Annotated in this window: 42 protein-coding genes (2 of these 42 only partly in view); 20 read left to right on the top strand and 22 right to left on the bottom strand. The window is 28.8% G+C overall.

Going from position 1 to position 57,671, the window contains the following annotated elements; genetic code table 11:
- A protein-coding gene (locus PHEL85_RS04740) for a TolC family protein (protein WP_036821736.1) crosses the window boundary here: on the bottom strand, window positions 1–968 show its 5' portion. 400 nt of this gene lie to the left of the window's left edge; only the first 968 of its 1,368 coding nucleotides appear in the window; it begins with the start codon at window positions 966–968; the stop codon falls past the left edge of the window.
- 73 nt (window positions 969–1,041) lie between these two features.
- Complete coding sequence (locus PHEL85_RS04735) at window positions 1,042–1,620, bottom strand: Crp/Fnr family transcriptional regulator (RefSeq protein ID WP_036821735.1); 579 nt, start codon at window positions 1,618–1,620, stop codon at window positions 1,042–1,044.
- A 143-nt stretch (window positions 1,621–1,763) separates the two neighbouring features.
- Between PHEL85_RS04735 and PHEL85_RS04730 the strand changes: the two genes are divergently transcribed.
- The 4 genes from PHEL85_RS04730 (at window position 1,764) to PHEL85_RS04715 (ending at window position 6,697) form a co-directional block, all read left to right on the top strand.
- Window positions 1,764–2,687 (top strand): DUF368 domain-containing protein, encoded by a 924-nt coding sequence (locus PHEL85_RS04730; protein ID WP_036821732.1) that lies wholly within the window; start codon window positions 1,764–1,766, stop codon window positions 2,685–2,687.
- The gene (locus tag PHEL85_RS04725) at window positions 2,688–3,695 is read left to right on the top strand and encodes a DUF368 domain-containing protein (protein WP_036821731.1); all 1,008 of its coding nucleotides are present in this window, start codon (window positions 2,688–2,690) and stop codon (window positions 3,693–3,695) included. It abuts the gene before it with no gap.
- Window positions 3,676–4,434 (top strand): shikimate dehydrogenase family protein, encoded by a 759-nt coding sequence (locus PHEL85_RS04720; RefSeq protein WP_036821730.1) that lies wholly within the window; start codon window positions 3,676–3,678, stop codon window positions 4,432–4,434. The genes PHEL85_RS04725 and PHEL85_RS04720 overlap by 20 nt, the downstream gene beginning before the upstream one ends.
- Window positions 4,435–4,702: 268 nt before the next feature.
- Window positions 4,703–6,697, top strand: coding sequence for a DUF349 domain-containing protein (locus PHEL85_RS04715; protein WP_036821727.1), 1,995 nt, complete (start codon window positions 4,703–4,705; stop codon window positions 6,695–6,697).
- Window positions 6,698–6,770: 73 nt separating this feature from the next.
- On the opposite strand, the gene PHEL85_RS04710 is transcribed toward PHEL85_RS04715, so the two are convergent.
- Both PHEL85_RS04710 and PHEL85_RS04705 read right to left on the bottom strand, forming a co-directional pair.
- Window positions 6,771–7,544, bottom strand: a complete 774-nt coding sequence (locus tag PHEL85_RS04710; RefSeq protein WP_036821724.1) for a zinc ribbon domain-containing protein — start codon at window positions 7,542–7,544, stop codon at window positions 6,771–6,773.
- A 2-nt stretch (window positions 7,545–7,546) separates the two neighbouring features.
- Window positions 7,547–8,641, bottom strand: coding sequence for a Nif3-like dinuclear metal center hexameric protein (locus PHEL85_RS04705; RefSeq protein WP_036821723.1), 1,095 nt, complete (start codon window positions 8,639–8,641; stop codon window positions 7,547–7,549).
- 76 nt (window positions 8,642–8,717) lie between these two features.
- Between PHEL85_RS04705 and lpxK the strand changes: the two genes are divergently transcribed.
- Window positions 8,718–9,746, top strand: coding sequence for a tetraacyldisaccharide 4'-kinase (lpxK, locus tag PHEL85_RS04700; RefSeq protein WP_036821718.1), 1,029 nt, complete (start codon window positions 8,718–8,720; stop codon window positions 9,744–9,746).
- A gap of 114 nt (window positions 9,747–9,860) precedes the next feature.
- Here the strand turns inward: lpxK and PHEL85_RS04695 are convergent, their stop codons facing one another.
- Window positions 9,861–10,577, bottom strand: coding sequence for a YebC/PmpR family DNA-binding transcriptional regulator (locus PHEL85_RS04695; RefSeq protein WP_036821715.1), 717 nt, complete (start codon window positions 10,575–10,577; stop codon window positions 9,861–9,863).
- Between the two features lie 164 nt (window positions 10,578–10,741).
- Here PHEL85_RS04695 and PHEL85_RS04690 point away from each other — a divergent pair, with 164 nt between their 5' ends.
- Window positions 10,742–11,893 (top strand): T9SS type A sorting domain-containing protein, encoded by a 1,152-nt coding sequence (locus PHEL85_RS04690; RefSeq protein WP_036821712.1) that lies wholly within the window; start codon window positions 10,742–10,744, stop codon window positions 11,891–11,893.
- A gap of 459 nt (window positions 11,894–12,352) precedes the next feature.
- Complete coding sequence (locus PHEL85_RS04685) at window positions 12,353–13,510, top strand: T9SS type A sorting domain-containing protein (protein WP_081965075.1); 1,158 nt, start codon at window positions 12,353–12,355, stop codon at window positions 13,508–13,510.
- Window positions 13,511–13,574: 64 nt separating this feature from the next.
- Here PHEL85_RS04685 and PHEL85_RS04680 read toward each other — a convergent pair whose 3' ends face one another.
- The 4 genes from PHEL85_RS04680 to PHEL85_RS04665 all read right to left on the bottom strand — a co-directional run bounded on the left by PHEL85_RS04680 (window position 13,575) and on the right by PHEL85_RS04665 (window position 20,142).
- Window positions 13,575–14,759: an acetate/propionate family kinase gene (locus PHEL85_RS04680; RefSeq protein ID WP_036821707.1), complete on the bottom strand. Its 1,185-nt coding sequence runs from the start codon at window positions 14,757–14,759 to the stop codon at window positions 13,575–13,577.
- A gap of 2 nt (window positions 14,760–14,761) precedes the next feature.
- Window positions 14,762–16,855, bottom strand: a complete 2,094-nt coding sequence (gene pta / locus PHEL85_RS04675) for a phosphate acetyltransferase (RefSeq protein WP_036821699.1) — start codon at window positions 16,853–16,855, stop codon at window positions 14,762–14,764.
- Between the two features lie 136 nt (window positions 16,856–16,991).
- A complete protein-coding gene (locus PHEL85_RS04670) occupies window positions 16,992–18,620 on the bottom strand; it encodes an acyl-CoA carboxylase subunit beta (protein ID WP_036821698.1) in 1,629 nt (542 codons plus the stop codon).
- A 37-nt stretch (window positions 18,621–18,657) separates the two neighbouring features.
- Window positions 18,658–20,142: a helix-turn-helix domain-containing protein gene (locus tag PHEL85_RS04665; RefSeq protein ID WP_036821697.1), complete on the bottom strand. Its 1,485-nt coding sequence runs from the start codon at window positions 20,140–20,142 to the stop codon at window positions 18,658–18,660.
- Between the two features lie 128 nt (window positions 20,143–20,270).
- On the opposite strand from PHEL85_RS04665, the gene aceB reads away from it, so the two are divergent.
- Both aceB and PHEL85_RS04655 read left to right on the top strand, forming a co-directional pair.
- Window positions 20,271–21,866 (top strand): malate synthase A, encoded by a 1,596-nt coding sequence (aceB, locus tag PHEL85_RS04660; protein ID WP_036821691.1) that lies wholly within the window; start codon window positions 20,271–20,273, stop codon window positions 21,864–21,866.
- 84 nt (window positions 21,867–21,950) lie between these two features.
- Window positions 21,951–23,582 carry an isocitrate lyase gene (locus PHEL85_RS04655; protein ID WP_036821687.1) on the top strand — a complete coding sequence of 544 codons (1,632 nt, stop codon included), beginning with the start codon at window positions 21,951–21,953 and terminating at the stop codon, window positions 23,580–23,582.
- A gap of 54 nt (window positions 23,583–23,636) precedes the next feature.
- Here the strand turns inward: PHEL85_RS04655 and PHEL85_RS04650 are convergent, their stop codons facing one another.
- From PHEL85_RS04650 to PHEL85_RS04630, 5 genes are all read right to left on the bottom strand, one after another.
- A complete protein-coding gene (locus tag PHEL85_RS04650) occupies window positions 23,637–28,274 on the bottom strand; it encodes a T9SS type B sorting domain-containing protein (protein WP_036821685.1) in 4,638 nt (1,545 codons plus the stop codon).
- Window positions 28,275–28,283: 9 nt separating this feature from the next.
- Window positions 28,284–31,169: a T9SS type B sorting domain-containing protein gene (locus tag PHEL85_RS04645; RefSeq protein WP_036821682.1), complete on the bottom strand. Its 2,886-nt coding sequence runs from the start codon at window positions 31,167–31,169 to the stop codon at window positions 28,284–28,286.
- Window positions 31,170–31,214: 45 nt separating this feature from the next.
- Complete coding sequence (locus PHEL85_RS04640; protein WP_036821679.1) at window positions 31,215–32,060, bottom strand: ABC transporter permease; 846 nt, start codon at window positions 32,058–32,060, stop codon at window positions 31,215–31,217.
- A gap of 61 nt (window positions 32,061–32,121) precedes the next feature.
- A complete protein-coding gene (locus PHEL85_RS04635) occupies window positions 32,122–33,021 on the bottom strand; it encodes an ABC transporter ATP-binding protein (RefSeq protein ID WP_036821673.1) in 900 nt (299 codons plus the stop codon).
- A 133-nt stretch (window positions 33,022–33,154) separates the two neighbouring features.
- Window positions 33,155–33,655, bottom strand: coding sequence for an IS1096 element passenger TnpR family protein (locus PHEL85_RS04630; RefSeq protein ID WP_036821670.1), 501 nt, complete (start codon window positions 33,653–33,655; stop codon window positions 33,155–33,157).
- Window positions 33,656–33,726: 71 nt separating this feature from the next.
- Here PHEL85_RS04630 and PHEL85_RS04625 point away from each other — a divergent pair, with 71 nt between their 5' ends.
- Both PHEL85_RS04625 and PHEL85_RS04620 read left to right on the top strand, forming a co-directional pair.
- Window positions 33,727–34,143, top strand: a complete 417-nt coding sequence (locus tag PHEL85_RS04625; protein ID WP_036823127.1) for a PaaI family thioesterase — start codon at window positions 33,727–33,729, stop codon at window positions 34,141–34,143.
- A 13-nt stretch (window positions 34,144–34,156) separates the two neighbouring features.
- Window positions 34,157–35,206 (top strand): chorismate-binding protein, encoded by a 1,050-nt coding sequence (locus PHEL85_RS04620; protein ID WP_235318231.1) that lies wholly within the window; start codon window positions 34,157–34,159, stop codon window positions 35,204–35,206.
- 145 nt (window positions 35,207–35,351) lie between these two features.
- On the opposite strand, the gene PHEL85_RS04615 is transcribed toward PHEL85_RS04620, so the two are convergent.
- Window positions 35,352–35,723 carry a PUR family DNA/RNA-binding protein gene (locus tag PHEL85_RS04615; protein WP_036821668.1) on the bottom strand — a complete coding sequence of 124 codons (372 nt, stop codon included), beginning with the start codon at window positions 35,721–35,723 and terminating at the stop codon, window positions 35,352–35,354.
- An 81-nt stretch (window positions 35,724–35,804) separates the two neighbouring features.
- Window positions 35,805–37,559 (bottom strand): ABC transporter ATP-binding protein, encoded by a 1,755-nt coding sequence (locus PHEL85_RS04610; protein WP_036821666.1) that lies wholly within the window; start codon window positions 37,557–37,559, stop codon window positions 35,805–35,807.
- A gap of 196 nt (window positions 37,560–37,755) precedes the next feature.
- Here PHEL85_RS04610 and nusB point away from each other — a divergent pair, with 196 nt between their 5' ends.
- From nusB to PHEL85_RS04570, 8 genes are all read left to right on the top strand, one after another.
- A complete protein-coding gene (gene nusB, locus PHEL85_RS04605; protein WP_036821664.1) occupies window positions 37,756–38,694 on the top strand; it encodes a transcription antitermination factor NusB in 939 nt (312 codons plus the stop codon).
- Window positions 38,695–38,728: 34 nt separating this feature from the next.
- A complete protein-coding gene (locus PHEL85_RS04600; RefSeq protein ID WP_036821662.1) occupies window positions 38,729–39,196 on the top strand; it encodes a DUF1573 domain-containing protein in 468 nt (155 codons plus the stop codon).
- Window positions 39,196–39,519 (top strand): preprotein translocase subunit YajC, encoded by a 324-nt coding sequence (yajC, locus tag PHEL85_RS04595; protein ID WP_036821660.1) that lies wholly within the window; start codon window positions 39,196–39,198, stop codon window positions 39,517–39,519. The genes PHEL85_RS04600 and yajC overlap by 1 nt, the downstream gene beginning before the upstream one ends.
- A gap of 104 nt (window positions 39,520–39,623) precedes the next feature.
- A complete protein-coding gene (locus PHEL85_RS04590; RefSeq protein WP_036821659.1) occupies window positions 39,624–40,562 on the top strand; it encodes a CdaR family protein in 939 nt (312 codons plus the stop codon).
- A 1-nt stretch (window position 40,563) separates the two neighbouring features.
- Entirely contained in the window at window positions 40,564–41,154 is a 591-nt protein-coding gene (gene coaE, locus PHEL85_RS04585; RefSeq protein WP_036821656.1) for a dephospho-CoA kinase, read from the top strand.
- 109 nt (window positions 41,155–41,263) lie between these two features.
- On the top strand, window positions 41,264–42,832 hold the full coding sequence (locus PHEL85_RS04580) for a sensor histidine kinase (RefSeq protein WP_036821649.1): 1,569 nt from the start codon (window positions 41,264–41,266) through the stop codon (window positions 42,830–42,832).
- Window positions 42,833–42,843: 11 nt separating this feature from the next.
- Window positions 42,844–43,545, top strand: a complete 702-nt coding sequence (locus PHEL85_RS04575) for a response regulator transcription factor (RefSeq protein WP_036821646.1) — start codon at window positions 42,844–42,846, stop codon at window positions 43,543–43,545.
- Between the two features lie 72 nt (window positions 43,546–43,617).
- The gene (locus PHEL85_RS04570) at window positions 43,618–44,238 is read left to right on the top strand and encodes an L-threonylcarbamoyladenylate synthase (protein WP_036821643.1); all 621 of its coding nucleotides are present in this window, start codon (window positions 43,618–43,620) and stop codon (window positions 44,236–44,238) included.
- An 86-nt stretch (window positions 44,239–44,324) separates the two neighbouring features.
- Here PHEL85_RS04570 and PHEL85_RS04565 read toward each other — a convergent pair whose 3' ends face one another.
- Both PHEL85_RS04565 and PHEL85_RS04560 read right to left on the bottom strand, forming a co-directional pair.
- Window positions 44,325–45,323, bottom strand: a complete 999-nt coding sequence (locus PHEL85_RS04565; protein ID WP_036821641.1) for a glycosyltransferase family 2 protein — start codon at window positions 45,321–45,323, stop codon at window positions 44,325–44,327.
- A gap of 67 nt (window positions 45,324–45,390) precedes the next feature.
- Complete coding sequence (locus tag PHEL85_RS04560; RefSeq protein ID WP_036821639.1) at window positions 45,391–45,834, bottom strand: type I restriction enzyme HsdR N-terminal domain-containing protein; 444 nt, start codon at window positions 45,832–45,834, stop codon at window positions 45,391–45,393.
- Between the two features lie 17 nt (window positions 45,835–45,851).
- On the opposite strand from PHEL85_RS04560, the gene holA reads away from it, so the two are divergent.
- Window positions 45,852–46,853, top strand: a complete 1,002-nt coding sequence (gene holA, locus PHEL85_RS04555) for a DNA polymerase III subunit delta (RefSeq protein ID WP_036821636.1) — start codon at window positions 45,852–45,854, stop codon at window positions 46,851–46,853.
- 89 nt (window positions 46,854–46,942) lie between these two features.
- Here the strand turns inward: holA and PHEL85_RS04550 are convergent, their stop codons facing one another.
- From PHEL85_RS04550 to PHEL85_RS04540, 4 genes are all read right to left on the bottom strand, one after another.
- Complete coding sequence (locus PHEL85_RS04550) at window positions 46,943–54,649, bottom strand: choice-of-anchor D domain-containing protein (protein ID WP_036821634.1); 7,707 nt, start codon at window positions 54,647–54,649, stop codon at window positions 46,943–46,945.
- Window positions 54,650–55,007: 358 nt separating this feature from the next.
- Complete coding sequence (locus PHEL85_RS17920; protein WP_200882312.1) at window positions 55,008–55,178, bottom strand: hypothetical protein; 171 nt, start codon at window positions 55,176–55,178, stop codon at window positions 55,008–55,010.
- A 26-nt stretch (window positions 55,179–55,204) separates the two neighbouring features.
- Window positions 55,205–57,352: a T9SS type A sorting domain-containing protein gene (locus tag PHEL85_RS04545; protein WP_162179428.1), complete on the bottom strand. Its 2,148-nt coding sequence runs from the start codon at window positions 57,350–57,352 to the stop codon at window positions 55,205–55,207.
- A gap of 15 nt (window positions 57,353–57,367) precedes the next feature.
- Window positions 57,368–57,671: the end of an alpha-amylase family glycosyl hydrolase gene (locus PHEL85_RS04540; protein ID WP_036821628.1), read on the bottom strand. Its footprint extends 2,480 nt past the window's final position; only the last 304 of its 2,784 coding nucleotides appear in the window; the start codon falls outside the window, past its right edge; it ends in the stop codon at window positions 57,368–57,370.

Here is a 57,671-nt window from a genome sequence, read left to right as displayed (position 1 = left end):
AGCGATAAATCATCTTCAATAAATTCATAATGACCTTTGAAAGCAATCTTGGGAATAAAATTACTTTTTTCCATTTTTGATTTATACATTGCTGCTTTTTCAGCTTCTTCTAAGGCCTTTACTTCGTTTCTTTTTTCAGAGTTTCTTGCCTTAAAATAAAATGATTGAAGTTTTGGATGCAGCATTTTTAAGCTTTCTCTATTTTCTCCTGTTAATTGGTGTAATACTTCAATTAATAAAGATTTATTATGATTATATTCTAATTGTTTAGCAGCTAATTGTTGTTTTGCTAACTCAATTTTTTTACGATTTATAGGAATTGCCAATCCATTTTTAATGGCTTTTTTAACATAGAATTCTTGTTCATTTAAATACTTTTTAGAAGTATTTAATACTAATTTAGAAGCATAAACTAAAGCGAGTTTATCATAAGTGTCAATTATTTTTAAAACAATTTTGTCTTTTTCTGCAGTTGTTACATAATTTAAAGAAGCTTCTTTATGTTTGCTCGCTTTTAAAGCGTTATATGCTTCTAACCCACTAAAAATAACCCAATCTACATCTACAGAGGATTTTAAAATATTTTTGTCTTGTAGATTTGGGATTTCTGTTAATGGAATATTATCTGGAAAAGCATTGTTAAAAGGAATACCAACAGCTTCTTTAATAAGTAATTTTTGTGTAGAAATTAATAGGTTTTGAGTAGCATCATCAAAAGTAATATCATCATCTAATCTTGTAAAACTAGAATTGAATGTAACTTTTGGAAGAAAAACAGCTTTTGCTATTTTTTGATCTATTTTAGTTTGCTTGCTATTTAAGTTATGAATATTGATACTATGATTTTTTTCTAAGCCTTTAGTTATCAAATTTTTTAAAATTGGATCTAAATTTTGGGCTTTAATAGAGAAAGAAAATCCTATTAAAATAGTAATTAAATAGCTAAGTTTTAGTTTGTTTTTGTGCATTGCAAATAATTTAAAAATTGCAATACAAATTTCTTGATTAGAGGAATAATTTCCTTTGACTTATATCAAAAAATCACTTTTTTTTTAAAGATTCGTTTTTTCTAATTCTACTCAATGTTTCTTGTGTCATACCCAAATAAGAAGCAATATGACCTAAAGAAATACGATGTGCAATATTTGGGAATTCAGAAATCATATAATCGTATTTTTCTTTTGCAGTATGAAACTGAGTCGCATTCATTTTACGAATTAATGTGGTAAACATTTCTATAGACAATAAACGGATACATTTTTCCATTTTGTGATACTTAGCCAATAAAAATTCCATTTTTTCGAAAGTAATACTGTAGAGAATCGAGTCTTCTAAAATTTCTAAATTGTAAAAACTAGCGGTTTGATTAAAAAAACTATCTGCACTAGACATAAATTGTCCTTCTCCAAAAAACCATTGCGTAACTTCTTTTCCATCTTCTTTTAAATAATAGCTTCTACTCATTCCTTCTTGAATAAAATAAAGCTTATTACAAATTTTTCCTTCCTTTAATAATAACTCATTTTTTTTGACTTTTTCTTCTTCAAAATGAAGCATTATATCATTGAGCTCTTCTTGAGAAAAAGGGACTAAATTTAAAAGGAAATCTGTTACAGTCATAAATTAAAATGGGAATCGTTTTTTATAAGTGAGATAGCTAAGTTATCGGAAATTATCTTTAGAAACAAGCTATTTTAAAAAGGAGATTTCATTTTTTACTTAAAATTCTACTATCTTCGTTTTTCTAAAAAAGAAAACTTAAAATGAGTAGAACTATAAAAGATTATTTGGTAATTGGTTTAAAAGGAATGGCAATGGGTGCTGCAGATGTTGTACCAGGAGTTTCTGGTGGTACAATTGCTTTTATTTCTGGTATTTATGAAGAATTATTAGGTTCTATTAGTAATGTAAAACTTGGTTTGTTTAAAACCTTAAAAGAAGATGGATTAAAAGCAGCTTGGAAACAAGTTAATGGTAATTTTTTAGCTTCGTTATTTATAGGGATTTTTGTAAGTATTGTTTCTCTAGCAAAAGCAATTAAGTATTTATTAGAAAATGAACCTATTTTGTTATGGTCTTTTTTCTTTGGCTTGGTTTTAGCAAGTATTATTTACATTGTTAAACAAATTTCAAAATGGAGTTTTACTTCTCTTTTTGTGTTAATTTTGGGTGCTTTTTTGGCCTATTATATTACTACTCTAAATCCTTTAGTTTCTGAGAATTCATCACTTTTATTTATGTTTTTAGCAGGAGCAATAGCAATTTGTGCTATGATTTTACCAGGAGTTTCTGGAGCATTTATTTTAGTTTTATTAGGTGCTTACAAACCGATTTTGGCAGCAGTAAATGATAGAGATTTAAAAACAATTGCAGCAGTTGGTGCTGGAGCCATTGTAGGTTTATTAACCTTTTCTAAAATTTTAAAATGGTTATTTTCTAATTATAAAAATTACACTTTAGCAGCTTTAACAGGGTTTATTATTGGCTCTTTAAATAAAATTTGGCCTTGGAAAGAAACATTAACATGGAGAACAAATTCTCATGGAGTAGAAGTACCATTTAATCAACAAAGTGTTACTCCTTTTTCTTTTGATGGAGATGCACAATTAACAATGGCAATAGTTTTGGCTGTTATTGGTTTTGCAATTATTTTAGGAATGGAAAAATTAGCAGTTCATAAAAAGTAAATGCAAAAAGAAAGGAATTTTATTGATAAAATCTACCTCTTTTTAAAAGGATTGGCAATGGGAGCAGCTAATAAAGTTCCTGGTGTTTCTGGCGGTACAGTTTCTTTCGTTTTTGGTTTTTATGAAGAATTAATTTACTCATTTAGAAAAGTAAATTTAAAAGCATTTAAATTACTTTTTAATGGTCGTTTCAAAAGTTTTTACAGATATGTAAATGGTCAGTTTCTGCTCTTAATAATGGGAGGTAGCATCTTTAGTTATTTTAGTATTTCATTAGTTTTAGATTATTTCTTAGTAAACTATGAACTCTATGTTTGGAGTTGGTTTTTTGGGATGATTATTGGCTCAATTTATTACATTGGTAAAGATTTTGGTGATTGGAACCTTAAAAATATATTTTCATTAATAATTGGTGCTTCTATTGGAATAGGAATTAGTTTTTTAACACCAGCAACAGAAAACGATAATCTTTGGTTTGTTTTTGTTTGCGGAATTATAGGTGTTTCTGGTATGACGCTTCCTGGTCTTTCAGGTTCGTTTATTTTAATTCTTTTAGGTAATTATGTATTGTTATTAGTAGATTCTGTAAACGTATTATTTAATGTAATTACGAGTCTGTTGTCTGGAAATTTTGACGTTTTATCAGATCCAATTAAAGTAAGGTATTTAAAAATAATTAGTGTTTTTACATTAGGTTCTGCTTTTGGTTTGGTTTCTATTAGTCATGTTTTAGGATATGTTTTAAAAAGATGGCATCAAATAGTAAATGCAGTAATTATTGGTTTTATAACAGGTTCTTTGGGGATTGTTTGGCCTTGGAAAAAAGCACTTTACTTACAAGAAAAAGGAAGTTATTTAATAGATAAAAAAGGAAATAAAATAATAGAAAATTACGAACGTTTTATTCCGGATTTTTCAAATTCCGAAACTTGGTTTGCAGGTTTTTATATTATTATTGGTATTGCATTAATTTTAGTGATAGATTTTTATGGAAGAAAGAAAAAATAAAGTTTTTGGCTTATTAGGAAAAGATATTGAGTATTCTTTTTCTAGAGGATATTTTACAGAAAAGTTTGAAAAACTTAATTTAAAAAATTATAAGTACGTAAATTTTGATCTTCAAAAAATAGAGGAATTCCCTGCTGTTATTGAAGAAGGTGGTAAAACTTTAGGTGGTATAAATGTTACGATTCCTTACAAGGAAGAAGTAATGCAATATTTAGATAAGTTAGATAAAACCGCTAAAAAAATTGGCGCAGTAAATACCATAAAGTTTACAAAAAGAGGAAATTTAAAAGGGTATAATTCTGATGTTGTTGGTTTTGAAAAATCAATATTTCCGTTGATAAAAAAACATCATAAAAGAGCATTGATTTTAGGAACTGGTGGTGCTTCTAAAGCAATTGCTTACGCTTTAAAAAAAAATGATATTAAATTTAAATTTGTTTCTAGAAACCCAAAAGGTAAAAAACAAATTTCTTATCAAGATTTAACAGAAAAGGTGTTGAATAAATATCAAATTATAATTAATTCTACACCAGTTGGTACTTCTCCAAATACTGAAAAATGCCCTGATATTCCATATCAGTTTATAACTGATAAACATTTGCTATATGACTTAATTTACAATCCAGAAGTAACTACTTTTTTGGCAAAAGGAAAAGAACAAGGAGCTGCTATAAAAAACGGATACCAAATGTTACAACTGCAAGCAGAAGAGTCTTGGAGAATTTGGAATAATGCATAATTAAAAAGCCGTTTTGTTATTTTTAGTATAAATTTTGTTGGCAAATGTGTTGCGTTAGGGATTGAAATGGAAATCCTTTTTATGAAGAATGATTAAAAAGATTGTAATGTAAAGCCCGACTTTAATACAGAATGCTTTCTGTATAAAGAAACGCCCAAAAAAATAAAAGATTTGCATTTATTTGAGATAGTTTGCAGATTTACTAAGTTGTCAGTATCTTTATGAGCATATAATTTAATATTATATTAAGACCTTAAACATTGTATATATGTTAGAAAATAATGAAGAAAACGTTGATAAAACGGAAAATAAAGCAGCGAAAGTAGTAAATGAAACTTCAAAAATTGAAGCTGAAGAGACTGTAGAAAAAGTAGTTGAAACAGCAGAAACTGTTGAGGAAGTTGCTAAAGATACTGTAGAAGAAGTAAGTGAGAATGTTACTACTGTTGAAGAGATTGCTGAAGAACCTATTGAAAAAACAGATAATACAGATGCTGCTGTTAATGAAATAGAGAAATCTATTGCTGTAGATGCAGAAAAAGATACACATAAAGAAGAAGCTGCTGTTGTAGATTATTCAATATTATCTTTAGAAGAGTTAGTTTTAGAACTTAAAAAAACACTTTCTAATAATCCTGTTCAAAAAATAAAAAATCAAGTTGAAGGTGTAAAAAGCGCTTTCAATCAAAAATTTGGTGCTTTATTGGCAGAAAAGAAAGCTGCTTTCTTAGAAGCTGGTGGTAACTCTATAGACTTTCAATTTTCTAGCCCTATAAAATCTGAATATAATAGTCTTTTATCTGAATATAAAAAACAACGTGATGCTTATTACAATGATTTAGATAAGCAATTGTCTGAAAATTTAGAAAAGAAACTTTTAATTATAGAACAATTAAAAGATTTAATTGAAAATGCAGATACTGCAACAATGTACAAGAGTTTTAGAGCGTTGCAAGACAATTGGAGAACTATTGGACCTGTTTCTAAAAACCATTATAATGATACTTGGAAAACGTTTCATCATCATGTAGAGCGTTTTTATGATTTATTACATTTAAGTAATGATTTTAGAGATTTAGATTTTAAACATAATTTAGAAGAAAAATTAAAAATCATAGAAAAAGCAGAAGCTTTAGCTGAAGAAGCAGATATAAATGTTGCTTTTAAAGAACTACAAGATTTACATAAAACTTGGAAAGAAGATATTGGGCCAGTTTCTCAAGATCATAGAGAAGATGTTTGGAAAAAGTTTAGTGCAGCAACTAAAAAAATTCATGATAAAAGACACGATCATTTTAGAGAAATGCGTTCTAAGTACCAAGAAATTATAGAACAGAAATTAGTTGTTATCGAAAAATTGAATGCTTATGATACTTCTAATAATAAATCGCATAACGATTGGCAAAAAAGTATTAAAAATGTAGAAGCTTTAAGACAAGAGTATTTTAAAGCTGGTAAACTTCCGTATTCTAAAAGTGAAGAAGTTTGGCAGAAATTTAAAGCTGCTACTAAGAAATTTAATAGTGCTAAGAATGTTTTTTATAAACAAGAAAAGAGTGGTCAGCAAGATAATTTAAAGAAAAAGATGGAGTTAATAGAACTTGCAGAATCTTTAAAAGATAGTGAAGATTGGGAATCTACAACAAATGCACTGAAAAGAATTCAATCTGATTGGAAAAAAATTGGTCATGTTCCTCGTAAATTTTCAGATGATATTTGGAAACGTTTTAAGGCTGCTTGTAATCATTACTTTGATAGATATCATAATCAGAAAAACTCTTTAAATAAAGAGCAACAAGAAGTTGTTGAAACTAAAAAGGCTTTTTTAGAAATTGTAAAAGAGCTGAAAGAACCAACAAAAGAAGAAATTTTTGAAGTTATCAATAACTGGAGAAGTTTAGGTGCATTGCCAAGAAATGCAAGACATATTGATGGTAAGTTTAATAAAATTATAGATAGAGCTTTAGGAGGTTTATCTATAGATAAGAAAGAAATTGCCATGCTAAAATTTACACATGTTGTAGATAGTTTAGCTGCTGATAACGATGTAAGAAAGTTAGATTCTGAGCAAATGTTTGTTAGAAAGAAAATTGATGAAACTGTTAAAGAAATTCAACAATTAGAAAATAATTTAGGTTTCTTTTCTAATGCAAAGGATGACAATCCGTTAGTATTGAATGTAAAAAATAGAGTTAAAGGTTTTAAAGAAGATTTAGCTGTTTGGAAAGAAAAGTTAAGTTATATAAAGAAAATAGATTACTAAAAATAGAATTTATATAAAACAAAAAACTCGAAGCGAAAGCTTCGAGTTTTTTTATGAATTTATTTGTAAAAGATTAAGAAAAGAACTTATCCATTTTTACTTTTTCTTCTTCAGCTAAAGCAGCATCCACTAAAATACGACCACTATGCTCGTCTATAGTAATTTTCTTTCTATTCGCTATTTCTAATTGTACTTGTGGTGGAATTGTAAAGTAAGATCCTCCAGAAGCTCCACGTTCAATTGCAACTACCGCTAAACCATTTTTAACTTTAGTTCTAATTCTAGTATAAGCAGCAAATAAGTGAGCATCTAAAGTTTTAGAAAATTCATCAGATTTTTTAGCTAATAATTCTTCTTCTTTTTCCGTTTCTTTTAAGATAGCATCTAACTCAGCTTTTTTGTGGCCTAAATGTTTTTCTTGTTTTTCTAACTTTTCTTTAGTTGCAGTAATTACTTCGTTTTTCTGAGCAATTTTAGCTTTAAATTCAGTAATTCTTTTTTCAGCTAATTGAATTTCTAAATCTTGATATTCAATTTCTTTAGATAAAGAATCGAATTCTCTGTTATTTCTAACTTTCTTTTGCTGCTCATCATACTTTTTCATTAACGAATTAGACTCTTCAATAGCTAATTTTTTGTTGTTAATGTCAGTTTCTAAGTTTGCTGCATCTTGATTTAAATTAGAAATACGCGTATTTAATCCGGCAACTTCATCTTCTAAATCTTCAACTTCTAAAGGTAATTCACCTCTAACGTTTCTAATTTCATCAATTCTAGAGTCAATTAATTGTAAATCGTATAAAGCTCTTAATTTTTGTTCAACCGAAATTTCTTTCTTCTTTGCCATGTTTATATATAATATATAGGATTTGTACTTTTTTCTGATAAAATGACTGCAAAATTACTAAATTTTTTTGTAAGATAGTCTACCAAAAGGTTTTTTGTAAACTGTTCGCTCTCATAATGTCCAATATCTGCCAAAAGAATGCTGTTTTCAGCTTTAAAAAACTCATGATATTTAAAGTCTGCACTCACATATGCATCTGCACCAGCTCTTTTTGCATTAGAAATGGCAAAACTGCCAGATCCACCTAAAACTGCTACTTTTTTTATTTTTTTGTTGATTAAATTAGAATGACGAACACAATCTGTTTTCATTATTTCTTTTAAAAACAAAAGAAAATCTTTTTCATCCATTGCTGTTTTTAGTTCGCCAATCATTCCCATTCCAATATTTTGGTGAATATTTTCTGTAGTAATTAATTCGTATGCAACTTCTTCATAAGGATGATTTTCTTGTAATGATTTTAAAATTACAGTTTCATTCTTGCTTTCAAAAACAACGCTAATTCTTGTTTCTTTTTCTGTATGTAATTTTCCTTTTTCACCTAAAGTAGGATTCGAATTTTCATTTCCTCTATAAGTTCCTTCTCCAATCATATTAAAAGAACAGTTATCGTAATTTCCAATATTTCCTGCACCAGACTCAAAAAGCGAATTTCTTAAGGAAGTAGCATTATTTGTTGGAACAAATGTGGTTAGTTTTTTTATGATTCCTTTTTTAGGAATTAAAATTTTTGTGTTTTCCAACCCTAAAACTTCACACATTTTTGCAGAAACTCCATTTTTAGAATTGTCTAAAGCTGTATGTGTTGCGTAAATTGCAATGTCATTTTTTATTGCTTTTAAAACAACACGTTCTACATAAGAATTTCCATTCAGTTTTTTTAAGCCACCAAAAATAATTGGATGAAAGCTTATAATTAAATTACAATTCTTTGCAATTGCTTCATTTACAGTTTCTTCTAACGTATCTAATGTTACTAAAATTCCTGAAACTGAGGTTGAATAATCACCAACTAATAAGCCAACATTATCAAAATCTTCAGCATATTGTAAAGGTGCTAATTCTTCTAAATAATTTGTGATGTCTTTTATAACCATAAAACAAAATTGTATCGAAAACCAAAGTTAACATTTTCCATGCATCAATCCATAAAAATGACTTATTTTCGTGTTAATGAAATTTCTAAGGCTATTATTATTTCCATTTGCTATCATTTATGATTTGGTAACTACCATTCGTAATTTCTTTTTTGACGTTGGTGTTTTTAAACAAACTTCATTTAAGATTCCAGTAATTATTGTTGGTAATTTAAGTGTTGGAGGTACAGGAAAAACGCCGCAAATAGAATATTTGATTCGTCTTTTAAAAAATAATTTTAAAACCGCGGTTTTAAGTAGAGGTTATAAGCGAAAAACGGAAGGTTTTGTGTTGTTAAATGAAACACATTCTGCAGAAGATGTTGGTGATGAACCTTTGCAATATTTTAAAAAATTTAAAGATATAAATGTAGCTGTTGATGCCAATAGAGTGGCAGGAATTTCTAACTTGATTGTTGATAAATCTCCAGAATTGGTTTTATTAGATGATGCTTATCAGCACAGAAAAGTAAAAGGCAGTTTTTATATTTTATTGACAAAATATGATGATTTATTTACGGATGATTTTTTATTACCAACAGGAAGTTTAAGAGAAAGTAGGAGAGGCGCAAAAAGAGCAGATGTAATATTAGTAACTAAATGTCCGACGAATTTAACAGAAGCTTCAAAAAACAGCATTAATCAGAAATTAAAAGAATACAATACCAATATATTTTTTACAGCTATTTCTTATGATGATAAAACATCAGGAAATAAAAATATTTTGGTTGATAATTTAAATAATTATGAAGTTTTGTTAATTACAGGGATTGCTAATCCAACTCCATTGTTGTCTTTTTTGAATGAAAAGAAAGTAAATTATAAACATTTAAAATTTTCTGATCATCATCATTTTACAGACAAAGAAATAGAAAGTATTAAAAAAGAATATATTAGCTTAAAAACGTCTAAAAAACTCATTTTAACCACCGAGAAGGACTTTGTTCGATTAGAGACCAGTATTGATAAAATTTCCTATTTAGGGATACAAACTTCATTTTTAGAGAAGCAAGAAGTGTTTGATTCAATTATTAAAACTCATATAAAACAAAACCAGCGTTGTTAGGCGCTGGTTTTTTTTTGATTTATGTTAGAAGTATTTTTTGCATGGGGAACTTCCTTATTTATGACACAATTATTTTTGAAAAGTCACATTTTAATTTTTAACATAATTTAAGTTTTACATCTCCATTGAATGAAATACATTTTGTACATCATCATCTTCTTCTAATTTTTCTAAAAGCTTTTCAACATCCGCTTGTTGTGCTTCACTTAATTTTGTGGTAGTAGTAGGAATTCTTTCAAAACCAGAAGATAAAATTTCTGTATTGTTTTCTTCAAAGAACGATTGTATTGCCCCAAATTGCTCAAAAGGAGCATAAATAATAACCCCTTCTTCATCATCAAAAACCTCTTCAACATCAAAATCTATCAATTCTAATTCTAATTCTTCCAAATCAATAGTAATATCTTCTTTTTTTATAGTAAATGTACATACATGATCAAACATAAAAACAACAGATCCAGAAGTACCTAAATTTCCATCATTCTTATTAAAAGCAGCTCTAATATTAGCAACAGTTCTATTGTTGTTGTCAGTTGCTGTTTCTAAAAGAATTGCGATTCCATGAGGCGCATAACCTTCAAAAAGTGCTTCTTTGTAATTTGCAGTATCTTTATCGGTAGCTTTTTTTATGGCTCTCTCTACATTGTCTTTTGGCATGTTTGCAGCTTTTGCATTCTGCATAACAGCTCTTAATCTAGAGTTAGAATCAGGATTTGGACCACCATCTTTAATCGCCATTACAATGTCTTTACCAATTCTAGTAAAAGTTTTTGCCATTGCTGACCATCGTTTCATTTTACGTCCTTTTCTAAGTTCGAAAGCTCTACCCATTTCTAATAATTGTTTTAATTAAAATCCTTACAAATGTAAAGGTTTGAAAGCTGTTTTGCAATATTTTGAAAGCGCATTTTTAAAATGAAATATACCTAATTGTAGGTATTGTATAAGAGAAACTAAAGACTAACTTTAAAAAATTAATCTTAAATCAAATAATTATGAAAAAAATTACTTTATTACTTTCTATTTTTGCAACTACTTTAATACTTGGGCAAGATAAACTCACCTCAAGTTTAGGTGAGTATTTTGATGGTACAAATTGGTTAGACAGCTCTAAAACAACCTACCAATATGATGACAATGGAAATTTAACAGAAGAAACAGAGTTTTATTGGAATAGTACCAATTGGGTAAAAGGTTATACCTCTAAATATACATACAATTCAAATAATAAATCTTTAGTAGAAACGTATATAAATTATAATTCTAATGGTACAACTTCAGAGCAATACAAAACTACAAATACTTATGATTCTGAAGGCAAATTAATTGAAATTTTAACTGAGTTTAATGGTGGTGTATCTTGGGAGTTTGAGGATAAATTTATTTTAGAATACTCAAATAGTAGGCTTACAGGTGCAATTGGTTATGCTTGGAATGGATCTGATTGGGTATTAGAGGAAGAATCTTCTAGAATAGTCATAAGCTATAATGCAAATAATAAAGTTAGTATTTCTAAGTCAGATAATTGGGATGTTACAAAATGGGTAGATTCTGATAGAACTTTGTATACTTACGATGCTAATAATAGAATTATAGTTGAAGATTCACAAATTTGGGATGGTACCAGTTGGAGTACTGATTACAAATATGAATATACCTATGATGCTAATGGAAATGCTATAACAGAAAAAGAATCTTACTTAGAAAATGAAGTTTTAACTGAACAACCTATAGAAACTAAAACTTTTGATACTTCCCAACTAATGTCAATTTTTTCACATCCTTTTAAAGATAAAACTGGTATAGATTTTCTGTTTTCTGCAAACGGAATCGTAAATAAAATTTTGGGTAGATCTTCAACGAATAATAGGACTACCTACTATTATGGAAATGAACCAACGGCAAATGTAAATGATTTTAACTTTGTAAAGTTTGAAGTATATCCAAATCCAACAATTTCTGTTATAAATATTGATGATCGTAATTTTTCTTTAAAAAAGGTTGAAATATATAATCTTATCGGAAAAAAAGTTTTGACATCAACCAAAAATAAATTAAATATAAAGAATTTAATAAATGGAATTTATTTACTAAAAGTGGAAGATGATAAAGGTAATATTGTTACTAAAAGAATAATTAAGAATTAGCAGAGAACTAAAGTAAAAAAAACACAAAACTAAAGCCACAAATTAACGAAGTTTAAAATCGTTTTTTTGTGGCTTTTTATTATCTCATAAGGCTGTAAAAACCTTGTGCAGTATTAATTATTTCATTTGCATAAATTATGGTTTTTTTTAACTTCACGATACTTGTCAGTTGGAAATCGTCTAATTAATAACTAAGACTTTATTTAAATAATAAAAAACTATTTAATGTATAAAGTTATGTTGACTAATTGAGAAATTAAAGTACAAAATTCAACAATTTGTGAGAAAAATTCGTTAAATTAGTAGTAGCAAAAGTAGTTACATTTTTGTTACTTCTATTTTCTTATAGAACCCCTTTTCGCGCACAAAATCACAACTATTCTTGTTTAAATGTTGTTGGTTTAAAACCCACATTTTTTTTAATTGTCTTTGATTATTAATTCTTAAACATATTTAGTCATGAAAAAAATTACTTTTTTACTCGTCGCATTAATTTCCATGTCCTTTTTTGGACAGGAAGCATTAAATACAGCAGATCATCAATTTCTCTCAGAAGGAGTTTGGAAAACGGTTCATAGAGATGTGTATACTTATGATGCTGCTGGAAATTTAATTTCAGATTCTTTTTTAAGAAGAAATGATGCTGATACTGGTTGGGAAAATATGGAATTGTTTACCTATACTTATGATTCAAATAATAATTTAATTGAAGAAGTACTAGGATCTTGGGATTCAAATTTAGCTATACCAGCTTATGTTGATAATATTAAAACTGTTTATTCTTATAATTCAAATCACGAGATGATTGAATTTATAGAGTATTTTTGGTTAAATAATGATTGGAGCAATTCTTTTAAATTCACTATTTCATATACTGATGAAGGTAAGATTTCAGAAGGATATTCTTATAATTGGGTTGGGTCAGATTGGGTTTTATCAGATAGAACAATTCTTACCTATAATGAAAATGGATATATTTATAATTTAATGAATGATAATTGGGATGGAAATAATTGGGTGCAAAATGAAGCTACAGAATTTACATTATATGCAAATAATAAAATTATTTTAGAGTTTGTTAAAGCTTGGAATGGAACTGAGTATTTAGATAATAGCAAAACTGAATATCAGTATGATGGGAATGGAAATCAAATTAGTGAAGATGTGTATTATGTAAATAATGGTGTTTTCGAGTTTGGTTATGGAGAGACTTTTGCTTTTGATACTAATTTTTTAATGTCTTCATTTACACATCCTTTTAATCAAACTACGGGTTTAGATTATGTACTAACAGGTTTTCCATTTGTAAATAAATTACTAAGTTCTTCAAATAATTCTGGTAATGGTATAATTACATATAATTACGGTGAAGCAACTGCAGATGTTGATAGTAATGAAGTTATAGAGGTAAAAGCATATCCAAATCCTACAAATGACATAGTAATTATGGAAACTTCTGAATTAGAAAAAGTAGATGTTTATAATATTTTAGGAAAGAAACTATTTTCAGTAAATCATAAACAAATAGATTTAACTAATTTTTCTAATGGAGTTTACTTGTTTAAAGTTTATACAAATGATGGTAGAGTTGCAAATCGAAAAATAATTAAAAACTAAGATAAAAAAAAGCCTTTTTAAGTTTTAACTCAAAAAGGCTTTTTAAAAATTGTATTCTAAAAACCTATTTTAATAGATTGAAAGATTGTTTTGCAATTTCAATTTCTTCGTTTGTAGGAATAATTAAAATTTTAACTTTTGCATTTTCTTTTTGAATTTCTCTAATCTCTTTAGAGCGGATTGCATTTTTTTGATCATCCAATTCAATTCCAAAAAAGTCTAAATTTTCACAAGACATTTGTCTCATTAAAGCTGAGTTTTCTCCAATTCCTGCAGTAAAAACAATTGCATCTAAACCGTTTAATGCAGCTGTGTAAGAACCAATATATTTTTTAATTCTATAGGCAGCTAAGTTTAATGCATTTTGACATTTAGCATCTCCATTTTCTGCTTTCTCAGAAATTTCACGTAAATCAGAATAACCAGTTAAACCTTTCATTCCAGATTCTTTCTGTAATAAATTGTTAACTTCTTCAATAGTTTTGTTCAGTTTTTTCATCAAAAAGAAAATCACAGACTGATCTATGTCTCCAGAACGAGTTCCCATTAATAAACCATTCATTGGACCAAAACCTAAAGAGTTTTCTATACTTTTTCCATCTTTAATTGCAGACATACTACAACCGTTTCCTAAGTGAATAGTTATAATGTTTTTAGATTTTTCTCCTAAATATTCAATGGCTTTTTCAGAAACATATTTATGACTTGTTCCATGAAAACCATATGCTCTAATTTCATGTTCGTCTAAATATGAATTAGGAATTGCATATTGATATGCTTCTTTTGGCATAGTTTGATGAAATGCTGTATCAAAAATTGCAATCTGTTTTGCAGAGGTAAAAATTGTTTCAGCAATTTCTATACCTGTTAAATTTGCAGGATTATGTAAAGGTGCTAAATCAAATAATTCACGAATACTATCTTTAACTTCTTCAGTAACTACAACTGTGCTACTAAATTTGCTTCCACCATGAACAACTCTATGTCCAACAGCCTGAATTTCATCAACAGAATTAATGACACCTATTTTTGAATCTAATAAAGTTTTAGCAATTTTTTTTAATCCAATTTCGTGGTTTAAAATTGGTAAAACTTCAGAATATTCTTCATCTCCTTTTTCATGATTAAATATGGCATCTTCCATACCAATTCTTTCTACAAGACCAACACATTTTACTGTTTTTGAAGGCATTTCTATCAATTGGTACTTTAATGATGAAGAACCTGCATTTAATACTAAAATATTCATAATTACTCTTGGTTTGCTTGAATTGCCGTTAATAAAACTGTGTTGAAAATATCTTCTACTGTACAACCTCTACTTAAATCATTTACTGGTTTATTTAATCCTTGTAACATTGGACCAATTGCTAAAGCGCCAGTTTCTCTTTGAATAGCTTTGTATGTGTTATTTCCTGTGTTTAAATCAGGGAAAATTAATACAGATGCTTGACCAGCTACTTCAGAATCTGGCATTTTTGTTTTTGCAACAGACATGTCTACTGCAGCATCATATTGTATTGGACCTTCAATTTTTAACTCTGGATGTAAGTTTTTAACTATTTCAGTCGCTTTTCTTACTTTTTCTACTTCTTCACCTTTTCCTGAGTTTCCAGAAGAATAAGACAGCATAGCAACTCTTGCTTCAATACCAAATGCTTCTGCAGATGCTGCTGAAGAAATTGCAATTTCTGCTAATTGTTCTGCATTTGGGTTTGGGTTTACAGCACAATCTCCCATTACAGAAACTCTGTCTGATAAACACATAAAAAATACAGATGAAACTACAGAAACTCCAGGTTTTGTTTTAATTAATTGTAAAGATGGTTTTATGGTGTGCATTGTTGTGTGTACTGCACCAGAAACCATACCATCTGCTAAGCCATTCATAATCATTAAAGTTCCATAATAAGAAACATCATGCACTAAATCTTGTGCAGCAGTTTCTGTCATTCCTTTATGCTTACGAGCTTCAAATAATGTATTTACAAAATCATCATTATAAATAGAATCTTCAGGATTTAAAATGTTTATTTCATTTAAATTTAATTGAGAACCTATTTGATCACATTTTAATTGTATTTTAGCTCTATCTCCTAATAAGGTTAAATCTACAATATCTAGTAGCTGTAAACGAGCAGCTGCTCTTATAATTCTTTCGTCATCACCTTCTGGTAAAACAATGTGTTTTTTGTTAGCTCTTGCTTTTTGAAGTAAGTTGTATTGAAACATACTTGGAGTTAACTTGTTTGATTGGTAGGATTTTAATGTGTTTGTCAATCCTTCAGCATTTACATGTTTATCAAAAGTATCTAATGATAGTAAAATCTTTTTATTATGTGAAGAATAAATTTTAGATTTTACATTTCCAATTTTATTAGAAATTCCAAAAGTTCCACCATCTACAGATATAATAGGTACTGTAGATTGTACACCTTCTATTAATTTTGTTATTGATTCTTCTGGTATAAGTGAACCTGTAAGGATTATTCCAGCAATTTTTGGGTAATTTGTAGAAGCATTTGCTTGTAATGCACCTAAAATTAAATCTGCTCTATCTCCAGGAGTAACTACTAAGGCATTTTCTCTAATTCTTGTTAAGTAATTACGTAATTGCATAGCACCAGTACTGTAACTACCAATTGTGTTGTCTAAAAATTGTTCTCCAAATAAAACTCTACCTTTTAGAGCTTCTACGACCTCTTTAACAGTAGGGTTAGATAAGAAGTCAATTTTAGGAATGATATCTATTTGTAATTTTTCAGGAAAACTTTTCTTTAATTCTTTTTTAATGAAATCTACTTCATCAATTTCTATTTTATTAGCAATAAGACCTATTACATCAACTTCTTTATTGATAAAAGATTGATATGTAAGTTGCATTGTATTGATAAAATCTTTCTTTTTCTTATCATTACCAGAGCCAACGATTAAAGCTGGTATACCAAGATTTTTAGCAATCATTAGATTTACATCTAATTCTGTAAAACCACCTTCACCAGAAAAATCAGTTCCTTCTACAAGAACATAATCATATTCTGCTTCTAGTTTTTTGTATTTTTTAATTACATTATGAATTACTTCTTCTGATTGTCCTTCACTTAAAAGTTCAACAACTTCACTTTGCTTGTATGCAAAACAATCATGATAATTGATGTTTAAGTTAAAAAAACTGATAGCAGTATTTGTATGATTATCACGTTTACTGCCTTCTAAATCATTAATAATAGGTCTAAAATACCCTACTTTAGAAGATTTGGTTAACATCATTCTTAAAAGACCTAATGAAACCAATGATTTACCACTGTCTGATTCTACTGCGGCAATATAAATAGCTTTACTCATGTTTTGTTTAAATTATTTGACAAAAATACATTGCAAAGAAATGACTAATTATGATAATAGTCATTAAAACAAGATAAATTTAAAGCTAAAAAGGTAATTTTGGTATGGAAACTTTAATAAAAATATTGTATCAATGTTAAACCTGTAAAATACCCATATTAAATTGCTTTTCAATAGGAGCATGGTTTGCAGCTTCAATTCCCATAGAAATCCAATCTCTAGTTCTTAGAGGATTAATAACAGCATCTGTCCAGATTCTTGCAGCAGCGTAATATGGAGAAATCTGATTGTCGTATCTAGATTTTATTTTATCAAATAATTCAGCTTCTTTTTCTGGGGTAATTTCTTCACCACGTTTTTTAAGTGATGCAGTTTCTATTTGTAATAAAACTTTTGCAGCAGAATTACCACTCATTACAGCTAATTCTGCACTTGGCCACGCAACAATTAATCTTGGATCATAAGCTTTGCCACACATTGCATAATTACCTGCACCATAAGAATTTCCAATAACAATTGTAAATTTTGGAACCACAGAATTACTAACAGCATTTACCATTTTTGCACCGTCTTTTATAATTCCTCCATGTTCAGATTTGCTACCAACCATAAAACCAGTAACATCTTGTAAAAAAATTAAAGGTATTTTTTTCTGATTACAATTGGCAATAAAACGAGTAGATTTATCTGCTGAGTCATTATAAATAACTCCGCCAAATTGCATTTCTCCTTTTTTAGTTTTTACTAATTTTCTTTGGTTTGCAACAATACCAACTGCCCAACCATCAATTCTAGCATAACCAGTTAAAATTGTTTTTCCATAACCTTCTTTATATTGTTCAAATTCAGAATTATCAACCAAACGTTTTATGATTTCTAGCATATCATATTGTGCGTTTCTTTCTTTTGGTAGAATTCCAAAAATATCTTCTTCATTTTCTTTTGGAGGAAAAGATTGAGTTTTACTAAAACCAGCTTTGTTATAATCTCCAATTTTATCAACAATAAATTTAATTTTATCCAAAGCATCTTTATCGTCTTTTGCTTTATAATCTGTAACTCCAGAAATTTCACAATGAGTAGTAGCTCCTCCAAGAGTTTCATTATCAATAGATTCTCCTATAGCAGCTTTCACTAAATAACTTCCTGCTAAAAAAATACTTGCGGTTTTATCAACAATTAAAGCTTCGTCACTCATAATAGGTAAGTAAGCTCCACCTGCAACACAACTTCCCATAACTGCAGAAATTTGGGTAATTCCCATGCTACTCATTATGGCATTATTTCTAAAAATGCGTCCAAAATGTTCTTTGTCCGGAAATATTTCATCCTGCATTGGTAAATAAACACCTGCAGAATCAACCAAATAAATTATTGGTAATTTATTTTCTATAGATATTTCTTGAGCTCGTAAATTCTTTTTTCCTGTAATAGGAAACCAAGCACCAGCTTTAACAGTTGCATCATTTGCAACAACAATACATTGTTTTCCTTTTATGTATCCAATTTTTACAACAACTCCTCCAGAAGGACAACCTCCATGTTCTTTATACATATCTTCACCAGCAAAAGCACCAATTTCTATAGATTTAGAATTGCTGTCTAATAAATAATCAACTCTTTCTCTTGCTGTCATTTTACCTTTAGAATGGTGTTTGTCAATTCTTTTTTGACCACCACCTAATTTAACTTTGGCAAATCTTTTTCTTAAATCTGAAACTAAAAGTTTATTGTAATCTTCGTTTTTATTGAAGTTGATATCCATAAAATAGGTTTATATACTTATTGCTAAAGTAATAATTTTAGCTGTATGATTTAATAATGTTTTGAACCGTATTTGCAATTTCATCGTATTTAATTTGTTTTTCTAAACGAGTGGAATCTGCAACTCTTTCCAAACAATTTTTAACAGCACAAGTTTCACATGTTACACCTACAAGTTTTTTAGAAAACGTGTCTTCTTTAAAAAAATGAAGTTTCTTTTTTAAATGTGGTGAGAGCAGCATTCCAATACTTACACTCCTGCTAATGTCTTTTTTAAAAGGGTCTGATGTTGCTGATGATAAAACTAAATATTCATTTTTTTGATTTACATAAGATGAAATTTGCACACCAAAAGTTGATCTATTTTTTTTCGAATTTTCTAAATCTTGAATTGTTTTTATAGAAACCCATCTTCTACAATAATGCTCATTATTTCTATTAGCATGAGGAGTTTGTTGTTGTGTAATGTGTAGTTCTTTACTTAGTCTATATTCTGTAGAATTTTGTTTGTGAGTAAATCGTAAGAAAAATAAATTTTTAATACTGAAAAACTTTGGTAGAATGTTTGTTAAACGCTGATAAAAAGTTTCTTGAGAGCAATTAAAATGATTAATTATTTGATGTAGTTTTAAAGAATTCCATTCTTCTAAAGCAAAGAAATTAGTTAGTTTTTCTGTTAAATTTTTTCTTGGGATAATTAAAGCACCTGCAAAATAAGAGGCAATAAAGTTATTTAAAACTTGATCAAAACTTTCGAATTTTATCCAAGGAAAAGTGTATAGTCTTTCTTTAATATTTAAAACATTATAAGCAATTTCTTTAGCGTAAATAAATGTTTTTTGTGCTTCAGAAATATTTTTATCTATTAATAAAATATTTTTATTTGGGATATAAATATTTCTTAATTCCTCAAGATTTTGGTGTTTTTCTAATTCTTCATTATTAATGGTATACCCAAATTCTTCCGCTAAAATTTCTTCTAAATCACTCGACTTTATTCTTTTTGATAAATTGATGTGATATGATTTTGCGAATTTTTCAACCTCATTTTCAATATCTTCAAAATAATTATTATGTGCTTCTTGGTAAGAGCGTAAAGAAGCTAAAAAGAAACTTTCTCTTGTTAAATTATAGTTTTGCGCAATTTTTATAATGGTACTTATAAATGCATTCACTTTTGCAGGTGCATTTGCAACGATATCAATTAAGGTGTTTTCTTTAATACCAAAAAGTTCTAACGGAATTTCTTTTAGAATTTTCGATTGCAAAATTTCGCCAATTGGAGCAAGGTTTTTATCAAGTTTTAAAGATACTAAATGATCGTAAGGGATTTCTAAACTTTCAGAAAGAGATAGTATTTTATCTGTTTTAGGATATTTTTTTCCTTTTTCAATTTCGTTTAAATAAGATTTTGATAAACCTGATAATTTTGCTAAACCAAAAAGAGAAAGATTCTTTTCTGTCCTTATTTGCTTGAGTTTCAATCCAAAAATTAATCGAATGTATTCGTCTTCTATCATCATAAAAACAAATATAATAATTATTAGCGAATTAATTAAAATAAAGTTTTTTATTAATTTAGCGAACGTTCGCTTGTGGAGTTCAGAAATATTTTATATCATTGCAGAGTAGAAATTAAAATACGATAATTATGCAACAACAAATTATTACAAAACAAATTGATTTTAAGGGATTTAAAATTGAAGATTATCAAGAGATTTTAACGAATGAAGCGCAATTGTTTTTATTAGAATTACATGATAAATTTAATCAAAGAAGATTAAAATTATTAGAAGAAAGAGAGGTTGAGCAAGCATATTTTGATGCAGGAAATTTTCCTTCTTTTCCTAAAGAAACAAAAAGTATTAGAGAATCAGATTGGGTCTGTGCTGAATTACCTGATGATTTATTAGACAGAAGAGTAGAAATTACGGGGCCTGTTGATAGAAAAATGGTTATAAATGCTTTAAATTCTGGTGCTAAAACTTTTATGGCAGATTTTGAGGATAGTAATTCTCCATGTATCAGTAATAATTTACAAGGTCAAATAAATTTGCGTGACGCTAATAATAAAACAATTTCTTATTATAATGAGCAAAAAGATAAAACATATCAATTAAATGAAAAGACTGCAACTTTAATTGTGAGACCTAGAGGTTTGCATTTAAATGAAAAGCATTTTGTAGTTGATGGAGTTGAAATGTCTGGATCTTTAGTAGATTTTGGATTGTACTTTTTTCATAATATTAAAACGTTACAAGCTAAAAATTCTGCAACTTATTTTTATTTACCAAAATTAGAACATTATTTAGAAGCGCGTTTTTGGAATGATATTTTTGTATTTGCTCAAAACTATTTATCAATTCCACAAAAAACAATAAAAGCTACTGTTTTAGTAGAAACAATTACAGCTAGTTTTCAATTAGATGAAATTATTTATGAGTTAAAAAATCACATGGCTGGTTTAAATTGTGGGCGTTGGGATTATATTTTTTCTTACATCAAAAAATTTAGAAACCACACTGGTTTTATGGTGCCAAATAGAGATCAAGTAACTATGAGTTCACCATTTATGAAAGCATATTCTTTACTTGTTATTCAAAAATGTCATAAAAGGAAAGTTCATGCAATGGGAGGTATGGCAGCTCAAATTCCGATTAAAAATGATGAAATGGCTAATGATTTAGCATTTGCAAAAGTATTAGCAGATAAAGAGCAAGAAGTTAAGAATGGACATGATGGAACTTGGGTTGCGCATCCAGGATTAGTGTCTGTAGCAATGAGTGTTTTTAACGAAAACATGAAAACTAAAAATCAAATTCATATTTCTAGAGATGATGTAAAAGTTTCTGAATCAGATTTAGTAGAAATGCCAAAAGGAACAATTACAGAAGCTGGAATTAGAAAAAATATAAATGTTGGTATTTTGTATATAGAAAGTTGGTTACGTGGAAATGGAGCTGCTGCAATATATAACTTAATGGAAGATGCTGCTACTGCAGAAATTTCTAGAACGCAAGTTTGGCTTTGGTTGCATAAAAATGTGCAAATTGAAGATGGTAGAAATTTTAATGTTGCAATGTATCAGTTATTAAAAAGAGAGGAGTTAGAGAAAATTAAAAACTTAGTTGGAAAAAGTAATTTTACTAATGGAAAATTTAAACTGGCAATTGAGTTATTTGATGAATTAGTTTTATCAAAAGAATATAAAGAGTTTTTAACTCTTTCAGCTTACAATTACATATAAAAAAAGTGTCTCGCAACTACTGGAATAGATTGCGAGACGTAATTATCAAAATTTGGAATAACCTTAATAATTAAAATCAAAATTATGAAAAATTTAGCACAAAGCAATTATAGTTCGGCATTAGAAACTGTAAGAAATCTTAAAGCAAAATATGGCAATTCTTGGAATGCTATAAATTCTGAAAGTGCAGCAAGAATGGTAACTCAAAATCGTTTTAAAACAGGTTTAGAAATCGCAAAATACACTGCAGCGATTATGAGAAAAGATATGGCAGATTATGATGCAGATTCATCTAATTATACACAATCTTTAGGTTGTTGGCATGGTTTTGTAGCACAACAAAAAATGATTGCAGTAAAAAAACATCATAAAACTACTAGTAAAAGCTATTTGTATTTATCTGGTTGGATGGTTGCAGCATTAAGATCTGAATTTGGGCCATTACCAGATCAATCTATGCATGAAAAAACAGCTGTACCATCATTAATAAAAGAAATTTATGATTTCTTGCGTCAAGCAGATGCTATAGAATTAAATGATTTGTTCAGAAGATTAGAAAATGGAGAAGATGTGCAGAATCAAATAGATAATTTTGAAACACATATAGTGCCTATTATTGCTGATATTGATGCAGGTTTTGGTAACGAAGAAGCTACTTATTTATTAACTAAAAAGATGATTGAAGCTGGAGCTTGTGCAATTCAAATTGAAAACCAAGTTTCAGATGCAAAACAATGTGGTCATCAAGATGGAAAAGTAACTGTGCCTCATGAAGATTTTATAGCAAAGTTAAACGCAATTAGATATGCATTTTTAGAATTAGGTGTTGAAGATGGAATTATTGTTGCAAGAACGGATTCTGAAGGAGCTGGTTTAACTCAAAAGTTACCTGTAAGTCAAGAGCCAGGGGATTTAGCTTCAAAATATTTAGCTTTTATAGATGGGGAAGAAATAGATATTAAAGAAGCTAAAGAAGATGATGTTTTATTAAAAAGAGATGGTAAATTAGTTCGTCCAATTAGATTACCAAATGGATTGTATAAATTTAAAGATGGCTCAAATATTGACAGGGTTGTTTTAGATTGTGTTACAAGTCTTCAAAATGGAGCAGATTTATTATGGATTGAAACACCAACACCAAATGTTAAGCAAATTGCACATATGGTAAATAGAATTAGAGAAGTTGAACCTAATGCTAAACTGGTTTATAATAATTCTCCATCTTTTAATTGGACATTAAATTTCCGTAATCAAGTTTATGATGAAATGCTTTTAGAAGGAGAGAATATGTCTGAATATGATAGAAATAATTTAATGGATGAAGAATATGATTTGTCTGAATTATGCTATCGTGCAGATGAAAAAATTAAGACTTTTCAAATAGATGGAGCAAGGGAAGCAGGAATTTTTCATCATTTAATTACTTTACCAACATATCATACAACAGCATTGCATATGAATGATTTAACAGAAGGGTATTTTGGTGATGAAGGTATGTTAGCTTATGTAAAAGGAGTTCAAAGACAAGAGATTCGAAAAAGTGTTTCATGTGTTAAACATCAAAGAATGGCTGGTTCAAATCTTGGTGATGATCACAAAACATTTTTTGCAGGTGATAAAGCTTTAAAAGCTGGAGGTGCTAAAAACACTTCAAATCAGTTTGAAGCACCTAAAGTATCTAAAAAAGAGAACACTACAGTTGCTAAAGTAGCATAGTAATTTCTAGAATTTATTTTAAAAGCCTTTTTGAAAAACTCAAAAAGGCTTTTATTATTTCCTTAATAGAGAAAAATGTCCTTTTTTATTAATAGTTGGTTTTGTAATATCAGCAGGAATTAGCTGAACATTAAACCAATAATCATCAGAAGGTAATATTTTACCATTATAGTTTCCGTCCCAACCTTGACTATCAATTGGTAATTGTGCAACAAGTTTTCCATATCTGTTAAAGATATTAATGCTGCTATTAGGATAAAATGTTTTGTTTGCACCTTTAATTACCCAAGTATCATTTTTTCCATCTCCATTTGGTGTAAAGAATTTAGGAAATTGAATTACTGAAATTTGCAATTCTTCATCTGGAGTACAACCATTTTTATCATTTACAATAATAGTGTAAATTCCACCTTCAAGATTTTCAAAAAGTGGTTCATCTTGAAACCCAATTGCAGGAAACATATCTCCATTATCATCATTTCTAACAGCAAATTGATAATCTCCTTTGCCTAATGGATTTTTAACAGTATCTATAAAAATAGATATATTATCATTACTCCCAATATTGTTAGATTCGTCAATAATTATGACAGCTTCTTGTAGCAAGGTTGCTTTTTCAGATTCTTCAACATAAATAGTTCTACTTTTGTTACATGTAGTTGTAATATCTGTTGCTTTTACAGTGTACTCTCCACCTTCACTAATGGTTAAAGTGGAATTGGTTCCTAATACAGTTCCGTTTTTATCTTCCCATTCATAATCATAACCAGCTGCAGGATTTTCTACTTCAAGAATATGTGGAGTTGTGTAGTTTAAACACAGAATTTGAGGATTATTAGGGTCTTCTCCAGTAACTGTAAATTCGGGTAAAGAAATAATATTAATATTAAAAGAGAGTTGGGTATTTACACAAATAATTGGCGTGTTTTTTGTGTTTTCTACACGTACAAAAATTGTTTGATTGTTGTTGTTGTTTTCAAATATATTTTCATCAATTGCTAAAGAACTGTTTCCTGATTCTGCATCAGCTAAAGAAGTGTAAAAAGTTACCGAGAAATCAGCAAATTCAGCGGGCTGATAATTGATAAGAATTTCTGGTATTTTATTTTTAAGAGAAATATCTCCATTTATACCATTATCATCATCAGCAAAACTATCTGAAATATTATCACAATCAGAATAATTAGAAATATTGATTGGAATATTAGGTTCTGGATAAATCAATAACTGAAAAGTTGCAAAAACAGATTCACACATATTACCACCTAAATCTATAACTTTAAAAAAGATAGTTTCAATTCCTGGATCATCTGTATTAAAATTTGTAGGAAATACAGTTTGACTCGTTATGTTTTGAAAATCAGTAGGATTTGTAATTTCGTTACCATTTTCAGCATCTTGTTGCGTTGCATAATAAGCAACTCTATGATTTGTTTTACCATCTAAAATTTCGATGTCTTTAGAAGTTAAATCGATATTTTGAGCAATTCGATTTCTAGTATCGCTATCAGAAGAAGTAGGGACATCACAAACTGCAAAATCAACTACAGTTGAGGAAATAGTAGGAACAGGATTCACAATTATTTTAAAAGAAACGTGGTCGTTAAAACATTGCTGAATTCCATTTCTATCTTGTACACGCACAAAAATAGTTTGCTCACTAATATCACCTAAAGTAAAACCATTTTGAGCCGTATTTGTAAAACTGGTGTCATTAGTAATAACATCAGTATTTGTATTTGCTCCATTTGCTGTTGTGTGAAAAGAAACGATATAATCTACTTCAGTTTGAGTTGTTCCTAAGATGTCATCAACATGATCTCTAAGATTTATATTTGCGTTTTCTCCATCTGTAGTACTTCCTGATAAATCATCATCACACAAATTAATATCTGCTGGTATATTTGCTAAAGGAATTGATTTTACTTGTAAGTTAATTTCACCAATACCTGTACAATCGTTATTTATTTTATTTACTAATTTATAGTAGATAGGAAAAGGGTTTCCATTAATATTAGGAAGGTTTTTATTTCTGTAATTAGAAATATTTATTTCGTTTATAGAATCATCTCTATCTTGAGTAGTTTCATAAAAGAAAACATCAATATTTGTATTTGTATTTATATTTGCTATAATCGCGTTTTTGTCTAAATTAAACCAGGTAATTCCATCTGTATCAGAATTAGTAGCTGTATTATTACCATCAATATCTAAGAAATCATCACATTCTGTAAATGTTTCGTTATAAGTTTCATCAGCAGCTGTACCAATAATTAATTCTAATTCAGAAACTCTAGAACATCCAAATTCAGAAATAGTTTTTACCCAAATTGACTTAGGTGGGTTGTTATTTGCATCTACAGGGTATGAAGTGAAATTTAATATTTGTTGAGTTGTAGTTTGGTCTTCATAATATTCAAAACTACCATTAATATTATCTGAAATATTGATGTTTGCAATTGTTAAGTTGATAGTAGATCTTCCATCTGCTGTATTAACACATTGTCTAATTTGTGCGGGATTTGGAGTTTTTATAACTGGCAAAGGGTCTACAATTAATTCAAATGACATAAATGAGCTTCCAGTAGTATCATTAGAAACAGCATTACAATTGGTATTATCAATATTTTCTACACGTACAAATATTCTTTGTGAATTTGTAACTTGATAATCTGCATTTTTATCAATAGGATTTGTTGAGCTACTTGTTTGGGCATCTACAAGAGATGTATGATAAGAAACAGTATATTGTGTAGGGCTTAATGAAGTTCCTAAAATTTCTAGGTCTTTAGAACTTAAATCAAAGTTGTTTGTAATTCCATCTATATCTGAGCCACTTGCAATATCATCACAAAGTCTATAAGCTGTTGGTTGAATAGGTTCTGGTTCACTCGTTATTTCTAGTTCGAAGCTTGTAATAGCAAAACAAGCATTAGGTGCATTACTGTTATGAACACGTGCATAAATAATTTGAGAGCTGACAGTATTAACTTCATAGTTATTTGGTAAATCTGTACCAACAGTATTATCGTTTGCTTTATCTAATGTATCAAAATATAAAACATCAAAAATTGTTGGATCTAATCCGTCTAAAATTTCAGTATTTTTTAGTGTTGCTAAATCAAAAATATTTGGTGAAGATGCATCTGTGTCACAAAAATTAATTGGATCTGGTGTGCCTTTTGCTCTTGCAGCTTCAAAAATTTCTATATTAAAAGTTCCATTATATTGAGTTACATTACCACAATCATCAGTTAAATTTATTGTAAGTGAATATTTTCCACTATCAACTTTTGATAAGTTATTAAGTGTTAAGTTTGGTGTAGTTGCTATAGGTGTTGTTCCATCATTAAAAAACCATTCATATGTTATATTACTTCCAGTAACTGTTTCTGATATTAAAGTCTTGTTATCGCCAATACAAAACTTTAAGTCTTGGTTATTAATTACTTGATTATTATCTGAATCTGAAATTTCAATAGGCAATAATAAAGAAGAAATAAAAGGAGGTAAACCCTGACTTGCAGTAACACCTGTTCCAAGATTTACTGATTGATGCGAGTAATTAACGGCAGCTTCTAATTCGTTAGGGTTGTTAATTACACTAATATTATTAGAGTTATTACTAGACCAATAAATTTTACCATTAGGTCCTAATTGTAATGCTCCTCTACTATTAAAATAACTATGTACATTAAACCTTGAGTTATTAATTTCTGCAATAGTAGGGAGGTTTAAATTAAATTGGAATAAATTTTCTTGTGTTGCGCTTGAGTTTCCTGTAGAAATATATAATCTTTTACTTGAAGTAGAAAATTCTACACCATATCCATTTCCATTTAAATTTAATTGATTTAAAGAACTTGAATTATTATAATTAGTAACGATTCCTGTATTGTCATCAAAATCAAAAAGAAAAGTTCCGTTGCTCATATTAGCAGCTACTAATTTTGTTCCATCAGGAGAGACTTTTAAATATCCTCTTACATCATCAGTTCTAAATGTATTTATTTGACTTATTACAGGGTTGGCAGTGTCTACACCTGCAGCGTTAACTTTATAAGCATAAAATTCATTACTACCGTTAGAACTTGTTTCTTCAGATAAGGAAATTACCCAATAGGCATCACACTCTTCAGCTCGTACAGCAGTTACTTTTTCGGTCCAATTATTATCTTTACCATCTGAAATGTTTATAGCTCCAGTAGAATCTCCAATTGTAGTATTTATATCTCCTAAACCACCATTTAAGTTCATGTCTATTTCATAGAGGAAAAAACCAGCAGTTCCTCCACCTACACCTGTTGCTAATGTTCCTACCGTAAATAAATAATAAACGTTTGGTCTACCTGGAGCAGGTACAGTTAGTGCAGATTGGGCACTAGAAGAATCTCCTTGTAATCCCACACCGTTTGGCATTGGATTGTTGTTTTTATCCCAGACAGTTAGCGACCTAGAATTGCTGTCAGGTGCTCCAACATAAAATAATAAGTTACCATCAGAATCTGAAAATGAGGAACAACCTTCTGTAGTGTTTAATTGACTCCCTGTAACAGGGAGGGGAACACCAGAATTAAAATCTAGCGCAGCATTTCTACCAAAATACCAAAAGTTAGCCTCTTTTTGACTATACGTAATTATGTTAAAAAATAGAATAGTTAAATTCAGTAAGAATTTTAATTGTTTTTTCATATTACATATTTATTTTCTTATTAATGAAAAATGCCCATTTTTAGTTCTAATATCTCCATTGATATCAATTAAAACAGCATTGTACCAATAATCGTTAGATGGTAATAATTTTCCATCAGAAATACCGTTCCAACCATTTTGCGTTTTTTGATCTATTATTTTTAATAATTTACCATATCTATTAAATATTTTTAAATTAATTTCTTGATAGAATGCATTGTTCGTTCCTAAAACATTCCAAGTATCAAGATTTCCATCTCCATTAGGTGTAAAGTGTCTTTGAAAATAGATTAATGATACTTCATTAGAGTTTATAACACCACATTCGTTAATATCTCTAATATAAACTTTATTTAATCCAGCAGGTACATTTGTAAATGTGTAGCTTAAATTATCATCTCCTTTTTTAAATTCTGTAATAATATCAGAATTTAGTGCAAATTCATAATTACCAATACCAGAAACATTAACTGTTAATGTATTTTCGTCTAAACTATCTTGATCATCTACAAATTCTATAGATTCAATTACTGAGATATTAGATTCCTTTACAGTGAATGAATTATACCCGAAATTAATAATATTGTCAGTAGTTATTGCTGGGTCATTTTCATATTCTCTATATGCTTCAACTTTATATGTTCCGGTTTTGTTAGCGTCTATTGTAGCATTTGTTTCTCCGGAGATTAATTGGTCATCTAAATACCATTTATAAGTATCTGTTGTGTTACTTGTAGAAGCATCTAAATTTAATGATTTTAATTGTGGATTGTCTATCGGATTATTTATACATAAAATTTCTTCATTTGTATTGCCTTGTGGAATAGGAAGTTCTAATATGTTTATTTTAAATTGTCCTATACTTTCACATGAGTTTGTATCTACTAAAGATATTCTTACAAAAATATCATCTCCATCATTAAATAGATGGTCTTCAAAAGGAGCAATAATTTCGTTGTTTTGTAAACCAGCATCTTCTTTTGTTTTATAGTAATTGAAATTATGTGTGGTTAATGTTAAGGCTCCACTAGATTTAGAAATGATATCATCGGTTTTAGCATCAAAATCATAAAATGAATTTCCAGAACCTAAACTACTATAACTATTTGATATATTAGCATTACTATCTAGTTCACTCGCATAAATGTCTTCGTAAGAAGATATTCCTGAAGGGTTTACTTTTAATTCAATTTCTTTTGTTTGATAACAATTGGAGTCATTGTTGGTTATTTTTACAATTAATAAATGGTTTCCGTTTGCAATAGTTGTAGCAGTTGTATTTATGTAGTTTTCTTTAGTAACTGGTGAAGAAAAAGTAGTGTCAGTAATTTCGAAAAACTCAATAGTTACATCATCAGTTTCTGTATATAATTCTTCTTCTTTTGTAGTTAAGTTAAAGTTTGTAATAAAATCATTTGGATTTGAATCAAAATCACATTGTTCATAAATGTCAATTGTGTTTATGTTTGGTTTAGGAGCAAACTTAACATCAGCAACTGCTTCTAAAAATCTTTCTCTACCACAATTATTAAAATAAGTAGTCTTTAATGTGTAAATACCATCTGTATTTGTTGAAGTTGTTCCGAGTGTAATAATACTATTGTTTTCACCTGTTAAAAGTACATCATCTTTATACCAAGTATATGTTATTGTTTTTGAAGTATCAGCTGTATCATCAAAATCTAAGATATTATTTATCCCTAAATTTTTAGTTTCTCCTAAACATACTAATAATTCGCCAGAAATTTTTATACCTGTATCAATATCTGTTAAAGCTGCTTTAAAAAAAGATTGAATAAATGGAGGTAAACCTTCAGAAGAAACTCTAGGTCCTAATGATATTCCATTATGAACGTAATTTACACTACTTCCTAGTTCTTCAGGGTTATTAATTACACCTAAAGAATTTTCTCCACTTTTTGCATAGTAAATTCTAGCATCTGGACCTAGTTGTAAAGCTCCTCTATAACCATTCCATATGTTTATTGTAGATCTTGAACTGTTAATGTCTGTAATTGTATTTTTTGTTAAATCATATTGATAAATATAGGAATCTGTTCTAATTGAATTAGCACTTTGATTATGAAAACCAGTAGAAACATACAAACGATTACCTGTTTGAGAAAATTCTGCACCATAACTACCTATATTAATGTTTAATAATTGTCTATTAGAAGCAAAACCAGTTGAAGTATCAAAATCAAAAAGTAAGCAATCAGTTTCTTGACAAGTAAGAACAAGTTTAGAGCCATCAGGAGATACTTTTAAACTTCCTCTATACTCTGTAAAACCAATAAGAGAAGATATTATAGGGGTTGTTTCTACTCCACTTTTAGTTATCTTGTAAGCATATATTTTAGTCTTACTTGCAGAAATTATCCAAAACTCATTGCTCTTGTCAGATTGTATTGCTGTGACTCTTTCAGTCCAATTAAATCGTTCACCATTATTTAAATCTACAGGTCCATTAACAACACTTCCAAAACCTCCATTTTGAGAGAGGTCTATTGTATAATAGTAAAAGCCAGGGTTTTCAAAGTTACTTACAACAAATAAATAATAAATATTTGAGTTTTCAGGATTTGGTACAAATAAAGCAGATTGTGCACTTGATGAATCTCCATTTAAATCTGTTCCTCCAGGCATAATAGCATGATTTTTGTCCCAAACAGTAGTTCCATCAGAATAAAATAATAAATCACCACTTGAGTTAGAAATAGTAGAACACCCTTCATAAGTATTTAACTGACCATCATTTAATGCGATAGGGTTGCAGTCGGTGAAATCTAAACCTGCGTTAAAACCAAAATACCAAAAATTAGCTTCTTTTTGAGAGAATGTATTTAAAGTAAAAAAAGTAATAAATAAGATTAAAAAAGATGTTAATTTCTTCATTTGGTGTTATTTCTATTCTATAACACCAAATATATTTAAAAAGTATTATAAATCTCTCTTTTTTAACAGTGCGTAAGACAAATAAATAAAGATAAAAGTCCAAACTGTAACAATAAGTATTGAAGAAAAATCTACATCATAACTTTTAGTGAAGTTTTCACCAATCTGATTTGCTACAGATCTAACGGCACCTAATCTAGAAAAAGGTTCTTTTATTAAGTTTGCCATTGCTTCAAAAGGCAGAAATTGCATAATAGAATCTACAGATTCTGTTGTATTCGTAGCAGATTTAAAGGTCCAAAAAAGGTATCCTTTAAACATACTTTCGGCTATAAACCAAACAACCATAGCACCAACAGCAAAAGCAGAGCGTTTAACTAAAATTCCAAAGAATAATCCCATGGAAAAGAAACCAACTAATTTAATGAAGAAAGCAACTAAATATTTTAAATCAGAAACAATAATAGTAAACTCATTATAATCTGAATAAACAAGTCCTAAAATTAAAGAAACTACAAAAACAAATAAAGTAGAAATGAAAGCAAAAGCAATTACAGTATAAAATTTTGATAGTATAAATTCTTTTTTACTTAAACCGTCAATTAAATTTTGCTTTAAAGTTTTGTAACTGTATTCATTTGCCATCATGGAAACAATAACCAATAATAAAAAGAATTTTAGAATGGCAGCCATATATGTATTAAAGTGCCATATATATGGGAAATTGAAAATTCCCATTTCAGCTAAATGAAATTTTATAGGCCCAATATCAAATTTTATTGCAGCTATTAATGCAATAGAAGTCAGTAATCCAAAGTAAATAAGAGATAATACTTTACTGGCTGTATTGTGTTTTAATTTATGAAATTCTATAGTAAGTAGTCTTAACATGACGTTGTAAGTTTTTAATTTGAATTTATTCTCGACTGCGCTCGAATTGACACTCTAATGATTAGTTGTTGTTTGTTAAATCTAAGAATTGTTGTTCTAAACTAGGTTTACGTTTTACTAAGTGAGATAAAATAATTCCTTTATTGAACAGAAATTCATTGATTTCTGTTGCAGAAATAGCACTGTTTAAAGTAGCAATAATCGTTTCGTGATCTTTATGTACTTTACCAATTGCAGGATGTTCTTCTAAAACGGATAATAATTTATCTTCATTAGACGCAACTTTTAGTTCAAATAAACCATTAGAAGCTGTCATTTCATCTACACGACCACTATATAATTTTACTCCTTTTCTTATAACAACAACATGTGAACATACTTTTTCTACTTCATCTAAAAGGTGAGATGCTAATAAAATTGTAGTTCCATTTGCAGCAATACTTTGTATAATTTGACGAATTTCATGAATCCCTTGAGGATCTAAACCATTTGTAGGTTCATCTAAAATTAAAATTTCAGGGTCGTTTAATAGGGCAGAAGCAATTGCTAAACGTTGTTTCATTCCTAAAGAAAACGTTCTAAATTTACTATCTCTTCTCTCAAAAAGATTTACTGTTGTTAGTTTCTCGTTAATTTTTTCTGTGGATATTCCTTTTATTTTACAAATCAAAGCTAAATTTTGAGTTGCAGTCATGTAAGGATAAAAATTTGGTCGCTCTATAATTGCACCTACTTTTTTTAAGGCTTCATGAGTAGATAATTTTCCATTAAACCAAGAAAATTGACCTGAAGTTCTATTAACAACATTTAAAATAATACCTAAAGTGGTAGATTTTCCACTTCCATTTGGACCTAAAATTCCGTAAACATTTCCTTTTTGTATATCAAAAGAAAGGTTGTTTACTGCATGAACTTGTCCGTATTTTTTATCGAGATTTTTGAGTGATAAGATAGTTTCCAAAGAAATAGTTTTAGTCGATTATGATAGTAAGACGACTAATTTACAAATTTGTTACTACTTAAATGTTTAATTGTTGAAAAGTGTAATTGTTTAATTGTAGAAAACGATAAACAATTAATCAGTAAAAGGTTTTCTAATATTCGTTATAATCAAAATCATCAAAATGACCATATTCGTCATCTATATCTCCTTCATCACCAAAACCATCATCTAATTTTTCTGCAACAAATTCTTTTTCTGGGGCTTCACTTGGTATTTCACCAACAGTTAAAATAATTTGTGGTAAATCTCCTTTTGCTTCTTTAGAAATTTCAATTACTTCTAGATAAAACGTCCACATATTTAAGAAATCGTAAACGTAAATTAACTTATTGTTTTCTTCTGGTAAAGATTCATTTAAAATGCAAGTTTGCATAGAAACACCTTCGCCAACTTCTTCCATGTTAAATAACGGAATTTCTTCACCTTGATTCCATTCATCATCAGTTCTATAAAAAGAAGCCATTTCTTGACCTCCAAAACCAAAGGATTTAGCAATTGTTGCATGTAAATCTTCTAAATTTAAAGTATCATCTACTAAAATAGTTCTGATTACATCTTCTTTTGTGTCTAAAATTACGCGTATTTTGTACATAAAGTGGTTTAACTTTTCTGCTGCAAAAATACAAATTTTTATATGTACTTTTACAATATAATATGAATGATATGGATACAGCTGCTATTTTAAAAGCGTTTAATGAGCGTTCTAAAAATACCTTAATGGAAACGCTTGATATTGAATATGTTGCTCTTGGTGATGATTTTTTAACTGCAAAAATGCCAGTAAATTCTAATGTTCATCAACCTTATGGGCAATTGCATGGAGGTGCAACTGCAGCATTGGCAGAAAGTGTAGGAAGTGCAGCTTCTAACTTTTTTATAGATCATAAAAATCAATTTATAAACGGAATTCAATTATCTATAAATCATATAAAAAGTAAAAGAGAAGGTGTGGTTTTTGCTACTGCAAGGAATATTCATAAAGGAAAAACGACCCATTTATGGGAGGTTACTATTGTAGATGAAAACGATAATTTAATTTCTGTTGCTAAAATGACAAATATTGTTTTAACTAAAAAATAATTTATACTTTACATTGAATATCATTTTTAAAAAAATTGAAGAATTTTACAAAGGTAATAAGCCTTTTGTAGTTTATAGAAAACCAAATTCATCAGTAGTTTCTGGGTTTTTTATGAATGATGATGAAATTTATTATACATCTCAATTTAAAGAAACCGGATTTGTTTTTGCGCCTTTTAATAGTGATGAAAAAGCTATTTTGTTTTTGAAAGAGAAAGCTGAAATCATCGAGGAGAATTTAGATTTAAATGAAGACTTTTCTTTGAATGATGATTTTACAGTTGATGCAAATTCTGATAAAGAAAAACACATTCATTTAGTAGAAAAAGCCCTAGATGAAATAAATAATAATGAACTTAAAAAAGTTGTTGTTTCTAGAAAAGAAGACGTTCAAATCTCTAATTTTGATTTGCTTCTTACTTTTAAAAAATTATTAAAAAACTATACAAATGCTTTTGTATATGTTTGGTTTCACCCAAAAGTTGGTTTGTGGTTTGGCGCAACACCAGAAACTCTTTTAAATATTTCTGACCATAATTTTAAAACAATGTCTTTAGCAGGAACTCAGGTATATGTTAATTCTGATGAAGTTATTTGGAAAACTAAAGAGTTAGAAGAACAACAATTGGTTACCAATTTTATTGAAAATCAATTAGAAAAAATTTCTTCTAATCTTAAAATTGATAAAACTGAAACGGTAAAAGCAGGAAACTTATTACACCTTAGAACCAGAGTAGAAGGGGAGTTAAATAAAAAATCAAGTCTAAAAGAGTTAATTAGAGGTTTGCATCCAACGCCTGCAGTTTGTGGTTTGCCAAGGGAAAAAGCAAAAGATTTTATCAACCAAAATGAAAATTATAAAAGAACTTTTTATACCGGTTTTTTAGGTGAATTAAATCTTGAAAATAAAAACTCTTCGCTTTTTGTAAATTTAAGATGTATGAATATTGAAGAAAAAATAGCTTCAATTTATATTGGAGGTGGAATTACAAAAGATAGCAATGCAAAAAAAGAGTGGGAGGAAACCATTGCAAAGAGTAAAACAATGAAAAAAGTACTTTAAATATATAAATGAAAAAACCACAAGTATAAAACTTATGGTTTTTAGAGTAAAATTAATTTGAATTAAAAATTGTTTTCTGTACTAGTAGAGGTTTGATGAAATGATTTTTTCAGAAACAAGCTAATACAAAAAAGGTCTATGACCTTTATATATCGTCAAAAGAAACGTCTGTAAAACTCTCTGCAGATTTAACTTTATCTTTAGTTTCTTCTTCCTTTTTAAAATCTTTTTGATGACGCTCACTAATTACTTCGCTACCTTTTTCGTTTAAAATGTAATCCGTTGCTTTACCTAACATTTCTTGAAAATCTGTAAAATCTTCTTTGTATAAATATATTTTATGTTTTTGATAATGAAAGCTTCCATCATCATGTGTAAACTTTTTACTTTCTGTAACTGTTAAGTAATAATCATCTGCTTTTGTTGCTCTAACATCAAAAAAGTAAGTTCTTCTTCCAGCTCTTAATACTTGTGAAAAAATTTCTTCCTGTTCAACTCTTTCTGCTCTCTCTGCCATAATTCTTTTAAAATAGTAGTTATAAAATGTTTGTTATACATAACAAATCTAACAAAATATTTAATGTAGCCATGTTAAAGATTAAATTTCTTTTTCTAAAAGTTGTTGTTCATACAAGTCTTTGTAATAACCTTCTTGCGTTATTAGTTGATTATGAGTTCCTTGTTGTGTTATTTTGCCTTCATCTAAAACAATAATTTTATCAGCATTTTTAGCAGATGAAATTCTATGGCTTATAATAAAAGTGGTAATGTTTTTAGAAATTCGCTCTAAATTTGATAAGATTTTTTCTTCAGTTTCTGTGTCTACAGCAGATAAACAATCGTCAAAAATTAAAATTTTAGGTTTTTTAATGATTGCTCTAGCAATAGAAACACGTTGTTTTTGTCCGCCAGAAAGTGTAACTCCTCGTTCACCTAAAATGGTTTTATAACCATTAGGAAAATCGATAATGTTTTTATGAACATCTGCATTTTTTGCTGCTGCTATAATTTCTTCTTCTGTAGCATCTTCTTTTCCGAATTTAATATTGTCTTCGATACTTTCAGAGAATAAAAATGGATCTTGAGGAACAAAACCAATCTGACTTCTAACATCATTTAAATTAGCTTTTTTTATTGGTTTTTCGTCTAATAAAATTGTTCCTATTTTGGTGTCGTACAACCTTGATATAAGTTCAATAATTGTAGATTTTCCAGAACCTGTTTTTCCTAAAATAGCTATTGTTTCCCCTGCTTTTACAGAGAAATTCACATTCTTTAAAGCAGTAATATTTGTGTCGTCATATGTAAAAGTAACATCTTTAAAAGTAACATTTCCTTTTAACTCAGTATGTGTTGTGTTTGTATTCTGGATTTCTGGTACTTGTTGTAAAAATTCATTAATTCTTGCTTGAGAAGCTTCTGCTTGCTGAATCATAGAAGTTACCCAACCTACAACTGCAACAGGCCAAGTAAGAATATTAACATATAACATAAATTCAATGATAGTACCTATTTGAATTTCACCATCAATATATTGTTTTCCTCCAACATAAATAACAATGATATTACTAATACCAATCAATAAAATCATTAAAGGGAAAAATAATGCATTTGCTTTTTGAAGGTGGATGTTTTTTTCTTTGCTTTCATCTGCGATTTTATCAAAATCTTTTATAATTGAAGCTTCAATTCCGTAAGATTTTACAACATTAATTCCTGAGAAAAATTCTTGATTAAAGGTTGTTAATTTTGATAAATATTCTTGAACAACAGTACTTCTTTTATGAATAACTTTACTTAAAATAAAGATTGAAATTGATAATAAAGGAAAAGGAATTAATGTATACATGGTTAGTTTTACATCGATACTCATCATTTGTGTAAAACCAACAGTAAACAATACAATCATATTCATACTGTACATAATTGCAGGCCCAACATACATTCTTACTTTAGAAACATCTTCAGATATTCTATTCATTAAATCACCAGTTCTATTCTTCTTGTAGAAATTAAGAGATAACCTTTGGTATTGTTGATAAATTTCGTTTTTAAGATCAAATTCTATCAATCTTGAAGTAACAATTATGGTTTGCCTCATTAAGAAAGTGAAAAAACCAGATAATATGGTAACCCCAATAATAATAAGTACATTTATTAATAATTGATGCTCTACTTCATCTAAATTTGTTACAATTCCGTTTTGATAATCTTCGACTACATTTAAAGAATCACCAATTATTTGAGGAATTTTTAATGCCAAAAATTTAGCAGAAAAGGTCATTAAAATACCGATTATTAATCGCCATTTATATTTAGAAAAATACTTATTTATATGTCGTAATTCTTTCAAAGAATATTTAATTTTTAAAAAATAAAATTACAATTTATTAAGAGTCTGAAAATTATTTTTTTGTTAAAAAAGATAAAGCACGAAGATACAAGTTTAAGGGTAAAATTAAATCTTAAAAAAGAATTAAAAACTTGGTAGGTTAAAAATAAAATAACACTATTTTTGCAGCGCAATTTAAATATAAGTTCTTTAGAAGATGATAAACAGAAGACATATTCGAGTTAAAGTAATGCAGTCTGTATACGCTATGTTACAATCTCATAATGATGATATCATTAGAGAAGAAAAATTTTTAAAACATAGTATTTTAAAAATGTACGATTTGTACGTTTTAAACTTACAATTGTTAGTAGAAGTACAAAAGTTGGCAGCAAAAAAAATTGCACTTTCAAAAAAGAAAATTCTTGCTACTAAAGAAGAATTAAATCCAAACAACAAATTTTTAAACAATAAAGTGATAAATACTCTTGCAGAAAGCATTAGTATAGAAGGGTTTATTGAGTTAAATAACTTGAATAATTGGGAAGAAAATGATGAGTATGTAAAAATTATTTATGATGAATTGCAAAAAAGCGATTTATATAAAAAATATTTAGAAACCGAAGAAGACACATTTAAAGTTGATAAAGCTTTTGTAATCGATTTTTTCAAAGAAATTATTGCTCCAAATGAAAAGTTAGGTGAGTTTTTTGAAGACACAATGATTTCTTGGGTAGATGATATTCCTTTTGTAAATACTTGGGTTGTGAGATCATTAAGTAAATTAAAAGAGAATAATACCTTTATTTTAAGTAGTCTTTATAAAGACAAAGACGATGAGGATTTTGTTTCGCAAATTTTTAAGAAGACCATTTTAAAACATAGCGAATACGATAAAGATATAGAAGATAAAACACCAAATTGGGAAACAGACAGAATTGCAGATATAGATTTAATTCTTATAAAAATGGCAATTTCTGAGTTTTTAAATTTTCCTTCTATACCAACAAGGGTTACTATTAATGAATACATAGAAATTTCTAAAGATTATTCTACAGAAAAAAGTAGCTATTTTATTAATGGAGTTTTAGATAAGATTTCTAAAGAGTTTATAGAAAATAAAAGAATCGTAAAAATAGGTAGAGGATTACTTTAATTTTTTTATTATTTTTACACAAATTTAAATCAAAATGAAAAAAACAACAATTTTATTAGCGTTCGTAATTACTGCATCGTTTTTTACAGCATGTAAAGATGGAGGTAATGCTACTTCAAAAATAAATAAAGCAAATTTAGAAAAAGCTGAAACTAGAGATTTAGAAATAAAAAAAGGAACAGCTTTAATTACTTTAGATAAAAAAGTATACGATTTTGGTACTGTTAATGAAGGAGATATTGTAGAAACTAGTTTTAAAGTTACTAATTCTGGTAAAACAGATTTAGTAATTACAAATGCACAAGCATCTTGTGGTTGTACAGTTCCTGTTTGGCCAAAAGCGCCAATTAAACCAGGAGATTCTGGTGAGGTTAAAGTTAAGTTTAACACAACAGGTAAACCAAATAGACAACAAAAATCGATTACTTTAACTACCAACACAGAATCTGGTAGAGAGATTTTAACTTTAAAAGGTTCTGTAACACCAAAAGCAAAAAAATAATGAATTTTACAGTAATATTTTTACAAGAAGGAGGATTAGGTTCTTTAGCGAGTATGTTACCTTTCTTAGCAATTATTGTTGTGTTTTATTTCTTTATGATAAGACCACAAATGAGTCGTCAAAAAAAGGAAAAAGCTTTTCAGGCAGAAATTAAAAAAGGAGCAAAAGTTGTAACTTCTAGTGGAATTCATGGTAAGGTTGCAGAGATTAATAATACAGATAATACAATTACTGTAGAAACAGGAGCAGGAAAAATTAAGTTTGAACGTTCTGCAATTTCAATGGAATTAAGTAAAAAGTATTTAGCTCCAGCTAAAAAATAAAAATTATTTTTTTTAAAATATTAAGTGAGCTTTGTCTTTTTAGATACTGCTCACTTTTTTGTTTACTTGCTTTTGTGTAGATTGCATAAAAATCATTTATTGTCTTGATTAAAAATAAAAAAATATCGAAAAGTTTTATTGGTTTTTTAATAGCATCTATATTAATATGGTTGCTAATAACACTATCTAAAGAGTATACTGCTACTTTAACTTTTCCTGTAAATTACACTAATATTCCTCAAGATAAATTATTACAGAAAGAGCCTACAAAAGAAATAGAAATTATAGTAAAATCGTCTGGTTTTAATATTTTAAACTCAAGGTTTGGTCATAAAAGTTTAGCATTAAATGCAAATAGTTTAAATAGAAAATCTTCTAATAGTTACTACTTTTTAACAAGAAGCCAAACTAGTAATATTCAAAAGCAATTGCGCTCTGGCATACAATTGCAACAAATTATTCTCGATACAATTTACTTAGAAATAGGAAGTTTAGTTTCTAAAAAAGTGCCCTTAAAACCTAATTTAGAGATTAATTATCATATTGGTTATGACATTTTAGATGCTGTAAAAATGAAGCCAGATAGTATTTTAATTTCTGGACCAGAAGCACAAATAGAAAATATAAATACAATTAATTTAGAATTATTAAAACTAGAAGATGTAAAATCTGATTTTTCTGAAAAAGTAAAAATTGTATTGCCTAAAAATTCAAGTAGTCTTAAAGTTAATTCAGAATTAACTACTATAAGTGGTAAAGTAGAGAAATTTACAGAAGGTAATTTCCAAATCCCTTTTAAAGTGAATAACTTACCAGATGGTGTTGAGTTAACAACACTTAATAAAACAGTTGAAGTTGTTTTTGTGGTTGGTCTGTCTAATTTTAATAAAGTTGATAAAAACTTTTTTGAAGTTGTATGTGATTATAATATTTCTAAAGAAAACAATCTTAGTTATTTAGTACCTAAGGTAATTGTAAAATCTAGTTTTATCAAAAGTTTTAAAGTAATTCCTAATAAAATAGATTTTTTAATTCAAAAATAAAATGGTTGTTGGTTTAACAGGAGGTATTGGAAGTGGTAAAACAACAGTTGCTAACTTGTTTGCAAAATTTGATAATGTTGTTATTTATAATGCAGATATTGAAGCAAAAAAAATAATGAATACTTCATCAATAATCAAATCTAAAATTATTGCGCAATTTGGAGAAGAATCATTTCTAAATAATCAATTAAATAGGCCTTTTATAGCGAGTCTTGTTTTTAAAGATAAGAGTAAGTTAGAAGCACTTAACTCAATTGTACATCCAGAAGTAAAAAAACATTTTCAACAGTTTGTTAATCAACATATAAAAAAAGATTACATAATTTATGAAAATGCAATTCTCTTTGAAAGTAAAAGCAATTTGAAATGCGATATTATTATTTCAGTTTTTGCTCCTTTAAAAGTTAGATTAGAAAGAACAATGTTAAGAGATGGAAGTTCTAAAACAGCTGTAGAAAACAGGATAAAAAATCAATGGTTAGAAGACAAAAAACTACTACAATCTAACTATGTAATTTATAATTTAAACCTAAAAGACACTCAATCTCAGGTTATTAAAATTCATAATATTTTAACAAATAAAAAGGGTTGATTTTAATTAAATTCAACGTTGTTGTTAAATTAATCTTAAATTTTAAATATATCCGTTAATTTAGGTTAAAAATAATAATTTCAAATTTTGAAAGCCGTAACTTTGATTTATGGGGAAGAAAATGTTTGTTCTTATTGTTGCTTTAATGAGCATTTCTTTAATAGGTATTATTGCTGTTCAGCTATATTGGATCAATAATGCAGTAGAAAGTAAAAAGGAACAATTTAAGAATGATGTACAGAAATCTTTAGGGAGTGTATCTCAAAGAATTAAAGAAAAAGAAGATGCCGCTTTAGAAAAAGAAGTTGATGGTTTAATTGAAAATATAGGCTTAGCATCAGAAGCACAAATTAGAAACTATTTTTTTCAACAAATAGATACTACTAACAATCTAAAAATAACTTTTGGAGGAACTTTTTTAGAGAAAAATTTTAAACTACCTACAGATTTTTTAGATAATGATTCTATAATTTTAAAAAGAGTTTATGGTAAACAAGATTTTTTTCAAACTAGATTAATTAAAGGTATTGATAACATTTTTAGCACAAAGGATGAAGAAAGATATTCATTCACTAAAAAATATAGAAGTATTGAAAAACCATATTATAAAAAAGCTTTAGAAGCTTTTAATAAAATAAAACCTATACATCAAAGAATAAGTAATAGAGAACTTAATGACATAATTAAACAAGAATTAATAAAACGAAATGTTGAGTTAGATTTTAAATACGGAGTTTATGGTAAGGATGGATTAGCAACAAAATTAAAATCTGGTTATTATACAATTAATAAAAAAGAAAGTTATTCTTATCCTCTCTTTTTTGATGCAAATGAAGATGTAGAATTTGAGTTGTATGTAACATTTCCTGCTAAAAATGAACATATACTATCAGGTATATCCAATATTTTATTATTGTCTTTATTTTTTATTTTAATTATAATAATTGCATTTTCAAGTTCTTTATATCAATTGATTAGACAAAAGAAAATATCAGAAATAAAAACTGATTTTATAAATAATATGACACATGAGTTTAAAACCCCAATTGCTACCATTAATCTAGCTTTAGATTCTATTAAGAACCCGAAGATTATAAATGATAACGACAAAGTTTTACGTTATGTGCAAATGATAAGAGACGAAAACAAGAGAATGCATACTCAAGTAGAAAACGTTTTAAGAATTTCTAGGTTAGAAAAAAACCAAATTGATATTAGTAAGGAAACTATTGATATGCACGACACTATAGAAGATGCAATTACACATGTTAGTTTATTAATAGCAGACAGAAAAGGAACTTTAGATACTCATTTTGAAGCGATAACTTCTGAGATTTCTGGAAATGAATTTCATTTAACAAATGTGATTGTTAATATTTTAGAAAATGCCTTAAAATACTCTGAAGGAGCACCAAAAATTGAAGTATTTACGGAAACCACAAATAAATTCTTCGTTTTAAAAATAAAAGATGAAGGAATAGGAATGAGTAAAGCTGTTCAAAAGAATGTGTTTGATAAGTTTTATAGAGAACAAAAAGGAAACATACACGATGTAAAAGGACATGGACTAGGTTTAGCCTATGTAAAAGAAATAGTAGAAAAGCATCATGGTACTGTTTTTGTAGAAAGTGAAAAAGGAGTAGGTAGCATATTTACAGTAAAATTACCTTTAATTTAAAAAGTAAAACAATGGGAAGTAAGAAAATTTTATTAGTTGAAGACGATCCAAATTTTGGAACAGTTTTAAAAGATTATTTAGCATTAAACGATTATAATGTTACACATGCTAAAGACGGTATAGAGGGATTAATTATGTTTAAAAACAGTGATTATGACTTATGTATATTAGATGTAATGATGCCTCGTAAAGATGGTTTTTCATTAGCACAAGATATTAGAGGAACAAATAAAGAAGTGCCAATTATTTTCTTAACAGCAAAAACTTTAAAAGAAGATGTTTTAAGAGGATATTCTGTTGGTGCAGATGATTATTTAAATAAACCTTTTGATTCTGAAGTATTATTGCATAAAATTAAGGCAATTTTACAAAGAAAAGACATCGATAAATCTACAGAATCAGAGCAGTTTGAATTTAAAATAGGAGGCTTTTTCTTCAATTCTAAATTAAGGCACTTATCTGTAGGAGAAGATGGAGAACCAATTAAACTTTCTCCTAAAGAAAGTAAGTTATTACGTATGTTAGCAATTCATAAAAACGATTTAATGCCAAGAGAATTAGCATTAACTAAGATTTGGAGAGACGATAATTATTTTACATCTAGAAGTATGGATGTATATATTGCAAAACTTCGTAAATATTTAAAACCAGATGAAAATGTGGAGATTTTAAATATTCATGGTGAAGGTTTTAGAATGGTAGATAAGACTTAATAAAAACTTCACTTCCTTAAAAATTAACTCAACTTGATTCATAATCAGGTTGAGTTTTTGTATATTTATAATATGGCAGAATTCATTAAAATATATAATGAGAACCCAAACCCAAAGGCAATAGATAAAGTTATTAAGGTTCTAAAAAGTGGAGGATTGGTAATTTACCCAACCGATACCGTTTATGGTTTAGGTTGCGATATCACTAATAATAAAGCTTTAGAAAAGATTGCTCAGATTAAAGGAGTAAAGCTAGAAAAAGCAAAATTTTCTTTTATTTGCAATAATTTAAGTCATTTATCTGATTATGTAAAGCAAATAGATACTTCTACTTTTAAAATACTTAAAAGAGCTTTACCAGGACCTTATACCTTTATTTTACCAGGAAGTAATAATTTGCCAAAAGTATTTAAAAAGAAAAAAACAGTAGGTATTCGTATTCCTGATAATAATATTGCAAGAACTTTAGTCGAAAATTTAGGAAACCCATTGGTTACCACATCTATAAGGGATGATGATGAAGTTTTAGAATACACCACAGATCCAGAATTAATTTTCGAAAAATGGGGTAAACTAGTCGATATTGTAATTGATGGTGGTTATGGAGATAATCAAGCTTCTACAGTAATCGATTTTACAGAAGGTTATCCAGAAGTTATTAGAGAAGGAAAAGGAAGTTTAGATATTTTGTAAAATTAGTTTTAAAGTTTAGTGATTTGTTAGTTCAAGACATTTTTGAAGTATCAAAAAAAAATGTATATAGAACTAATTAAAATGATTCATTTCAAATCCTTAAACTTTTTTCTACCAAGAGCAAAATATTGCCAAACAATACTTGTGTGTAGATTATAATTTTGTTTTTTTGATAGTTTTTTTCTCTTTTTTAGAAACTTATTGAAGTTTTTATAAAAACTAAAATGTGCTTTTAAAATAGCCCAAGTATGTATTGGTCTTAACTCAATCATAAACTTGATTCCTGCAATTCCGTCTAAAAGTAAACGTGAAAAAATTACAAATAAAAACCATTTTTTAGGAACGTTTTTTACTACGTTTAGCAAACTATTTCTAAAATTTAAATATGTTTTTTGTGGATTTGTTTCTTGTAAAGTTGCTCCACCAACATGATAAACAGTAGAAGCACCCACATATTTTATTTTGTAGCCATTATTTTGTGTTCGCCAACACAAATCAATTTCTTCTTGATGCGCAAAATAATCTTCGTCTAAACCTCCTAATTGATGATATACTTTAGAACGAATAAATAAACACGCACCAGAAGCCCAAAAAATATCTGTTGTATCATTAAATTGACCTTCATCTGTTTCTAAATGATTAAAAACACGACCTCTGCAATAAGGATATCCATATAAATCAACAAAACCACCAGCAGCTCCAGCATATTCAAACTTCGTTTTATCTTTAAAATCTAATAATTTGGGTTGAATAATTGCTGTGTTTTCATCCCTTTTAAAAACATTAATAATTGGTTTTAACCAATTTTCAGTAACTTCAACATCAGAATTTAATAGGCAATAAATATCTGCTTCAATTTCTTTTAAAGCATCATTATAGCCTTTAGCATAACCACCATTTACGTTGTTTTTAATTATTTTAACTGAAGGGAAATTATTTTGAACATAAGCAATTGAAGAATCTGTAGAAGCATTGTCTGCTATATAAATGGCAGCTTCTTCTGAACTAAAATTCACTACAGATGGCAAGAACTGTTCTAACAGTTTTTGACCATTCCAATTTAATATGACGATTGCTATTTTCAAGAGTGCAAAATTACACTTTAAAAATTACTTTTTATATAAAGTTGTCTTAATTAAAAAGTGATTTTTATTATTTGTAATCAGGTATTTCTTTTAAGAAAATGTAAGTTTCATTTTCAAAATCCATTTTGCAGTAAAAATGCTCTAAACCATTAGTTACAATCAAATAATTGGCTTTTAGTTTTAAGTTATAACGTGCAATTTGATCAAAAGTATCTTGTGTGATTTTTATAGAAGGAGCTTTACATTCAACAATAATTTCATGGTTTCCTTCTTTATTAAAAATTAAAATATCTGTTCTTTTTTTGCGATTATTAATAGTTAATTGTTTTTCTAAGGCAATTAATGAAGTAGGATATTTTTTTTCTTCAATCAAAAAATACACATAATGTTGACGAACCCATTCTTCTGGAGTTAAAACCATATATTTTTTTCTCAATTTATCAAAAATAAGCGTCTTATTTTCGCTACTTTTGAGTTTGAAATTATAAGTTGGTAGATTGAGTTTTTGCATCAATCAAAAGTAAGAAAATGAACGAGATAAGAAACATTGTTTCAGATATAAAGAAAGGAAATATTAAACCTATCTATTTTTTAATGGGTGAGGAGCCTTATTACATTGATAAAATTTCTGATTTTATTGAAGATAATATTTTAGATGAAGCAGAAAAAGGTTTCAATCAGCAGATAATGTATGGAAGAGATGCAAGTATAGAAGATATTGTTTCTTCTGCTAAGCGTTATCCTATGATGTCTGAAAGACAGGTAATTATTGTTAAAGAAGCACAAGATTTAAGTAGGAATATTGAAAAGTTAGTTTCTTACGCAGAGAATCCACAACCAACAACTGTTTTAGTTTTAAATTATAAATATAAAAAACTAGATAAGCGTAAAAAATTGCACAAAGCAATTGCCAAAACAGGTCTAATATATGAAAGTAAAAAATTGTATGAAAATCAGGTTTCAGACTGGATTCGTAGAGTTTTAAGTGGACAAAAATATCAAATTGAGCCAAAAGCATCTCAAATGTTAGTAGAATTTTTAGGAACTGATTTAAGTAAAATATCTAATGAATTAGATAAGTTAATGTTAATTCTGCCTAAAGAAACCATTATAAATGATCATCATATTGAAGAAAATATAGGTATTTCTAAAGACTTTAATAATTTTGAATTACGTAAAGCAGTAGGAGAGAAGAACATTGTAAAAGCAAATAGGATTATTAATTATTTTGCAGAAAACCCTAAGAATAATCCTTTAGTAATGACTATTTCTCTATTGAATGGTTTTTTTACACAATTATTGATGTTTCATGGTTTACAAGATAAATCTAAAAATTCTGTGGCAAAATCTATTGGAGTAAGTCCTTATTTTGTAGATGAATATTTTTTAGCAGCCAGAAATTATCCAATGCGTAAAGTTGCACAAGTAATAGCAACATTAAGAGATGCTGATGTAAAAAGCAAAGGAGTAGGAGCTAGTCAATCTCAAAGAGATATTTTAAAAGAATTATTATTTAAGATTTTGCATTAAATAAAATTATTCATCTAATTAAAGAATTTATTATATAAAAAAGAGCAGTTTTTAAACTGCTCTTTTTTTATAAGTAAGAATATTGAAAACTACTCTATCAATATTTTTTTAGTAAGAATTCCTTTTTCTGTTTTTACTTTAACAATATATATGGTTGATGAAAGTTTATCAACTTTTAATTTGTGTAAGGTAGCTTTTTCAAGATTTTGCCAACCTTTAACTTTTTGACCAAGAATATTGAATAATTCTACTTTTGAAATTTCTAAATTGTTTAAATTTTGAATTGATATTTCTTCATTTTCATTATCCATAAAGATAGATAACTCTTTATTTAGAATATTATTTTCTTCTAAACTTAAAGCTGCTTCACTATTAAAGCTAAGATAAAAACGTTCTTTATAAGTTCCAATTTCTAGGTCAAGTTCTATTTTTTCTGATAAATCATAATAAGTATTTGTTAATTTATCTAATAAATAGAAAGGTATATTAATGTTAGCTTTTTCATCAACTGTTAAGAATACAGTTTTATCTGTATCTATTTGTAATGTTAATGGAACTTCTAATTCATTAGTAATTTGACCAACACCAGCAATAATTAATTTTTTATCAGCGATATCTTCATGATTCCAATAAATATCTGTAGAATGAAGGTCATATATTTCGCTATCATAACCGTTTTCAAACTTAAAACTATTTTCTTCATAAAAAGAAATACCAATTTGTCTATGAAGAGCAACTTGATTTTCATTTGAGTAACCAAAACCTAATTTAATAATAGGTAAAGATTCTATAAAATCATCTACTTCATCTTTTTCTTCTTCAGCACTTTTTTTATTGTTTTTAAAGAAAAAAGTTCCTGCATTTTCAAAATCATTATTTTTATAATCCCTTTGAGAATTTTCAAATCTTATTTCACCAGCTGTTACTGAAGAAGTAAAGAAACCTTGTCCAACAGCCATATATCTACCAGGAGCATGGTATTCTCCATCTCCTAAAGTAATACCACCTTTAGTGTATATAATATCGTCTAAAGCTATTTTAAAATCTGTAAAATTAGCGCTAGATATTTTTATTGAAGTTATATCATTCCAGTTTAGGTTTATTAAATCTCCAGTTTTATCAGTTAAAGTTGCGTTTACTGATGAATCTCCGCCAGTTATAGTTATATCTAAATCTATTGGATCAGGATTTCCAGGAGTTATATCGTTATAAATATATATAGTTGATAAATTTACAAGTTCACTAAAAGTAACTGTTATTGAACCTAATTCAGTTAAGTCACTAGACATAGTAATAACATTACCAGAAGTGCCACTTTCTCCACTAGCGTTAACTAAATCTAATCCATCTAAATTTGTAGTAGTTACAGTTGCAGTAATGCCATCTACAGTTTGTGTAATATCATTTCCATTATCTGTTGCAGTTTCCCAATCAAAAGTTTCACTATTTACAGCTTCAACTCCGTTAGCTGCAATTCCCATTGTTAAATTTCTTTGAGAATATCCTCCTTGATACCCTTGAAAATTATGCCCTTCACTACCAATAGTATTTTCATCTTCACCAGTATGTTCCCAAAAGTATAAAGTACCATCAATAATATGATTATTTTCACTAATAAACTCATAAGTATCTAAAGCACTTGGATAAGGGTTACCTAATAAACTTGTGCTTGCAGTATTAATATTAAAAGCAATAGAACCATCGTTTGGTGTGCCTACAAAAGTGAAGTTTTGTCCAACTACACCTGTGCTCTTCATAGAATATCCTTGACCTCTCTTTATTGCTCCAGTTTCATACTTGTGTTGCCATGCAGAACCATCTCCAATATCATTTAAATTTGTATATATCCAGTAAGGTGCTATTTTTATTGGAGTACCTGTTCCACCATCATAACCACTAACCCAATCAATATCTACAATTCCAGAAGTTTCTGATGTAGGAATGTTACCATCCTTCATAACTTCACCAACTCTAAATGTATTTAAACCAAATTCTCTAACAGGTGATGACCAATAATGATATCTATAAATATTAGGTACTAAAGCTTGTTGATCTTTAAATATTTTCCCACTACCTTGTACATTAGAAACTCCTGTATGCGTTTGTATTAATTGTCCATCTCCAATTAATCTAATTTCACCATCTAAAATAAAATCTTCATCTAAAAGTAAATAATAGTCATTAGGCACCATTAATTTAGAGTTTCCTTTTACCCAAACACATTCTACTTCTGCACTTTGATCTAGTGTTGCATGTGTTAGGCTTGTTTCAGAATCAATAATCATTACTTTATCTCTATCAGCAGCGTTTGTACTTGGTTTTCCAGAGCCACCGTTTCCACCTAACCAAGAATTAGAATTTCCATTCCAGAAAATACCATTTATTTCACTAAATGTAAAATATTTTGTGCCATTGAAATTATAAGTAATAGTATAGTTTACTTCACCATTTATAGTCTGATTATTTAAATCATTTAAAGCGATGTATTCTATATTTGTTGTAAAAGCAGCGTCGTCTGCAACTTTAAAGACTTTAACAGTATTGGCAGTAATAAGTGCAGCATCTATTATTTCTTTTTCAACGCCAAGTTTAACAGCGCCAACAGTTCCTTTTTCAACTATTTTCCACGTTCTTGCTAACGTCTTTTCTGGTGCACAAATAAGTTCTGTTTCTGTAACATTGCCAGGAGCAACACTACCATTATTATTACCCCAGACTAAAAAGTCTTTATTACTTGCAAATGTATTTGCATTTAATTGATTACTTGTTTCAATAGCAGTTAAACCTATGGTAATATATGCATCACTATTAATAGATTTAGATTGTTTTTGGTTTAATACCATAGCATCATCTCTACCAATACCAGCAACATCATTATGATAAATCATGTTTGCAGCATAATCCCATATTTTTGTATTTGTATCTTTAAGTAAATAATCTCCTTCTGTAATTGTAGCATAATTATCTGAAGGATCTAAAGTAATCCCATATTTAATTGCTAAATACGATTGTATATGTTGTTGCTCTTTTGGAGAAGGAACAGCATCCATAACCATTATTTCTGCAACCTCTCCATCTAAATAATTTTGAGTACCATTTCGAGAACCTAAATAAAAATCCTGACTACTATTACTAACAACTGATGCGGCAATATTATCTGTAGCAAGTTCTAAACCATTTCTATAAAGTGATTTATTTGAGTTAGAAGGAGTAGAGGTACTTGTACTACTACCTGCATTCCATAAATTAAATTCGCCAGTATTTGCTCCCCAATTTGTTGTTATTGCGTCAGCAGACCCAAATTTGAAAGCGAATTCACTATTTTGATTTGGTGTTAAAAAGTAAAACCTTGTATTACCAGTTCCTTGAGATGTATTATAAACATAATCATCTACGTTTGTTAAACTTACGGCATATACCCAAATATCATCTACTTGTACATTATTCCCTAAAATACCTCCATCGATAAACATGTACTCATCTGTTCCATCAAACTCTAAAGTTGGATTAAAGTTAAGGCCGGTATCAATTTTTTCAGGACCCGTACCGATTGTATTTTCTGCTATTAAGGCTATATCATTAGCTTGATCTAACCATTCGGTTACAGAGGTTGTTCCAGTTACATCAATATCTGCTCTAAGCCATAAAAGATTACTTGCAACACCAGGTACTACTGGATCTTCTGTATTGTCTCTATAATCTACATTACCTCCATTTGGTATGTCATCATCTGTATCAGGTAAATCTGTAGCAGGGTTGTTGATTTCATCATTTACATCATAACCATCTAATACATCAGAACCTTCAAAATTATCATCTAATCCATCTCCATCAGAATCTACACCGCTTAACACACCAGATGAAAATCCATTTTCTTGAATATCAGGAACACCATCATCATCTGAATCTGAATCTAAATAATCTGCAGGATCTAATCCATCTGTGTTTATTGGAGTAACAATTGGCTGACCAGTTATTCCTCCACAAGGTGTACAATTTTCATCATAAGCATCATCAATTCCATCACTATCAGAATCCACCCCAGAAGGAGCAATATAACCAATTGATGTTTGCGCTTCTACATTATCTGGGATCCCATCATTGTCTGAATCGATGTCTAAGTGATTTGGAACGCCATCGTTATCTGCGTCATACACATCTGGAATACCATCGTTATTTGAGTCTGTGTAATCAGTGGTACTGCCATCTCCAGCATCACCATCATCAGTTGTGTCTAGGAAGTTTGGTGTGCCATCGCCATCTTCATCACCATCAATATCATAAACACCACTTTCTATAGTATCTAGTATTCCATCATTATCGTCATCTAAATCCGTTATGTCTAAAATACCATCATTATCAGTATCAACACCAATTAAATTATCTCTAAAATCTACATCGCCATTGGCGTTATTTGAATCGCCATCTGCATCTGTAAAGTTATCTGTTTGTGTATTATCAAAAATACCATTGATGTCTGCATAATTATCTGCAGTATCTAAGTCGTCATCTAAACCATTTGCACCAACTGGATTGTCTGTTCTTCCATCTGTATGGTCTAAATTACTACCAGATTCTACAATATCATAAAGACCATCACCATCAGAATCTAAATCTAAATAATCTGGTATAGAATCAGAACCTACAGCAGCATTTTCGTCAGTATTTTCTGGTGTAAGTCCTTCACCATAAGCTGTATCTATACCATTAGCATCATAAACGCCAGTTGGTGCTATATAATCTTTGGTAGATTGTGCTTCTATATTGTCTGGTATTCCATCATTATCTGTATCTAAGTCTCTAAAGTCAAAAACACCATCTTCATCAGAATCTAGAGGCGTACAAAATGATAGATTACCTATTGCTATATCATGATTTCCAGTTGGAGCATCTGTTTTTGTATTTGTAAAGACAATTTTCATTTTGCTAATCCAAGTTGGAATTGCATTGATAATTAGATTGCCATTATTATTTCCTGTACCTTCAAAAATATTTCCAGTTACATTTTGCATTCCTGCTCCTAAAGAATAATTAGCCAGTTGTAATGTATAGTTTCCACCATTAAAATCTGTTAGAACTATTTCTACATTATCTGTAAAGTTTCCGTTAGCATCTATGTCATAGATTGTAAAGTTTAAACCATAGATGGGTGTATCAAAAGTAAATGTATGTGATGATGCACCATTAGGTATTGCTTCTTGTAATAAGTTATATGTACTTGCAGTATTTACATTATCATTTACTCTATAATTATAGCTAGTTAAACCTGTTGCTTTTGTAATTGTAATACCAACATTACTTACTGATAAAGGACTTTCTTCTGAAGGATCATCTCCTTCTGTAGCATTAGTGCTATTTGGGTTTCCTGTATATTCAGTTTCCCAAATTAAAGTACCAGGTACAATACAAGCTGCACCATCACCAAATTCTACTGTGTCTATAATACCATCATTATCATCATCTAAATCTACATCATCTTTTATACCATCTCCATCATTGTCAAAAGTTGTTGTGTCATCTCTGTAATCTACATCTCCACCATCAAAAACATCGCCATCTTCATCTGGGAAGTTATTGTTTTGAGAATCATCAAAATTACCATTTACATCTGTATAATCATCTCCATTATCATAATTACTGTCTAAACCATTAGCACCTGAGATTCCTGAAAGGGTTAAGCTACCTTCAGTTGTATCATCAATCCCATCATTATCTGTATCTAAATCTAAATAATCTGGATTATCTGTTCCGTCTGTATTTACAGGAGAAATTGTTTGGCCAGTTATTGGTCCTTCAAAAGGTTCTACTGTATCCGTACAAGGAGCACAATCTGCATCGTATGCATCATCAAGACCATCACCATCAGTATCTTGGCCAGAAGGTGCAATATATCCTATTGTTGTTTGTGCTTCTATATTATCTGGGATACCATCACCATCTGAATCTAAATCTAAAGAGTTTGGAATTCCATCTCCATCTGTATCTAAATGGGTAGTAATAGGGTTTAGATATGAAGAGTTACAACTAAAATCTATTTTATGTAATCTAGTCGTATTTCCTATATTATCATCTCTAGCAATTAAACCTACTCTTATAGTATAAGAAATAGAGGCCGGGTGTACTGTGGTGTAGTTAACTTGTGGAAAATCACTTGTTACACCACCGTAGTCTGAAAATCCACCGGTACCAATAAACCAATTTCCTTGTTGTTCAAATGTTAAATCTGTAGGGTTATCATGAATATATGTTCTAGGGTTTAAAGACCAACATTGTTCTGCTATATTGAAATTACCATCAATATCATTAAAACTAGCACTAAATTCATTTAAAATATAAGGAGTTGTTGTACCAGCATCAACAAACGAAAAAATATATTCTACATAAGTTTGATTACCATCTTCACCTAAATTAAACCGAGTTTGTGGAAAAAATGCAGCATCTCCATCTCCATCATCAAGTTCAGGAATACTTGTAGTATTGCCTGTTTCTGTATAAATTTCAGAAATTGTGACAAGGCAGTCTATATCATTTCCATCTATATTTATTACATTCGGAAACCTAAATATATCTCCTTCATTAAAATCACCATTATCTGAACCAGATTCAAATGTATATGAATTACCAAAATCTACTATTGAAAGACCTTCACAGGATAACGGCTCTGTAGTAGAATAGTTAGTTTCTATTGAATCTAAAATACCATCATTGTCATCATCTACGTCTACGTTATTTGGTATGCCATCTCCATCAGTATCTAAAGCTGAAGCTACTCCTTGAACGGCAAATGTGTATGGATTTTCATCATCATCATTGTTATAAATACTTATGATTGCCTCTTTTGTACCATCTGTAGTAGGAGCAAAAACAACATCAAAAGTTGTAGAACCGCTTGTTGGAGCTACAGGTGATGTTGGATTTACAGTTATTGAAAAATCTGTAGAGCCAGAGACTAAAACAGAACTAATTGTTAATGCTCCAAGACCCGTGTTGTTTATAGTAAATGTTTTTGTTACAGAACCAGAAGAGATAGAACCAAAGTCTGTATTATCAGTTAATGATGGAGTTGTATCTCCATCTGTAATAGAAACTCCATTTCCTTTTACGTCAATTTCTGATGAAGGAAAAGTCTCATATAAATTAATATTATCTAATGCCATATCAGATTGCCAACTAGTATCTTTAGTACCTACAAATCTAAATTGTATAAAACCAGCACCTGCAACCGCACTAGTAACATGTGATTTAATATCAATAGATCCAGTATTCCATTGATTTCCATGATTATCTTCTTCACTCCATATTTCAGTCCAAGCAGGATTAGTAGTAGGATTTACACGTATTTGCAAAGCTAAAATACCCATGTTTGCAAATGTTTGGCTATACATGTGATAGTCAAAATCGAAATAAACACCATAAGCACTTGCTAAAGAAGTTACATTAAATCTAGGGCTTCGTAAATAAGCAAAGTCACCATTATTTCTTGGATTAGACATTTCTGTAAACATATACCAATTCCCAACAGAACCCGTTGTTGGTCCTGTATTATTAGATGGTGTACCGCCAGAATCTCTTGTCCAATTAAAATCATCTCCTGAAGTAGGGTTAACCCATTTAGAATAATTTACTACAGTAACTATATCAGTAGCAGCTTCAAAACTCATATTATACGGATACGATGTTATCTGCGAAAAACTTAAAAAAGTTGATAGAATAAATATAAATAGTAAAATAGATTTTTTACTAAAAGCTTTTAGGTTGCTTTTTTTTGCAGAAACTACTTTTATTGTTTTTTTCATTTTTTGTGAAATTACTTTTAACCAAATTTAGGGGGGATAAATACAATTCTAAAAAAACACACATATAATAATTAATAAAACAAGTTTATTAATTAAAAAGTACATTAACTCCCATAAATTAAATATATTTTTAAAATTAACAAAACAGAAACTTTATTGTTAATCTTTAATGTAAATATAGCTTATGTTATTGATTTGTACAATAATACTTTATCTGTCTTATATGCATAAGAAACAGTTTTTTATAAAAAGTCACATAAATATATAAAATTAAACTTTTAAGATTTTACTAAATAGCAAACAAAAAAACGTCCTGAATCTTTTCAGGACGTTTAAATTTTTGTTAATTAATTTGATTTTAGAATCCTGTACCTGGAGATTCTGGGCTTTGAGCTTGAGCTTTTTGAGGACTAAGGATTAGATAAGTTCCAAGTGCGGTTAAAGCTGCGTATTTACCGTAATTTCCTATTTTTTTAATAGCATCTTTACGAGTAATTTCTTCTTTATTATTGTTTGTCTGTTTTTTCATGATGTTTCGTTTTAAAATTCTCGTTATTATTCTAAAATTATTTTCTTACTTACTTTATCTGTTTCAGTTTGCACTTTTGCAAAGTAAATACCAGTTGCTAATTTTGATAAAGAAATATCTTTAACTCCACTAGCTTCAAAAGAAATACGCATCATTTGTTTTCCAAGAATATTATATAAAGAAACTGAGGTTTTTCCTTGTGGTAAACCAACAATTCTTAACGTTGTATCATTCGATTTAAAAATGCTTAAACTATTTAATATCACATCAGTATTAACATTTAAAGCACTAGAATTTGTATGTAAATAAAAGCGTCCAGTACCATTTATCTCATTTTCAAATGTTACTTTAAAATTGCTGTTAGCTTCATCTAAACGTGTAAATGTATTTTCTTGTCTGTCTTCTAAATACACATTAATACCTTCTGGTAAGTTGTTGGCATTTATGCTAAAAGTAACTTCTTTGCCAGCTTCCGATTTTACTCCAACAGGAACAACTAAATTTTCATAATCGTTATCTGGTAAAGCTTGTCTTCTAAAAGAAATTCCTTCATCATTTTCAATTAAATGTGAATAGATTCTTAAATCTGATGAAACTCCATCAAAAATACCAATATCAAAACCAGCATCTAAGCTTGTAGTTTTACCATCTAAATAATTAATTTGAGTTGTTTTAGTACTTGTTCCATTAGAAATTGTTAAATCAATTGATGGATTAGAACTTTTGTAAAAGGTAATTCCTGATTGATGACTTTGCATTGCTTCAGTAATAGAAGCAGTTCCACTTGCAACATTAGAATTTACAAAAAATGCTTGACCTGGATGTACATAACCAGTTGTTAAATCATCATAAGAACTTGTTGAAGCATTCCAAACATAAATAGCTTGAAAACCTGCAGATAAATTACTACTGTTAGCCGTTATAAAAGCAGCGATATCAATATAAGAAGGATAAGGGTTACCAATTAAATTCCAGTTATTTACATCTTGCGTAATAGCTGGAGAAACTGGAGATGTAGTTGGGAAAGTTCCTGTAAAACTATATTCTCCAGCTCCAGTTCTTTTTAAAGAATAACCTACACCGTCTCCAAAAGTTCCACTTGCACCACCTTGCATGTACACCCATTGACCTGTGGTTCCATCAGCAGTACCATTTTGGTAAGTTGCAATTGCTCTATTTGTTGCTGTAACAGAACCAGAAGCAATTCCATTATTTGTAACCCAAGTGTCATCATAACCTTCTCCTACAACTGGTGAAGAAACTAAATGCCAGTCAGTATCACCAACATGTACATTATAAGTTATTGCGCCAGTAAATGTAGATTGAGCAATTAAAGAAGCACCTGCATCTAAAGTAGCTCTATTTATTGCGACTGCAGAAGTCGCGGTTGGTTGATTTGTAACTACAGGAATATAAACATTATGTGTTGAAGCAGGAATTCCTTCAGTCCAGTTTGTACCTGTTGCCCAATCATTATCTGTTGTTCCTGTCCAAGTATTTGGGTAGCTTTTGCTATCTGAAAATGTTATAGAACCATCTGGACCAGGATTTACACCAGCACCAGTACCTGGAGAAATAGAAGAAATATCACCTATCACTTCATCAGACAACCACGCAGAAGTAGCTATATAAGAAACTACAAAATCAAACTTATCATTAGCTGTTATTCCTAATTCAGAAAAATCAACTGTTAATGTATGTGTTGCAGCTGCATTATCTCCAGTGGGAGATAGGTTTGCACTTCCATCTGTACCATCAGTTCCATATGTATGAGAAACACCACTAGCTAAAGTAAACCAAGCACCAAAATTAGCATCAAATGCTATAGCAAAATCAGCTGTAAAACCAACAGGAAAATTAATTGAAGGATTATTACCAGCATTATTATTTGTAGAAATAGCTGTTCTGAGTCCATCTCCAGAATCATTAAAACCTGTAGTGTCTGAGAAACCTCCAGATTTAGAATCAATGTAAATTACTACAGCATTTGAAAGGAGATCAGATCCCCTTGAAAAATCAAAAGTAATTGTTGTTCCATCATCAGAAACGTTAAGATTAGAAGCACCTACAGTACCCCCAAACCCAGTATTACCATTTCCAGTATATGTTACTTGTGCTTGAAAAGTAACACTAAAAAGCATGCTTAAAAAAGCTAAAAAATAATTTTTTTTCATAATTTTCATTTTAGATTAGTTAATAATTAATTTTTTTGTTTGTATTTGATTGTTTTTATTCTTGATGCGAATAAAGTAAATACCATGATTTAAGTCAGAAACGTTGTAGAAATTTGTCTTTACAATATCTTTAGAATATTTTTTTACTTGTTTACCAGTAACATCATAAATGTTGACATCTAAAACTTCACTAGAAAGTGTAAAGTTTGTTTTTGCTGGGTTAGGGTAAATTTTAAATAAACTTTCTTCTAAAACAATATCTTCATTAGAAAGTGTTGCAGGTTTATTTGCATAAATTTTAAATTCTCCTGGAGCTAAA

Origin of the sequence: Polaribacter sp. Hel1_85 (assembly GCF_000766795.1) — a bacterium.
Classification (GTDB): domain Bacteria; phylum Bacteroidota; class Bacteroidia; order Flavobacteriales; family Flavobacteriaceae; genus Polaribacter.
Note: the sequence above shows the minus strand (reverse complement) of the source record. Positions and strands in the feature narration are given on the sequence as shown.

What these genes read in the sequence shown, in the direction of transcription:
- PHEL85_RS04735 (WP_036821735.1), bottom strand. Translation starts at nt 1,620, where the DNA reads ATGACTGTAACAGATTTCCTTTTAAATTTAGTCCCTTTTTCTCAAGAA.
- PHEL85_RS04730 (WP_036821732.1), top strand. Translation starts at nt 1,764, where the DNA reads ATGAGTAGAACTATAAAAGATTATTTGGTAATTGGTTTAAAAGGAATG.
- PHEL85_RS04725 (WP_036821731.1), top strand. Translation starts at nt 2,688, where the DNA reads ATGCAAAAAGAAAGGAATTTTATTGATAAAATCTACCTCTTTTTAAAA.
- PHEL85_RS04720 (WP_036821730.1), top strand. Translation starts at nt 3,676, where the DNA reads ATGGAAGAAAGAAAAAATAAAGTTTTTGGCTTATTAGGAAAAGATATT.
- PHEL85_RS04715 (WP_036821727.1), top strand. Translation starts at nt 4,703, where the DNA reads ATGTTAGAAAATAATGAAGAAAACGTTGATAAAACGGAAAATAAAGCA.
- PHEL85_RS04710 (WP_036821724.1), bottom strand. Translation starts at nt 7,544, where the DNA reads ATGGCAAAGAAGAAAGAAATTTCGGTTGAACAAAAATTAAGAGCTTTA.
- PHEL85_RS04705 (WP_036821723.1), bottom strand. Translation starts at nt 8,641, where the DNA reads ATGGTTATAAAAGACATCACAAATTATTTAGAAGAATTAGCACCTTTA.
- lpxK (WP_036821718.1), top strand. Translation starts at nt 8,718, where the DNA reads ATGAAATTTCTAAGGCTATTATTATTTCCATTTGCTATCATTTATGAT.
- PHEL85_RS04695 (WP_036821715.1), bottom strand. Translation starts at nt 10,577, where the DNA reads ATGGGTAGAGCTTTCGAACTTAGAAAAGGACGTAAAATGAAACGATGG.
- PHEL85_RS04690 (WP_036821712.1), top strand. Translation starts at nt 10,742, where the DNA reads ATGAAAAAAATTACTTTATTACTTTCTATTTTTGCAACTACTTTAATA.
- PHEL85_RS04685 (WP_081965075.1), top strand. Translation starts at nt 12,353, where the DNA reads ATGAAAAAAATTACTTTTTTACTCGTCGCATTAATTTCCATGTCCTTT.
- PHEL85_RS04680 (WP_036821707.1), bottom strand. Translation starts at nt 14,759, where the DNA reads ATGAATATTTTAGTATTAAATGCAGGTTCTTCATCATTAAAGTACCAA.
- pta (WP_036821699.1), bottom strand. Translation starts at nt 16,855, where the DNA reads ATGAGTAAAGCTATTTATATTGCCGCAGTAGAATCAGACAGTGGTAAA.
- PHEL85_RS04670 (WP_036821698.1), bottom strand. Translation starts at nt 18,620, where the DNA reads ATGGATATCAACTTCAATAAAAACGAAGATTACAATAAACTTTTAGTT.
- PHEL85_RS04665 (WP_036821697.1), bottom strand. Translation starts at nt 20,142, where the DNA reads ATGATGATAGAAGACGAATACATTCGATTAATTTTTGGATTGAAACTC.
- aceB (WP_036821691.1), top strand. Translation starts at nt 20,271, where the DNA reads ATGCAACAACAAATTATTACAAAACAAATTGATTTTAAGGGATTTAAA.
- PHEL85_RS04655 (WP_036821687.1), top strand. Translation starts at nt 21,951, where the DNA reads ATGAAAAATTTAGCACAAAGCAATTATAGTTCGGCATTAGAAACTGTA.
- PHEL85_RS04650 (WP_036821685.1), bottom strand. Translation starts at nt 28,274, where the DNA reads ATGAAAAAACAATTAAAATTCTTACTGAATTTAACTATTCTATTTTTT.
- PHEL85_RS04645 (WP_036821682.1), bottom strand. Translation starts at nt 31,169, where the DNA reads ATGAAGAAATTAACATCTTTTTTAATCTTATTTATTACTTTTTTTACT.
- PHEL85_RS04640 (WP_036821679.1), bottom strand. Translation starts at nt 32,060, where the DNA reads ATGTTAAGACTACTTACTATAGAATTTCATAAATTAAAACACAATACA.
- PHEL85_RS04630 (WP_036821670.1), bottom strand. Translation starts at nt 33,655, where the DNA reads ATGTACAAAATACGCGTAATTTTAGACACAAAAGAAGATGTAATCAGA.
- PHEL85_RS04625 (WP_036823127.1), top strand. Translation starts at nt 33,727, where the DNA reads ATGGATACAGCTGCTATTTTAAAAGCGTTTAATGAGCGTTCTAAAAAT.
- PHEL85_RS04615 (WP_036821668.1), bottom strand. Translation starts at nt 35,723, where the DNA reads ATGGCAGAGAGAGCAGAAAGAGTTGAACAGGAAGAAATTTTTTCACAA.
- nusB (WP_036821664.1), top strand. Translation starts at nt 37,756, where the DNA reads ATGATAAACAGAAGACATATTCGAGTTAAAGTAATGCAGTCTGTATAC.
- PHEL85_RS04600 (WP_036821662.1), top strand. Translation starts at nt 38,729, where the DNA reads ATGAAAAAAACAACAATTTTATTAGCGTTCGTAATTACTGCATCGTTT.
- yajC (WP_036821660.1), top strand. Translation starts at nt 39,196, where the DNA reads ATGAATTTTACAGTAATATTTTTACAAGAAGGAGGATTAGGTTCTTTA.
- coaE (WP_036821656.1), top strand. Translation starts at nt 40,564, where the DNA reads ATGGTTGTTGGTTTAACAGGAGGTATTGGAAGTGGTAAAACAACAGTT.
- PHEL85_RS04580 (WP_036821649.1), top strand. Translation starts at nt 41,264, where the DNA reads ATGGGGAAGAAAATGTTTGTTCTTATTGTTGCTTTAATGAGCATTTCT.
- PHEL85_RS04575 (WP_036821646.1), top strand. Translation starts at nt 42,844, where the DNA reads ATGGGAAGTAAGAAAATTTTATTAGTTGAAGACGATCCAAATTTTGGA.
- PHEL85_RS04570 (WP_036821643.1), top strand. Translation starts at nt 43,618, where the DNA reads ATGGCAGAATTCATTAAAATATATAATGAGAACCCAAACCCAAAGGCA.
- PHEL85_RS04560 (WP_036821639.1), bottom strand. Translation starts at nt 45,834, where the DNA reads ATGCAAAAACTCAATCTACCAACTTATAATTTCAAACTCAAAAGTAGC.
- holA (WP_036821636.1), top strand. Translation starts at nt 45,852, where the DNA reads ATGAACGAGATAAGAAACATTGTTTCAGATATAAAGAAAGGAAATATT.
- PHEL85_RS04550 (WP_036821634.1), bottom strand. Translation starts at nt 54,649, where the DNA reads ATGAAAAAAACAATAAAAGTAGTTTCTGCAAAAAAAAGCAACCTAAAA.
- PHEL85_RS17920 (WP_200882312.1), bottom strand. Translation starts at nt 55,178, where the DNA reads ATGAAAAAACAGACAAACAATAATAAAGAAGAAATTACTCGTAAAGAT.
- PHEL85_RS04545 (WP_162179428.1), bottom strand. Translation starts at nt 57,352, where the DNA reads ATGAAAAAAAATTATTTTTTAGCTTTTTTAAGCATGCTTTTTAGTGTT.